The organism is Glaciihabitans tibetensis, from assembly GCF_003003265.1.
In the GTDB taxonomy this organism is placed as follows: domain Bacteria; phylum Actinomycetota; class Actinomycetes; order Actinomycetales; family Microbacteriaceae; genus Glaciihabitans; species Glaciihabitans tibetensis.
The window spans coordinates 1-57,671 of the sequence record NZ_PVTL01000010.1 but is presented as its reverse complement, the minus strand read 5'-3'; the positions used below and the strand labels follow the sequence as shown (position 1 = coordinate 57,671).

Genomic DNA, 57,671 nt, shown 5'->3' with positions numbered 1-57,671 from the left:
ATAAAGACCGTGAGCGGAAGCCCGGTGGCGGTGTACGTGAGAATCAGGGGCCAGATCGTGCCCGTCAGATTGGTCTGGAAGTACGCCGAGAACAGCGGGAGGAGGATCATCTGGCCGGGCACCATGATGCCCGCTAGAAACAACAGCAGGACGCCGTTGCGCCCGCGCCACACCAGCACCTCGAGTGCGAAGCCTGCCGCGACTCCGAGGATGACGATCAGCGCCAGCGAGGGGAAGGTGGCCAACGCACTGTTGAGAATGTAGCGTCCGATGTTGCCGTCCACCCAGGCGATCTCGTAGTTGGCGAAATTCAGCAGGTTCTCGGGAAGCGCCCACGACGGATTGTTGAGCCACTCGGTCTGTGTCTTGAGTGACCCGAGAAGCAGCCAGATCAGGGGCACCACCGTGATCGCGAGGATCAGGGCGACAACGAGCACCTTGGGAATCGCTCGCACGGCGCGCAGCGGCCGACGAGCTGCACGCGGAGACCCGCCCGACGTCGCGGTGGTTTTCTGGGAAAGCGCGGAAGTAGTCATGGGAGTCGTCCTAGTTCTTCGTCAGATCGCGCCGCGACGAGCGGAAGATGAAAATGGTGACCAGGAGACAGATGACCGTGAGGAGCAGGGCGATCGTGCTTCCGTAGCCGTAATTGCCGTAGTTGAACGCGGTCCGGAACATGTACAGCGTCAGCGGGGTGGTCGACGATCCTGGACCGCCGTTGGTGAGGGCAAGCACGGAGTCGAAGACCTTGAGCGTGCCGTTGATGCTGAAAATAATCGAGGACAGCAACACCGGCAGCGAGAGCGGCAGAATGATTCGGCGGATGAGAGCCAGGCTGCCCGCTCCGTCGAGACGCGCGGATTCCATGATCTCTTCGGGAATGTCAAGCAAGCCCGCGTAGAGGAGTACGGCGTAGAAGCCCATCGAACGCCAGATGTCCATGATGACGAGCACCAAAAACGCGGTGTCCGCCGTGCCAAACCAGTCGACGGAGGCGATCCCGACCAGATTCAGGGCCTCGTTCACCAGCCCGTTTTGCGGCGCAATCTCGAACATCTTCTGGAACAGAAGCGCCACAGCCACGGTGGGCAGCACGATCGGAAAGAACACCAGGGTGCGAACGACGCTGGATGCCTTTTTCAGCCAGAACACGTACAACAACGCCAGAGCGTAGCCGACCAGAATCTGGCCGATCGTCAGGATGACCGCGTACTTCATCGTGAAAAGGAGGGCCTCGCCCACCTTTGGATCGGTGAACAGGCGCTCGAAGTTTTCGAGTCCCGCAAATTCGAATCCAGTAATGACGCTGCCGGTAAAGAACGTGTAGCCGAGAGACCAGATCACCGGTACCAGCATGATGAGCGCGTAGATGAGTAGTGCTGGCCCGACGAATACCAGGACTGCACGCTTGTTTCCGAAGACGTTGTTCATAGTTGTTTTGCTTCCGATTTCGGCGCCGCGCTCACGCCGCGGCGGGGTGAATTCGGCCGTGGCCTTCTTCTCCCCACCGCGGGTGGGCGCATTGGTCGTGTGACTAGTTGCCGAGATCGGCCTGGACGAGTTGCATAAACTCCTCCGGAGTAATGGCTCCCGTCACCAGCTGAGCTGCGTTGGTCTGACTCGTGGTTGTGGCCTGGGCGTTGAAGAGCGCCTCTGTCCACAGAACGCTGTCGCCGCTCGCGTCGATCGCCGCCTGCAGTTCGGCCGTGAGCGGCGGAACCTCGATCGAGTCATCGTTGACGGTGAACCCGCTCAATACACCCTGGTCTCCGAGGGACACCGAGCCGTAGTTCTCCGAGATGCAGGACAACCAGGCCCCGACCTCGTCGTTGTACGCGCTCTCTGAAACCATCAGGGGCACGCCGACGTTTGCGGCGAGCTGGTCGCTGGAGCCGCTTCCGCCCTCGACCTCAGGAAAGGGGATGAAGCCGATGTTCTCGGCGCCAAGCTGATTCGTCTCCGCGTCGTTGAACGAACTGAGAACCCAGCTCCCCATGTACAGGAACGCGGCCTGACCGCTCGTGAACGTGTTGATGGAGGTGTCGTAGTCGATGGAGCCGACGCCCTCTCCGAAGTAGCCCTCAGCCCCGAGATCGGCGACTGCCTGGGCGGCTTCGACGTATTCCGCCTCGGTCAGTTCTGCATCCCCGTCGGCAACCGCCTGGAGAGCGTCGGGCCCGATGGTACGGAACAGGTAGTTTCCGACCAGTCGGGTTAGAGGCCAGCCCTGCTCACCGGATGCGGAGAACGGCTGGACGCCCGCTGCGTCGAGCGTCGCTGCGGCGTCCACGAGCTCGTCCCAGGTCGTGGGCGGAGTAATTCCGTTCTGCTCCAAAATCTGCTTGTTGAACCAGAGACCCTCGACGTTGAACTCCGTCGGCAGGGCGATCTGCTCGCCGTAAAGGCTTTCAATCGTCGACGATGCTGCGGGAAGAATGTTCTCGGCCACTCCCAGCTCGTCGAACGTCTCACCGATGTTGAGGATCTGGCCCGCCTCGTTGAGGTCCTTCGCGACCTGCGGGGTGTTTCCCGCGGCAAAGATGACCGGAAGGGCATCCTGGCCCGCGAGCAACTGGAGCTGCTGGTCGAAGCTGGCCTGCGGCTGGTTGGTCACCTTCAACGGGAGTGCCTCGTTCTCCGCGGCGCAGGCGCCCTCGCTCAGCGTCGTGAGCGTGTCGGCGACCGCTGTGTTCTCGGTGAGGGACAGATAGGTGAATTCCGTGGCGCCGTCCGACGAGTTGCCGCCGTCTGAACCGCCGGAGCATCCCGTGAGCAGAAGCGCTCCGGCACCGATCCCCGCAATGACGGGTAGAAATGCACGCCTGAGGCGCGCGTGGTTTGCTGTGGTCACAATTCCTCCTTGAAGTGCGAGCCTTCACTATTGAAGCGCTTCAAGAACACCTTCCTCCATTGAAGCGCACCCTGTCAAGGCCGCTCAGATTCGAGATGTAACGGTTCGAACACGTTCGATGGCGCAATATCTGGTTTTTCCTCCGTTTCACTAGACGGGTTGACCCGCCTTCTGGTTCTCTCTAAAGTGCCGTTAGGTTGAAGCGCTTCAACTGGCCCCGCTCCGGCTTCTCACGAAATCGGTCGGGCTCTCAATGAAGAGGGAAGGCACAAGATGAACTCAGTTCGTGGTCACCTACACCGAAAGGGACGCCTGCAATGGGCGGCTCTCGCCTCGACGGCCCTGGCGCTGTCCATCCCGGCGATCGTCCACACCGACGTCGCGCCGGCGACGGCCGCTACCCCGGGGTGCTCCAGCGCGGCCTGGATGGACGCCTCACAAACCCCAGAGGCTCGGGCGGCCGCACTTCTTGCCGCCAGCACGCAGCACCAGAAGTACCGGTGGTTGGTGGAGCAACCCGCCAACAGTCCCCAGGAGACCACCTTCTCCGGCGTCACGTACCCCGTACAGGTGGACTGCACCCCCAAAATCGTGGCGACCGACGGCCCCGACGGGGTTCGGTTCACCCCGGGAGTGACCGCCTTCCCGGCTCCTATCGCCGTGGCATCCACCTGGAACACCGAACTCGCCGAGGCCAAGGGAGCGGCTCAGGGTTCGGAAGCGTTCGACAAGGGCAAGAACTTCGTTCTCGCTCCCGGTCTGGCGAGCGGGCGAACACCTCTCGCCGGTCGCACGCCGGAGTACTTCGGCGAAGATTCCCTGCTGTCGGGACTGTTCACCGCTGCAACGGTCAACGGCCTCGAAGGGATCGCTGACAAGCCGGTCATCTCGAACCTGAAGCACTACGTGGCCAACGAACAGGAACTCGACCGCCAGACCAGCTCATCGAATCTCGACGAGCGAACGCTTCGCGAGCTGTATGAGCTCCCCTTCGACATCGCGCTGAACCGCAGCGAACCGGCGAGCGTGATGTGCTCGTACAACCAGATCAACGGCGTCTATGCGTGCGAGAACCCACTCCTGAACGACAATCTCAAGCAGGATCTCGGGTTCACCGGCTTCGTAGTGTCCGACTTCGGCGCCGTTCACTCGACGGCCGCGTCGCTGGTGAACGGCATGGACCAGGAGCTCAACCGGCCCATCTACTTCACCCCCGCGAAGCTCGACGCGGCCCTCGCCGCGGGCGAGATCACCCAGGCGCACATCGACGCCGCGGCGACCCGCGTCATCAGTGCGTACATCCGGGGCGGTCTGTTCGACCATCCCCTCGCCGCGGCTCCGGTAGTCGACGCATCGACCGCAGAACACAAAGCGATCGCCCGCGAACTCGCCGAGCAGGGAACCGTGCTCCTAAAGAACGACGGCACACTTCCCCTCTCGGCGACGGCCGGCACGCGCATCGCTGTGTTCGGGGCGACTGCCTCCAGCACGGTGACCAACGGCGTCAGCGCGGCATCCGCTTGCAGCATGGCCTGGCGATTCAACAACGCGGGCACCATGAACTGCGAAGATCTCGTCACTCCCGAGACGGCGATCCGCGAGCGCGCGGCAGCCGTGGGGGCGACCGTCACGTTCAACCCCGGTACAGACCCTGCAGGCGTTGAAGCGGATGCCACGGCGGCAGACATCGCGATCGTGTTCGGTTACCAGCGCATGGGTGAATTCGCTGACCTCACCGACCTTCGCCTTGGTGGCGGGGGTGATGCGCTCATCGATCAGGTGGCGGCCGCGAACGACGCAACGATCGTGGTGCTGAACTCGGGTAGCGCCGTCGAAATGCCCTGGATCGACGATGTGTCTGGTGTTTTCGAGGCGTGGTACGGCGGCGAGCAGGTCGGTCCGGCGCTGGCGGGTTTGCTCTTTGGCGATGTGAACCCGTCGGGCAAGCTGCCGATGACGTTCCCGAAATCGATCGCAGATGTTCCCACCTCGACGCCCGAGCAGTACCCCGGCGTTTTTGCGAACGGCTCGACCACCCGCCCCGCTGGATCGCAGGAGATCCGGCAAGTGAACTACACGGAGGGACTCGCGGTGGGATACCGCTGGTACGACGCGCAACAGATCGAGCCCCTCTTTGCGTTCGGGCACGGGCTGAGCTACACGAGCTTCGAGTACGAGAAGGTGAAGGTCACCCCGGGCAAGACGTCCGGCGCGAAGGAGATTCGGATCAGCTTCCGCCTGAGCAACACGGGCGAGCGGGCGGGAACCGAAATCGCGCAGGCCTACATCGAGCTGCCCGACGCTGCCGGCCAACCGTCGAAGCGCCTGGTCGGATGGGAGCGCGTCACCCTCAACCCGGGCGAACGTCGCACCGTGACGATTACGCTCTCACCCGCTGATCTTGCCGACCTGCACCTGCTGCAGTACTGGGACGACGCCAGCGACGAGTGGGCAACCGCACCCGGCGACTACGTCGTGCACGTCGGCGGCTCGGTCGACACCTCGGAATCGGCAGGGTTCCGGGTCAGGTAGTCACGTCACCCGCTCGTCACATCAATCGCGATGCTGGCTGTGATCGTCGACGTCTGGTTTCGCACGCAGGACGTCGGCGATCTCTTCCTCCGGACGCGGCGCGATGGTCTCGTCGACCTCAAGCTCCGGTATGGACGGCTCGTCTGGCTGGGGAACGTGGTTCTGAGACTGATTTTCGTTGTGGGATGCCACGGCAAATCCTTTGGTCGGCGACATCCACAGCGTATGCCGCTTTGCAGACAGGAGCCCGGATCACCTCAACCGGGTGACGTGGCCCTCACGCGTTGTAGTGCACCGTCGAGAGCGGAGAAATGGTCGAGACGCGACCGTGAGGGAGGCTTCCATGGGACAGCAGAATGCAGGCGCAGACGCCAAGGAGAGCGAGGGCAGCGTTCGCGCCGAGGCCGGGCGTCTTGCCGAGCAACGCGATGGCGTGCCCTGGCTGCACTGGGGGCCCTATCTCAGCGAACGCCAGTGGGGCACGGTTAGGGAGGATTACAGCCAGGATGGCAACGCGTGGGACTACTTTCCGCACGATCACGCGCGCTCGAGGGCATACCGGTGGGGCGAAGACGGCCTGGCGGGCATCTCCGACAGCAAGCAGCAACTGTGCTTCGCGCTGGCCCTCTGGAACGGCGCAGACCCGATCCTGAAGGAGCGACTGTTCGGGCTGACGAACGCAGAGGGCAACCACGGAGAGGACGTCAAGGAGTACTACTTCTACCTCGACAGCACACCCACGCATTCGTACATGCGGTACCAGTACAAGTACCCGCACATGGCCTACCCCTACGGCGACTTGGTGGCCACCAATGCGCAGCGCGGGCGCGCCGACTTCGAGTACGAGCTGATCGACACCGGCGTGTTCGACGACGACCGCTACTTCGACGTCACCGTCGAGTACGCGAAAGGCGCACCGGACGACATCCTGATCTCCATCGAGGTCACCAATCGGGGCGCTGAACCGGGTAATCTCGTGCTCCTGCCGACTCTCTGGTTCCGAAACACGTGGAGCGACGGCACGGGGCCGCGACCGTCCATAGAGCGCGTGCCCGACCGCGGGGATGCGACCGTCGTGCGTGCCGACCACGCCGAGTTGGGACCGCGCTTCTTGTACGCGGCGCAGAACCCACAGACGCTGTTCTGTGACAACGAAACAAACACGGAGCGGCTGTTCGGCGAGCCCAACCCGACACGATACGTCAAGGACGGCATCGGGGAAGCCGTCGTGCACGGCCGCAGCGGAGCGGTCCATCCGACGGGCCCGGGCACAAAGGCAGCGGTGCGCTTTGACGTCGAGCTGGCAGCAGGGGCAACGAAACGCTTCGAGCTGCGTCTCACCGACCTCGATCCGGCTTCGTTTGGCGCAAAGGCCGGGCCGTTCGGCACGAAGTTCGCGAAGGCCCTCGCGAAACGCCGTGACGAGGCTGACGCGTTTTACGCCGACGTGATCCCGGAATCGCTCAGCGACGATGCCACGCTGGTCATGCGTCAGGCGCTGGCAGGGTTGCTGTGGTCGAAGCAGTTCTACGCCTATGACGTCACGAAGTGGCTCGGCGGCCACGGCGTCTCGAACCGGGCGGCCCAGCGCAAATCCAATCTGCGCAACGCCGCATGGTTCCACATGGTCAACGAAGACATCGTCTCCATGCCCGATAAGTGGGAGTACCCGTGGTACGCCGCGTGGGACCTCGCCTTCCACGCGGTCTCGTTGGCGGTCGTCGATGTGGACTTCGCCAAGGGGCAGCTCGCGCTGATGCTCGACGAGAGATACCTGCATCCGAATGGTCAAATGCCCGCCTACGAATGGAACTTCAGCGACGTGAACCCTCCGGTCCACGCCTGGGCGGTGATGCGGATCTTCGAGGCCGAGAAGGAATCGCGAGGCGACTGCGACGTCCGCTTCCTCGAGGAAGCGTTCCACAAGCTCACGCTCAACTACACCTGGTGGGTGAACCGCAAAGACCCCGACGGGCACAACATTTTCGGTGGTGGATTCCTCGGCCTCGACAACATCGGGGTATTCGATCGGAGCGCGCCGCTGCCCACCGGTGGCCACCTCGAACAAGCCGACGGCACCGCGTGGATGGCGTTCTACACTCTCGAGATGCTCGAGATCGCCCTCGAATTGGCGCGGCACGACCCGTCGTACCAGTCGATGGCCAGCAAGTTTCTGGAGCAGTACCTCTGGATCGCCTCAGCGATGGACGACCCCGATGACCCCGAGGGCAGCCTCTGGGATGACGAAGACGGCTTCTTCTATGACGTTCTCGCGGCCCCCGACGGGCGCACGACACGGTTGAAGGTCCGGTCGCTCGTCGGCCTACTCCCCCTCGCGGCCTGCGTGGTATTGCGCCCGGAGGATGTCCGCCAACTGCCCGAATTCATGGCGCGGGTGCAATGGTTGCGAACGCACCGGCCCCAGCTGGCCGCGCGGTTCCCGGCGCTGGCGGCGCCAGGGATCGGGGATCGACGGCTGCTCTCGCTATTGGACGAGGCCAAGCTGCGTCGGCTGCTCGCGCGGATGCTCGACGAGGCCGAATTCCTGGGCAAGCACGGCATCCGTTCAGTGTCCGCTTATCACCGCGACAATCCATTTGTGGTGGATGTCGCGGGCGCGGAGTATCGGGTGGACTATCTCCCCGCGGAGTCGAACACGGGCATGTTCGGCGGCAACTCGAATTGGCGCGGCCCCATCTGGTTGCCGATGAACTTTCTGCTCATCCGTGGCCTGCTGCACTATGCCTCGTATTACGGCGACGAGTTCACGATCGAGTACCCCACCGGATCGGGCGATGAAGTAGCGCTCCGGGATGTCGCGATGCGTCTCTCCGAGCGCCTGATGGGCATACTCCTGCGGGACGAGGACGGAATCCGCCCCGTTTTTGGCGGCACGGAGGTCTTCCAGCAGGATCCGCACTGGAACGACCTGATCCCGTTCTACGAGTACTTCCACGGCGACAACGGCGCCGGCCTCGGTGCGAGCCATCAGACCGGATGGACCGCTTTGGTGGCCCGGATGATGCAGTTGTTCGGAAACGAGGATGATCTCGCGGCCGCCATGTCTAGGTCGGGTTCCGCGTCCCCCGCCGCATCGAGAGCGGCGCGCACCCGCACCGGGGCCGCTTAGAGTTCGGCGTTCAGCGCTTTCATGGTGGCAATCTCGGCTGTCTGCGCATCGATGATCTGCTGCGCCAAGGCCAGAGCGTCGGGGTTCTCTCCGGCGTCGAGTTCGGTCTGCGCCATCTCGATGGCACCGTTGTGGTGCTCCGTCATCTGGGTGAGGAACAGCTCGCTCGCGTCGGCACCGGTGGCCTCTTCGAGAGCCGTCATGTCGTCGTCGGTCATCGCCATGCCATGGTCCATGTCAGACATGTCGTCTTTCTCCACATCCCAGCTGGCGATCCAGTCGTTCATGAGATCAATTTCTGGGCCTTGGGCATCTGTGATGTTCTGGGCGAGCTCAGTGACGCGAGGGTCGATGTTGTCTTTGTCGAGCACCGCATCCGCCATGACGATGGCTTGCTCGTGGTGCTCGACCATACCCATGGCGAAGGCGACATCGGAGTCGTTGAACGGGCTGAGCTGGTCAGCGGTAGCGCTTGGCGCCGGAGAGGTCTCTGACGATGAGTTTGTTCCTGCTGAGCAGCCGGCGAGCAGGAGCGTGCCAGCGATGACGCCAGCGGCGAAAAGGACAAAGCGTGACTTGTGCATGGACTACCGATCACTAGAAATTGAGTGCACGGCGACTACGCCGAGCAACGACTTCACGGTAACGGCCGCGTGTGTTTATCGGCTGTGATCATCGCCGTCGCCCTTTTCTGTCGCGTTTTCTGTCGCGAGGGGCAGCTCGACTACGTCGACGGGGTAGTCGTCAGAGGGCTGCGCACGTCACAGCGTGGCAGCCCTCCCCTATGCTGCGGATCAGACGGTGACGAGAACCTTCAGCGCCTCGCGTGCGTCCATCGCGGCGTAACCCGCTGGCACGTCATCGATCGAGACAGTACGGTCGAAGACCTTGCCGGGCTCAATCGTGCCGTCGAGCACCAGCGGGATGGCCTGTTCGATGTAGGCCCGCACGGGGGCTGGTCCGCCGGTCAGGGTGATGTTTTTGCCGAACAGCGACATAAAGCCGATAGGTGCTTCCTCGTACTGGGGCACGCCAACGCGGGAGATAACGCCGCCAGCACGCACGACCTTGAACGATTGCTCGTAGGCGGGCATGAGCCCGACCGCTTCGAGCACGACATGCGATCCGGAACCGTTCGTCAGGTCCAGAACTTTGCTGATGCCTTCCTCGCCGCGTTCGGCGACAACGTCCGTGGCGCCCCAGCGGCGTCCGAGGTCGGTTCGTGCGGTGTGGCGGCCCATCAAGATGATGCGTTCGGCGCCGAGTTGTTTAGCGGCGAGCACCGCGGAGAGACCGACTGCGCCATCACCAATCACGGTGACGGTCTGGCCTGCCTGGATGCGGGCCATGTGTGCGGCGTGGTAGCCGGTGAGATACACGTCCGATAGCGTCAAAAGGCTCGGAAGGAGGTCCGCGTCGTTCTCGGCAACGCCGGGCACAACAACGAGGCTGCCATCGGCCATCGGCACGCGCGCGAGCTCGGCCTGCAGGCCCGCGGTGTCGGGGGTTGCAAAAAAACCGCCGTGCGGGCACGCGGTTTGAAAACCGTCTTTGCAGATCAGGCAGGTGTTGTCGGAGAAAGCGAAGGGCACAATGACCAGATCCCCCTTCTTCACCGTTGTCACGGCGGAGCCGATCTCCTCGACCACGCCGAGGAGCTCGTGGCCCATGCTCTGGCCGTGTTCGGTGGGGGGCATCGAGTGGTACGGGTGCAGGTCGGATCCGCAGACGCAGGTGAGAACGGTGCGCACGATGGCGTCGGTGGGCTGCTGGATGGTCGGGTCGGCAACGGTCTCGACGCGGACGTCGCCGGCGCCGTACATGATGGTGGCCTTCATAGTGAATCCTTTCGAAAGTGTGTATCAATGACACCGTTGTTTTCACCTGCGTGGGAGTCTCTGTGGTGAGGCGTACTGACAGGGCACCCTTCGCGCGACCGGGTCTGCCGTGGTCGGTCCGGACCCATAGGACGGCCAACGGGCATCGGCGCAAAGTCACCTGTCGGTACCGGCATCGTTTGTAGTCAACGAGGGCGGTAGTTGAGGAGAGCTTTCCATCGCGGTTGCTCGGTGAAGACCACCACGAGGCACAGTGCGGTGACCAGAACCGCGATCCACCAGGGCCACAGCAGCCAGGCGGCGACAGTCGCGGTGACAAGGTGCGCAACAACCGAAAGGATTGTGATGATGCCAGGGGCTGTGATGGGACCGTCGCCGCCGGGGCGGTCGCCGGGAGTTACAAAAATGGCGGGCGGGAGGATGAGGAACAGGACCGCAGCGATGGCCAGAGGGATCGAGTGTGGCCACAGCGCAATCGGGGCGGCGATCCAGGCAATCAGTTCGGCGAGTGCACGCAACCCGCCGCGCACGGGATCGTGACCGGGTGGCTTCAGACCTGCTCTAGGCATTCGTGGGGGAGCTTGTGGGCGTGAGAGTTTTGTTCAGGAACGGCAGCAGCAGGGCGAGAACATCCGCGGGGGTCTCCGCGTGCGGATAGTGGCCGGCGCCGTCGATGACGGCGAGTTCGCCCAGTCCGCTGGGCAGATCCGCGAGGATTCGCAGGCCCTCAGCGCGAGGATCGGCCCAGTCCGGGTCGGCGCTGCCTTCGATGATGAGCACGCGGCAGCGCACGTTGGCGAGCTGTGCGCCGGCGTCCGTCGGGGACGTGCGGGTCATGGCCTTCAGTACCGCCCTCCGTTCGGGCTGGCTCAGCGTCACCTCGATTCGGTTGCGTTCCTGGGCCCAGTCAGCGGGCTTGGTCGGGATCGCGGCATCCAAATAAGACAACCAGCCTGTGAGGCTTCCGGTCATCATGACCTGGGCGAGCTGGAGCGTGCCGGCGCGGTGGTATTTATTGCGGATCAGCCCGCCGATATCGACGGACTGCTTGCGGGTGAACGGCGCGAGCTCGACGATGCCCACAATGACGTCCGGAGCGGTCGCGGCGGCAATGGTGGCTGCGCCGCCGCTGATTGACTGCCCCACGATGACGGCAGGTCCACCCAAGTGCCGCGCGACCGCGACGAGGTCACCGGCGATGTCCGTGCGCTCGTAGCTCTTCCAGTCGACCGTCGAGTCACCGCATCCTCGGATGTCGACGTTGGCTACTCGATAACCCGCGGCTACCAGCTCGGGGACGATGAAACGGTACGAGTGCCGACTGTCGCCCATGCCGTGGGCGAGGATGACGAGCGGACCGCTGCCACTGAGGTCGAAGGCGATGGTTCCGTCTGCGGTGGTCAGTTGTTCGAGCATGATTTCCTCCGTTGGCTAATGTGTATAGCTTCAAACTACTGAGATTAGCCAAGCGGTGTCAAGCGCTCCCCCAAAAAACGGTGTAGCGCAGTTGTAGAGCAGTGCAGTTCAAGTGCGGTGCAGTTGAAGCACAGTGCAGTTGCAGGCAGCGAAAAGAAAGATGCCGGCAACACGCTGACGGAGAAGTCATCGTGGAGCCGGCATCTGCCAGAGCACTCTCTACTCTTCGAAGCTCTTCCCCGCACCGTTTCGCAAGCACAGAGCCGCACCCGCCGCCACAACCGCGATGGCCAGCGTAGTGAATCCGATCACCATCGGAATGTTGTCCGCTCCCGGAGGAGCCATGATGGTGAATACAGCCGGCGCGAATGCGGCGAGCATCAGCCCGACGTTCTGGGAGACGGCGAAGCCGGTGACACGCAGCCGGGTCGGGAACTGCTCCTGGTAGGCCGTGGCGAAAGAGGCATTCCACATCTGGAAGAACACCGACATCGCGAGCAGTCCGAAGATGAGTACGAGGGCAAAGTTCTTCTCCTGCACCGCGAACAGATACGGGATCGACATGAGCCCACCACCAAGCGCGCCGGTGACCATGAGCGCTTTCCTGCCGAAGATGTCGGACAGACGCCCGAAGAGCGGGATTGTCAGGGCGGAAGCTGAGTTGACGATGAGGATTATCCAGAGGAAATCGCTCGTCGTGAAGCCGATCCCGTAACTCTCCTGCTTGCCGTACGTAATTCCGAAGACCAGCGTTGCCGTGCCAATCACGTTGGCGAGGGTGCTGATGACGCAGATCATGAGCAGACGCGGGTAGCGTCGGAACAATTCGACCGCGGGGGTCTTGAACTCCCTCGCCTGGGCGGACTGCTTCAGGTAGGCGGCGGGCTCCTCGATGTGGCGACGGATGAGGTACCCGGCGATGATGACGACCGCGCTCAGGAGGAACGGAATTCTCCATCCCCAGCTTTGAAACGCCTCGTCGGGAAGAAAGGATGCCAGCGGAAGGAGAAGGGCGATGGCGAGAATGCTGCCGATCTGAGACCCCTGAACACTAAAACTCGCAAAGAAGCCCCGCTTCGCGTCTGGGGCCGTCTCGGCAATGAGAGCGTTTGATGCGCCGAGCTCACCCGCGACTGCGAACCCCTGGACCAGCCGGAGCACCACGAGCATGATCGGCGCGAGCACGCCGACCTGCGAGTAGGTCGGCAGAAGCCCGACTGCCAGTGTCGCCAACCCCATCATCATCATGGCGATCACGAGGACATGCTTCCGGCCTCGCCGGTCGGCCATATTGCCGAGCACGATGGCGCCGATGGGGCGAGCGACATAGCCAACGCCGTAGGTCGCCAGCGACGCGATAATCGCGACTGCCGGACTCGCGGTGGGGAAAAATATCGTCGGGAACACCAACGCTGCGGCCTGGGAGTACAACGTGAAGTCGTAGTACTCCAGCGCGCTCCCAATCCACCCGCTTGCGGCAGCGCGTTTGAGGTTGCGGGAAGATGCTTGTTTAGCTGGCGACTGCGCGTCTAATGACGGTGTCGTGGTTCCGCTCATGACTTGACCTAATCTTCCTTGATATAAGTGGATCTACTGTGATCGATCGTGAACTTTGATGCGCTCTCACTAAGAAGGCCGGGTTCGATGACGGGCCCACACAGCTCTGTGGTGACCGCACCGAATTTTGGGCAGGTGAGGCTGGCGTCGCAGCCCGCCCGATTAGGCGAGTGACGACAGGATGTAGTCGCGCACCTCCCCCTCGTCAGCGTTCGCGGTGAAGTACTCCGTGAAGTGCTCGGTGCCGATGGTCTCCCGAAGGAAGTCCTGATCGATTTCCTTGAGCACGTCGATGAGGGGGCGGTACACGAGCGCCTTCATCTCATCGAGGATGCCGGCGTTACGCTGTTCCGCGACGGCGCGCTCTTTCGGATAGCCGCCGCCCATCGGTTCGGCGAACAGACGCTCGAACAGGAGCGTGAGGTTGAGCTCAGCGCCCCAGCCGAAGCCTTTCGCGTACGGGATGGAGATCGCGTTTCCCCCGTTGACCTGGGAGAACAGGTAGGCATCCGTCGGGTCGACTGCGAAACCGCAGACGACGCCGGGAAAGCTGTTGCACGCAAGCATCGCACCGATCCCGGTGCCGCACCCCGTGACTACGAAGTCCGCGGCCTTCGAGCCCAGCAGGATCGAGGCGAGTAGGCCGTTCTGCACGTAGGTCAGCTGGCTCTCGCCCTCCGTGCCGTACATTCCGTAGTTGAAGGTTTTGTATCCCTTCGCGTCGGTCACCCGGGTGAGCGCCTCGTAGATGACGGCGTTTTTGGTGGCCTGGGAATTCTCGTTTATCAGAGCGATCTTCATTTACCTGTCCAACGTTGAAGTGGCGGAGCTAAGGATGAGGTGCGGGTGCGCGTTACGCGGGCTGCTTGCCGATGTAGGCGAGTAGTCCGCCGTCGACGTAGAGCACGAGGCCGTTGACGAAGTTGCTTGCATCCGACGCGAGAAACACCGCGGGGCCGCACAGGTCCTCGGGCGTTCCCCAGCGCGCGGCCGGGGTCCTCGAGACGATGAACTGGTCGAACGGGTGCCGCGAGCCGTCCGCCTGGGGCTCTCGCAGGGGGGCCGTCTGTGGCGTAGCGATATAGCCCGGGCCGATCGCGTTGCACTGGATGTTGGCCTCGCCGAACTCGGCGCAGATGTTGCGCGTGAGCATTTTCAGCCCGCCCTTGGCCGCAGCATATGCCGCGACGGTCTCGCGGCCGAGTTCGGCCATCATCGAACACATGTTGATGATCTTGCCGTGGCCGCTCTTGATCATTCCGGGCAAAACCGCCTTCGAGACGATGAAGGGGCCGTTCAAGTCGATGTCGACCACCTGACGAAAGTCGGCGACGGTCATCTCGAGCATCGGGACGCGCTTGATGATGCCCGCATTGTTGACCAGGATGTCGATGGATCCGATTTCTGCTTCGATCTGCTGAACCATGGCGTTGATGGCGACTTCGTCCGTGACATCCGCCACATATCCCCGTGCGTCGATTCCCGCCTCGCGGTACGCATCGATACCCCGCTGCACGGACGCCTGGTCCCGGTCGTTGAAAGCAATCTGCGCTCCCGCTGCGGCGTAGGCCGACGCAATCGCGAACCCGATGCCGTAGCTGGCGCCGGTGACGAGGGCGACTTTGCCCGTGAGGGAGAAGCTCTCCATCTCAAATTTCTCGGTCATAATTTCCTACCCTTTTCATGGATGGCACCGCGACTCAGCAGAACGAGACGAGGTATTCGGTGAAGCACAAGACGGTGAGTGATTGGCCGTATGGCATCGCGGACGTGCCGATGGTCTTGTAGAAATCCAGGTCTTCTCCCATGCCGGTGCCTATGGACACGTTCTGGACCTCGCCGTCGGGAGTGATCTGTTCGCACAGGGCGGCGATGGCCTTTTCGGCGACGACGGCGTAACCGCTGTCGATGTACCGCTCGTGCACCGCTTTCAGCAGCCCGTAGGCGATTCCCGCGGTGGCGGAAGACTCCAGGTAGGAGGTGGGGTCGTCAAGCAACGTGTGCCACATCCCCGACTCGTCCTGCAGCCGAGCGAGCGCAGACACCTGACTGTTGAGAAGGTGCAGGAGCCACTCCCGCACCGGGTCCCCGGGCTCCAGATCGAGAATGTCGATCAGCTCTGGAATGGCAATAGTGACCCAGCAGTTTCCGCGCGCCCAGAGCGCCCCGGCGTAGTTGTCCCGCCGGTCGAACGACCACCCGTGGAACCAGAGCCCCGTCTTCTGGTCCATCAGGTATTGCGCGTGGATGAGGAACTGATACTTAGCTTCTTCGATGTACTCCGGCCGCCCGAGCAGTCGGCCGATCTTCGCCAGTGGGAGCACCGTCATCATGAGGGTGTCGTCCCAGAGCTGCTGCGAGTTCGGCCCCGCATAGGTGACGTGCTGCAAACCGTTGCCGTGGGTGCGCGGCATGTCGTGCATGGCCCATCGGGCCCACTGGTCCAAATACGGAACGTACTTGCTGTCCCTGGTGTCCTCATAGAGGTTGGCCAGGGCGAGCAGGGGCGCCATTGTGTTGACGTTTTTTGGTGGGGCGCCGGCGGCAAGCGCCTTATCGAACCACTCCTGCACCACGTCTGCGGCCAGGGGGTTTCCCGTGATCTTGTAGTTCTTGTAGATCCCGTATAGGCCGACGCCCTGGGGCCAGTTCCAGACATTCCAGCTCTTGTCATCCACGACGACATCGCTGAAGTGGAGCAGAGACTCGCCGGAATCGTCCGCAATGGTGGTCAGATTCGAAATCATGGCATCGATCTGTCGAACGATCTGGTCTCGGTTAATACCGGTATCTAGATGCATGATTCCTTCACAAATCCTCATTGATTACTTCTGGTAATGACGCTATAACCCCGAAAGCGCGGAATATGGCCTGCTGGGTGCCGGCCGTTGTCCAGAAGCTGCCGATTCTTGCGGCGCAGCGCTCGTACGTCCTATTAGCGTTGTGCTAATAAATGAAGGACCTTCACCAAAACCAGTGCTATCTTGTCGCGAGAGCGTACGAAGGGGTCGACGGTGTTACCTCCACGAGCAGTGATCGTCAATACGATGATCTCCGGGCATTTTGAGACCTTCCACGTCGACAACGCTGTCGTTGAGCGCGCCAATCTCCACTACCACGACTTTCACGAGATCAACTGCGTCCTCAACGGGAGCGGCGTCTTCCGCCTGGGCGGCACCGAGTACTCCACGGAGCCTGGCACCGTGACGCTCGTGCGAAGGAACGACCTCCACAACATCGTCAAGCAGTCCAGCGAGTATTACGAACGCGCATACATCCACATTCGAGAGGAGTTCCTCACGAATCGCTGCTCAGAGATCACGAACCTCAACCTGCTCTTCAGCAAAAACGGGAAGCCAACGAGCCAGATCATTCGGGTGGACGCGGGATGGTTGCGCGACCAGATCATTCGCCTGGACGATCACGATGAGACTGGCTACGGCGCAGACCTCGTCAGGGAGAACCGACTCATCGAGTTCCTGATCGAGCTCAACAAGGCTGTTTTCAACGCAGAGAACGCTGTCGTTCCCCGCGACCTTCCCGTCTCGTCCCTGATCTCGGCAGTCATGGGGTACGTCGCCGAACACTTGGACGAGGATCTGTCGCTCGACGCAGTTGCGAACAGGTTCTTCATTAGCAAGTACTACCTGTCGCGGCAGTTCAAGACGAACACAGGCCTCAATTTCCACCAGTACACGGTGAAAAAGCGGCTGCGACACAGCAAAGACCTCCTCACCACGTACGGCAACGCCGTCGACGTCTACCGGGTCTCCGGATTCTCGTCGTATACGCATTTTCTGCACTGCTTCAAGGACGAGTTCGGGATGACTACCAAAGAGTTCATCCGGCGAAGTCGCAATCCCGACGTGGTTCATTTCGAGAATCCCGATTCCGCAGCCGCGGCGTCGGTCGAGGTTAGGCGTCCTCGTAGCGGTTGACCGCCCGGGCGATCGCCTCATCCACAGTTTCTTCCATGATGACGGCGAGATGAGGCGCGCTCTCGTTGATCGTCTGCAGGATCTGGGCGACGGGAAGCTGGCCGTCGTCGATGTCGCAGCGGATGACGCGGCCGTCGATAAGGCGATAGTCGTCGATGTGCGCAGCGACGATGCGCCCGCCGAATCTCTCGAACGCGTCAGCTGTCAGCGCCGCCAGATCGGTCGGTTCGTTCGGGTCGAGCAACGCCGTGGCATCGAACACAATGCCGAGAAACGGCGAGTCGATGTCGGCGAGGATCTGCTCGACGCGGTCAAGATTGTAGATCGGGTGGTTGATGCCCGGCTCGATGCCCACGATGGTGCCCACGCGCTCGCCGAATTCAGCGAGCCGGCGAATCACCGCGCTGGCCTGGTCGTACGCCTCATCGGTGAAGTTGGCCCGAGTGTACGCAAACCCCTCCCGATTAACACTCCCGGTCTCGGTCGCCACGATCGCGGCACCGAAGTGCCGGGCGTTACGGAGGTAGGCCTCGAACGTCTGCAGGATGGATTCTCGGCGATCGCCGTCCGGGTGAATGATGTTGTCGTAGCATCCCAGCACCGCGATGTTCACGTCCCGCTCGGCCATCACGCGGCGGAAGTAGCTCCCCAGGCCGGGGTTCAGCGCACGTTCGCCGCCGAACTGCGGGAAGGACCTGCGCAGGGCAAGTTGCACGTTGTGCACACCATATTCCGACAGTCCACGCGCCAACTCTTCGGGAGTTTTAGCCCACGTCACATCGTGCCCGCGAGCGCCGAAATTGATCGCCATTGTCGTCCTTCTTGCCGGGTCGTGGAGTCGCCCGAACTGTACACCCATTCTTGAGCGGTCGCGCGAGGGCCGTGACGTTGGCACTTTCCGAGGCTCGCGACGACAGGTGGTCAGTCGAGTCGCACACCGCTGGCTTGCAAACGCGACGATACCGCTCCGATTGCGGGGTGCTGGTGGCTCGATCATGAACCTGATCGAGACTTGCTGATGGAGCCGCCTGTCAGAATCGAACTGACGACCTTCTCATTACGAGTGAGACTGATCGCGGAGAATTGCGCATTTCGCTGATTGCAGTAGTTGCAGGAAGCGCGTGATGTCGCGGTGGCAGTCACGCGTCATTTATCTACGGGGACGTCTGGGGGACGTCGCGGGAAGGCCGCTGAAAGCAGCGTTCTAGTCTACTGGGGCAGTTTGCCGTGACTTCTTGAACGCATCGTCCCTGCCGGATAGCGTCGTTTCATGACTGACTTAAGACCGAAGGCCCGAGAGTGCCTAGACCGGATACAACGCTGCTCCCTCTTCCTTGAAGGGGTTGAAGATCCTGGCACACGAGCTTTTATTGCTAAGGAGGCGCGGAAAGCTGTATCAGCGATCGGCCACCCAGGCGTGGGGGACGTCCCAGCGAGCATGGTTGCTGAGGCGATTTCCCAGGAACTGGCAATCGCCATTCGTTCGCTGCCACCCCTGTCCGCTCCGAGATCCCGGTAGGAGTCAGCTGGAATGACTGACTCTGCCCAGCTCGAACAGCTCACCGGTGTAGTCGGCCTATACGAAGTTGTTTGCGAAAGTGGTTCGGTCCACACAATCGAGGTGTCAGAGCACGCCGTTCGCTGGCGCAGAGAACCGGCGCCCGATGCGGGCACCGCATCTGGCGCAGAGAACCGGCGCCCGATGCGGGCACCGCAACGTACGACGGCAGGTTCAAGGTGGTCTACCTGAGGCTTCCGTGGGTCGTCGGGTCACGCGGCATCCTGACAGTGCGAGACAGTTCATATCTTTACGGAAATACCACCCACGCGACATCCACGATCATGTCAATCCGGAAACTCAGCAAGTCCTAGGCTCGATCGAGAGTTCCCCGAACTGGGGGTGCTCAGAGCGCCGAAATCTTAAAGACAGCTCGCGAACACCCCTACAGTGTTCCCGCATGCCGCATATCGCGGCTGCTCGACACTAACGAGAGGTCATCGAACATGGACCAGAAGAACGAGACCGCAGCCGGTTTTAAAAGTCTTGCCGGAACCCGCAAGCGTCAGGCAGCGGAGGCATTTGTGGAGAATCTCGAAAACGGAGATCTCTTTGGAAGTCTCATGGCTGACTACGACGAAAACTACGACCGCGACATTCGCCATTACATCTCGCGTCGAGACGAACTGGAGGTGCGCTTGTGCGTCGCCGAGGGGCGGGCGTTCGTTCCAAAGTCGAAGCGGCGCGAGATTCCGTCACAGTAACGTCACGCGGCAGGTTGTTTCAGCGGTCCGAAGGCTGCCGCGTCATAGATGCAAACTGCCTTTGCCCACGCGGTAGTCGGCTTACCCGGGGCGGTCTCTTCGAATGCTTCGAGCAAGTAGTTACGAAGGTGTTCGAGGTCCAAATTGGTCATGTCTACGAACTGGAGCGCTTGCAGAGCGATTGACTTGTCTTCCTTTTCGGCCAATTCTTTGAAGTTCCCGTAGGAGGCAATCGTCTCCCCTAGCTTTCGCGTCGCCACTTTGGTCGGGCGCACCGCCTTGTAACCCTTTGCCGCGCGTGATTTGACGCGCTCATGCAACTCAGCTTCGTTCGAAACCTCGCGCTCTGGGGAGAGACGCCCAGCTGCGCCCAAGTAGTAAAACACCGGTGTGTTCGTAGTTCCCGAAAGATACTGCGGCAACACCTCGCAACAAACGACTTCCATGGCCTCCTGGTTGTCTCCGACGTCCTGGACCAGGACATGCCGTAGGACCGATGATCGGGTCCAGCCAACAACGCCCTGCAAGGCGAGCTGTTCCCGGATGCCAACACCTATAACGATTTCTACGGTTGCGGGATCGACGTCCGCATCTATATCTCGCACGAACAGCGACCCTTGAGATTCGCTTGTCGAGACAAGGTCGTAGACCTGCTCCTTCACGCGACGCAGAATGCGCGGATTTATACGACGCCGAAGTCGAGCCATGGCGGAGAACGTGGGCACGAACTCGTTTACAGTCGCGGATTGAATCGGGATTGTTACACCTTCCACGCTAATGAAAGTCCTATTGAGAAAGCTCTCCACAGGGTCTGGCGACCACTGAATGAAGATGAGTCTGTCCTGCAACTTATGCAGATTTTCCACGGTTAGGATCGTGGCGATGTTGCGGAGGATCTCTTGGATGTTGGGATCTGACAACGAATACCCCAGGAACACGATGGGGTGTTCAACAAACAACGTCAGCAACTTTGCCGCAAGATATTGGTTCTTATCGTTGAACGATTCGTAGTCGCCCGCAGTGAGCACTATGCTCTCCGGACGCCGTGCGCTTCCATGAATCTTGTAGATCTCGCCTACGCCTTGAGGGTTATTGAACAGCAGTTCGTTCTGCCCGACGTATACCTCGAAACCGTCGAAGATGGTCTCCAAAAGAAGGTCATAATTTGTCGTGATTGCGCCCTCTATGACCGCTCTCTTGAGTAGGTCGAGTTCGTCACGGAGAGCGCCGGTAGTTGGAAGGTCATCGGTCGAGTGAAGAAAATGCTTTGCGACCTCAATCTTGAGCGGCGCTTCCCTGCTCGAAGGCGAAGGGTGTTCCTTTCGAGATTCTTCGAAGGCGGCGTCCTCCCACCACACGTCACGGAACTTCTCGGCAATATCCGACGCGACCCGCGCCGCGTCCCCATCCGCGTTCGCTTTGTATCGTGCGTAGGGCTGCCCGGTCAGATCGGCGAATCGCTTGAGGAGACCCTCCCAGTCATCTGTGCCTAGAAAACGCCGTGACATCCCGCTGCCGACGAACAGAAGTGGTGCGGTTTCGAATCCTGAGAGATGATTGAGTAACGATTCCTCGAAGGTCATGTGCCGATCATGACAGATCTGGACAGAGCGTAGAGTCCGTGCCGGATCATGTGTTCAATCGTCGCGGAAACGGTTCACGGTTGGGGAAACAATTCGATACTCATCCGACTTAGTGGCTGGCTCATCGACTACCGCCTGGCAGCTCGAAGGTTGACCAGGTACGCGTCTCCTGCTGGAGTCAGCTTCCAGTAAACGGACTTGATCGTAGTGCTGCGTTTTTTGGCGCCAGTTTCGATCATTCGCAATGCTCTCAGTTGAACGATTACGTCCCCCCACGCCTTGTCCGTGATGTTGAAGGTGATGTCAGGCATGGTCGGCCAAGATGTATTTCGCTGGTAGACCGGGCGCGACATGTGCGCACTCAACGTCGATCGCAGAGAATCCTCGGCCGCCTCGTCGATCATGAACGGGCCAATTACCTGGATAATCTCGTCCCACTTGTATGCGGTGGACTCCTCAACACGTTTCCGAGCGTGGCGTGGACCGCCATCAAACGTCCACGATAACTTCACGGTGTCCGTCCCGTGCTGAAAACTTGGGTCTATCTCAGTTGCAGACGGAATGGCCGATTCTTCCGCACGAATTCGCTTGAGGCGCTCTACCTCGGCCTCAAGCTCAGCCATGCGTGCACGCGTCTCAGGTGTCATCGCCTGATCTCCGCGAACCCAGCCTGGCTGTGGGTTTGATTTACGTAGCTGCGAGAGCGAGCGAGCGACTTTGCCCGCCAGGTCTTGAGGACCGTTGTAGTCCTTCGTCATGCGGCTCTGCACTTTCACCTTAAACGCTTCCAGGCGTGCAGCAGCAGCGTCATTTCGATCCGTCTTACCCAGGGGGATCACATCCGGGTGACTCGGGACGAAACCCATTACGGGTATCTTCCTCGAGATTGCATAGTCGTACTCGCGCTCTGTGTAGCTGATGCCCTCTTCCGAGACACTGCCATACCTACCACCAACAACGATCAAGTAGTAGTCGCATTCGTCGATCACACGTTTTATCAGAGTCCACTGGTCATCGTTCGCTGCGGGGAACATCTCCATCCCGGAAGGGATACAGTCCATCTCAAGAAGCGTCTGTGTTATCTCTTTGCGCTCTTCCTCCAGGTCGATGAACGTTGAGCTGATAAACACTTGATGTCTGCGATCCATGTCTCAACCGTAGGACACGCAGCTCGCAACCCCTGATCCGCCAGGTGGAAGCATGAGATCCCCGCTGGAGCAGATGGATCACACCGCAGCGGTATTGCTGTGTTCGGGAACCTCGCTGACTCCCAAACGGGTTCGCACCAGTCCCTAAGCTACGGAATAAACGGAATCTCGGACGGGTTCACGGGAACGCCAGAACGCCCGGTTGAGTCCAAAAGGATGCGAACGCCCCGAATTCGCTGATCCATTGCCTCGCCGCGCGGGGGGCCTATTCGAACACTTTTGACCGGCAACGGAAATGCCCGGAGGGGGTGGCTGAGGTTCGGAAACACCGCGGTGCTTAGCTTGATATACGGAATCACGCCGCGGGCGCTTCCCCTGAACTCGGGAGACAACCCGTGCGGCAGAAAAGCGATTAGCCGTACCTCGGCCTCGTCACTGAAGCTCGGGTGCTTCAGTGCAGCAGCCAGGCCAGAAAGAAGTGCTCGGACGAGGATCTCAGTCGAATGGGCGTCGGATGTCCCCGCAAGGCGGCCCACCGCAGTTTTCCCGTCGAGAATGTACTCAAAGACGCTCTGGATCAAGGCATCTTGATCGGCACGTTTATAGGCGACCTTCACCCAGGTGGGAACGAGAGAGAAGGTGGTATCGGGATCCGGCCTACCGCTGATCGCATATTCGTAGCCGGCGTCTAATTCGACCGCGTACCCGCCGGAGCCAGCATAGCCCCGCCACTGCCCCAGAGAATCGCGGTTAGTCGAAGCGCACACCACGTAGGCCGGGTTGAGAAGAATCCACTCAGCGAGGTCCGCGATAACGGCGCGAAGCACAACATGGATCCCGGCGCTTCCAGAGAGTGCGTTGCCTTGCTCATCAAACCAAGCCGTGATTCGGTCAACTCCGTACTTGAGTTCATCCGGATCGTTGAGCATAGTAGCGGCGGTAGCCCATAGACAGCCAGAGCGATCGTCGCCTCCTGAAATGATCCCAGCGAGTCCAGCTGCGTCGGTGTAGTGCCAAACGGATTGGTTGAAGGCGTGCCGAGCCGGAATGATTTGTCCGGAACCGGTTAGCTCTCCGTCGACCACCGCTTCTGAGGGGGGTCTTTCGTTCACGAGCCAAGGTTAGGCCACAAAAGGGCAACTCACTGGCTACGGGGCTCGAAGGTCGATGCCGCCGCATAAATCATTGTGTCGCGGTTTAACTTTCACTGCTGCAACGAAGGATCACCCCGTGTCCAATCCACTACTGCGGCAGTCACTATGGTGTTGTCTTCTAGGGGGATCACGCGGTAGGTTTCGCCTTCTACAAAACCACCCTCGGGCATCTGCTCAAATTGCATCGCCTTACGGCTGCGGACCATGGGGCGGTGAATCACGTACTCGCAATCGCCCAGCGTCAAGTGCGGAGTCACGATTTCAACCATCATGTGGCCGGACTCAACAAGCTGCACCAAGTCTGTGTTGTCCGAAGTAGCAACGAACGACAGACTCGACCACGTGTCAGTCCTCGCGTTCCCGTCGTACAAGTCCGCCAGTGCTTCCAGCTCGCGAAGCTGGCCCATTGTCACACCACCATCGGGCATAACGAACGTGTCATTGCTGCTCGCCTGCAGGCGGCTAAGACACTCAGCCACTCTTCCCATAAATCGCATCGCTTCCGGGACTTCAAACCGTCCGCCCTTGGCCACATCTCCGACCCCGTCTATCGAGAGGGCCATCGAGTCAAGCGCGGCGATTTTGTCCATCTGGGCTAGCTCGGAGAGCACCCCATTGGGATCCATTCCCCTAACCTTGTCGGCTCGCATCGTGACGTTGACAGACTCAGCGCCCAATCGAATCTCCAACCCGAGTAAGCCCGAAGGCGATTGCGCGAGCACGCGGACCCAGTTGGTCGTGATCCCTTTCGTCACTTGGGTTGGTGTCAACTCAAGCAATGCACCATTGATCCCGGCTGCGTTGAGGCCCTGGAACCGGACTTCAGGGAATATCCGCGGTGTGCTCGCTGCGACGAACGAGAGTAGCGATTCGACCTCAGCGTCATCTTGCAGCGGCCCTCCCGTCTGCCTCACGCTCGCGGGAACGTCGGTAAATGGAATTCCCCACTCGCTCCACTCTGAAACGGATTTAGACTCCGGGCTTTCCGGGGTGACGTTGAACGAAACACTGAGCGTAAGAGGCTCTAGGTCGAGCGACTGGGACGTCCGCGGTACGACAGCTTCGTAGGAGAATCGATTGTTCCCAAGAGAGGTGTATCGATGCATGACTGCCGCATCGCTCGCGGAGGCAAAGACCGGCACAGCACCGTCCGCCAAAGTGATCGTTCCAGTATCGATGTGGTAGTTGTCACTGACTAGCTCCGCTAAGTCGTTCAGGTTTGCCTGGCGCATAGATACGGCCCGCATCATGGTGACGCTGTCCCCGCTTTCGACTGGGCTCGAAGCCAGCAGGGATTTCTGAGTTACGAATTGCTCGAGAGCATTCGAGCCAGCCCTAAAACGTGCAAGCGTCTCGGGGAATTCGTCCGCCAGACCGACGATGAACGAGTCACCGTCCCACTGCGTCGGGAACGAAGCGGACGCGGTGAGTACAGCGAATTCCGAACGGCGTTCCTCCGTTGGAGTCCAGGGGGTGACCAGCGTGTAGGAAGCTATCGGCACGCCTGCCGAGACTTTCTCGTTCCAAAACCGTCGCCAAGATTTCTCCACCTGCCGCCATTGACTCGGGACTAAGGGAGTAGTGAACTTCTTGACCTGCCAAACCACGAGGCCGTCTTTGGTTTCCATGTAAACGTCAATACCTTTGTCACCTTGTGAGGGATTGACTTGGAGAGCGTTCGGAAACTTGCGGCGCAGGAGGGTCGCCACGAAATCTTCGACAGACGCGCCGTCGCTCGCGAGGAGCGTCCAATCGATGTATCCCATGAAGCATTCATACCTCATGCAACAACAGCGACTTGATAATCCGCACCTGCCAATGAGGATTTATATGCTTCGCTGCAGGTCTAGGGCAGTAGCCGGAATATCCTTGGTGGCATGCCATACTCCGCCACCGTATTGCGCGTCATGATCGCGTCGCCGTCCGATATTGTCGACGCCCGCGACGCCGTGGAACAAGCAATTCACGGATGGAACCGCGCCAATTCGACGTCGAAGCTGATCGTGTTGCTGCCTTGGCGGTGGGAGACATCGGCAGTGCCCATTTTGGGTGGACACCCGCAAAAGCTCATCAACGCGCAGGGGGTGGACGATTCGGATATCGTCTTCGCACTCTTCGGTGGCCGACTCGGGTCTCCAACCCCGGATGCTGTTTCAGGAACAGCCGAGGAGATTGACCGCGCACAAAAATTGGGCAAGCCGGTGCATCTTTACTTCTCGACTGCACCACTCCCGCACGATATCGACACCGAGCAACTTGCAGCTCTACGCGCTTTCAAGCGCGACATGCAGGATAAAGGGCTACTCGGTGAGTTCAGCGATCTTGAGCATCTCAGTTTCGAAGTTTGGAAGGCTATCGAACACGATCTCGCCGGACGCGTCCCCAATGACGAAAATACCCCTGAGACAACGACCGGAGTACGGCTCGTTGTTCAGCCGGGTAGCGAACGTGAGGTGAGCGGGTTCGACAGAAAAGGAAAACCCCGTTATCGCACTCGTCGCTGGGTGGACATTTCAAATCGCGGGAACGTGGATGCCACCGACGTCACCATGCAATCAGTGGGCGAAGCGTCCGGTTTATTGTTGATGGCCCCGAACACGCCCACAGTGATTAACGCAGGACAATCACGACGATTCGCTATGGGGTTGGCGTGGGGCGGGCCTGACGACCCCAAAATTCTTCTCCGATGGGTCGACCAAGGCGAACACAAGAAGCACGAGTATCACGTGGGCTAACCGTCGCCCTCTATAGCGGAAGCTACGTACCGGTACTGTGACTGAACGCCGCTTCCGAAGCGAACCTCAGTGCCGCGGACTAGTGGGTAGTAGACTTTTCTTAGAGGAGTACGCGGTATCCACGTGCCGACTCTCTCTAAGCGTGCGGCCCCGGTTCATCGAACCGGGGCCCTTCTCTTTGTCTGGACGTATAAGACAACCCTTTGACGCTCTGGCCGTGAAGTACAGAGCCTGGCACCCGCACGAAACTGGAAAAGCGGCACGCGCAGCCCTCATCAAGCCATATCCGACTCACTCCGTCTCTTGCGTCGTGGTGTTTGCCGTTATACAGTTTCATAAACACGTAAACAGAAGGTGATGATCATGGCCACAATTGCAGTACGCATCGCGGATGAAACACGCGACGCTTTGTTGGAGAAGGCACAGCGCGACGGAGTAACGCTCAGCGACTTGATTAGAGAACGACTCGAAGAGGCAGTATTTCCCGTCCGCAGCGACGACACAGCGACTAGCGACTTCGCGCCCACTTCAATGGACTCACGAGACCGCCACATGTTTTCCATGCTGCATCGAATACTCGCCCGAGTTTTAGATCCAGATGAGAATCTCGAAGATGGCGATCGTGACTACCAGCTCAAGCGAGCCCGAACGCTTGAGCGGGGATACACGCTGGAATACGGTTCGGCCTTCGCCGGAATAGACCCGGAACTCTCTATGCAAGATTGCACACGCGTAAAAGACATTCTCGACATGTTCCGCTTCATCGACTTCAGCGTTGCTAAACACGCCAAGGCCGGAACAGAGATCGAAGATGATGTCTTGAGCGATCTTGTTTATCGTGGGTTCGATTTCAACAACACCCTCGAAGGCCAGATGGCCGACTATGTCGAGTTTCTCATCGACTCCGGACGCTGGCAGGAACGCAGACAATCTATTCAAGATAGCGACGGAGGAAACTCACACAGTCAGACACTGGATATCTATCTGAGGATGCTCGCGGAATATCGGCGAATTAGCGAAGCGCATCAACGTGGCGAACGATGGGACCATTTTCTCACCCAAACGGAACTGGAGAGCATCGCAGACGCAACTGTGCACCCATCTCACCGAGGCCAGTTCAAGCGGAAGACAAAGTAGTCAACCACTTCCGTCCCCACCATCCCGAAGGTTCGGATGGTCTCGCCCCGAGTTCTCCAAGGACATTCCCCGTCCGCTGCCCTAGAGGACTCGGGGACGCGGCGGGGACGCGGGGAACCAGAGTGGAATCTATAAATCGCGCGGACCTGACGCGGATACGAGCAACCAAAGGGTTCTTTGTGGAGCCGCCTGTCAGAATCGAACTGACGACCTTCTCATTACGAGTGAGATGCTCTACCGACTGAGCTAAGGCGGCGTGTCCCGGCAAGCCAAGGCACAGCTAGAAAGCTTAGTCGACTATTTTGCTCCCGCTGACAACCTGAGCAATTGAAGTTGATCGAACGCGTGCCGGATATTTTCACTGAGGGATGTCGCGGCGCCAGAGTCGGCCCAGCCGGCCCAGCCGTGCCGCGTCGCCGCGACACCGACGAACGTGATGAGTCGGGCTTGAGAGACCGCCGCCGGATCATCCGTCTCAATTAAAGGGTCGTCTGCCTGCAACCGACGCAGCACGAGTGCGGCGAGCTGCTCCTCGAGCTGGCGGCGTCCGGTCATGAACAGCGCGGACAGCTGAGGATACTTCTTGTGCAGCACCTTGCGCAGCCGCAGTGCGTCAGCGTCCATCGAAATGTGCTCCGCCGAGGTCGCGATCATCTCGCCGAGATCGACCAGCACGTCGCCGTCTGCACTCGCCTGCACGAATCTGGCCTGCGCCTCCTCGTCGGCGAGTCCCGGCCCGTCCCCCACAATGGCCGCGTCTTTCGAGGCGAAGTAGTTGAAGAAGGTGCGCGGCGACACGTCGGCAGCGACGGCTATGTCATCGATGGTGACGTTGTCGAGCCCGCGCTCATTCACCAGGGTCAGTGCAGCCAGTTGGATGGCGCGGCTCGTCGCGATTCGTTTGCGCTCACGTAGACCGAGCGGCACTGGTGCAGTCATGAGCCAATCGTTGCACACTCTGCAAGTCTGGGCGGGCTGCTGCACTCCTGCAGAAACCGCTATTCGGAACCGGTCAGCACTGCCCGCCGCGTCACCGCTGCCGGTCGCGTCAGCGCTGCCCGTCGCGTCAGCACTGCCCGCCGCGTCAGCACTGCGGGTCGGCCGCGGGCACCGTTCCGCTGATGAAGTAGTCGTCGACGGTGTTGAGGATGCAGTCGTTGGATTTGTTGTAGGCGGTGTGCCCCTCACCGGTATAGGTCACCAGGTGGCCGTTCGCGAGCTGCGCTGCGACTGCCTCCGCCCAGGCGTAGGGCGTGGCCGGGTCGTTGGTGGTACCCACCACCAGAATGTCGGTGGAGCCTTCGGCGGTGATCGCGGTGGGCGTCCCGGTGGGCTCGAACGGCCAGTCGTAGCAGGCGGTGCCGCCCCAGGCCATCAGGTGCCCGAAGACGGGAGCGGCCGCGTCGAGCGCAGCAGCCTCCGCCCGCATCGTGTCGACATTGCGGTCAATCGGGGCGTCGAGGCAGTTGATCGCCGTGAACGCCTCGGTCGAATTGGACGCGTAGGTGCCGTCCTCGGAGCGGTCGTAGTAGGCGTCCGCGACGACGAACGGAAAGGATGCGTCGCCGGCCATGGCGTAGTCGAAGACGCTCGCGAGGGTGGGCCAGTTGTCGGGGTTGTACAGCGGCAGGATGATCGCGGTGAACATCGTGTTCGCGCCGAGTTCGCGACCGTCGGCGTTGCGAATTGGGGACGCGTCGAGGGTGTCGAGTAAGGCCCGCACGGTGACCATCGATTCGTCGACGGTGCCGCGGAAGGGACATCCATCGAGGGAAGGGCAGTCAGCCAGGAACGCACGCAGGGCGCTCTCGAATCCCTGCGCCTGGAAGCTGCTCACGTCGTAGTTGGAGGCGGTGGGGTCGACGGCTCCGTCGAGCACCAGGCGGCCCGTTTTGTCGGGGAAGAGCCCGGCGTAGGTTTGGCCGAGTTCGGTGCCGTAGGAGAACCCGAGGTAGTTCAGTTTCTCGTCACCGAGGATGGCCCGCAGCAGGTCGAGGTCGCGGGCCGCGCTGACGGTGTCGACGTGGCCGAGCAACTCCCCCGTGTTTGCGAGGCAGTCGGCCCCGAACTGAGCGTTCGCGGCGTTCGCCTGGGCGAGCCACTCGTCGGAGCCACGCTCACCGGGGAAGATATCGAATATGAAGGAGTCGAGGGTGGCCGGGTCGGAGTAGCAGGAGATCGGAGTAGAAAGGTTGACCCCTCGCGGGTCGAAGCCGACGATGTCGAAGTTTTCCTGCAAACGCTCGCTGGTCGCGAAGTCGACGGTGTCGTGCACCAGGTCGTACCCGGATCCGCCCGGCCCTCCCGGATTGACGAGCAGGGACCCCAGGGCTGTGCCGGATGTCGCGGTCTGACGCACCAGCGCGAGGTCAATGGTCTCCCCAGCAGGAGCCTCCCACGAGAGCGGTGCGGTGGCGGTCGCGCACTGCATGCCGTTGCCACAATCGGACCAGCTGAGTATCTGGCTGTACAGCGGGGCGAGCTCGTCGACCACCGACTCCCCCGTCGGATCGGATGTCACCACCGGGGCGGCGAACCACGTCGCGCAGCCCGACAGGGGCAGCGCCACGGCGAGCATCGCAGCGGCGACACCAACGATCCGCGCGGAGCGGCGGCGAGTGCGGGGGGCCTGTGCTGCCCGGGGCGCCTGTGCTTTCTGCGGTGCCTGCGGTGCCTGTGCTGTCTGGCTCATCGTGCGAACTCCGTATGTGGGCGGGACTTGGCCACCGAAATCAGCATCGCCTCGAGCGCGAGCGCCGGGGCCACGTTTGATTCGATGCGTTGCCGTGCTGTGCCGATGGCATCCATGATCGCGATGGTACCTGCGGCGCTTGAGTTCTCACTCGCGCGCAGCAACTCATCGTGAATGCTGAGGTTGATAAGTTCTGTGGTGGCGCCAAGCTGCAGCAGCAGCACGTCGCGGTACAGCGACAAGAGGTCGACCATGATGCGGTCGAGACCGTCACGCAGGCTCCGGGTGGCGCGGCGCTTCTGGTCCTCTTCGAGCGTCTTCAGTTGGGCGCGCAGCGCCGGCGGGATGGTGCCCCCGGGTTCGACTCCGAGTGAGCGCATGGCTCCGGCGCGCTCCTCGGCGTCGCGCTCGGCGGTGATCGCCTTGGCATCGTCTCCCGCGAGCGCCAGCAGCGTACCGGCGGCACGCACCGCGTCCGAGACCGACCGGATCTCGAGGGCGATGCGCAGCGTCTGGTCGCGCCGGGACCGCGCGTCTGCGTTGGTCGCGAGGCGATGGGCCATTCCGATGTGACTCTGGGCCTCCCGGGCGGCACGGGTTGCCGTCGCGATGTCTACAGCGTCGCGGCGGGAGATGAGCGCCGCGACATCCGCCACCCTCGGTACCCGGAGGCGCACGCTGCGCACCCGCGACCGGATGGTCGGGATCAGGTCGGCTTCGCTGGGCGCGCACAAAATCCACACCGTGCGGGGCGGCGGTTCTTCGAGCGCCTTCAGGAGCACGTTGGAGGTGCGCTCGGTCATGCGGTCGGCGTCTTCGATGATCATGACCCGGTAGCGCCCGACCGAGGGCGAAAATTGCGACGTGGTGACGAGCTGACGCACCTCGTCGATGCTGATGATGACCCGTTCGGTCGCGAGCACACCCAGGTCAGGGTGGGTGCGGGCGGCCACCTGGCGCTCGGTGGCAACGTCATCGTCACCCGTGCTCAGCAGGGCGGCGGCGAAAGCGTAGGCAATATTAGACCGGCCAGAGCCGGGCGGGCCGGTCACGAGCCAGGAGTGCGTCATCGAGGACCCCAGGTTGCCCGCCCCCGCGGCCGCGCTAAAGATCTCGACGGCTTCGGCCTGCCCGGTTAGCTCGTCCCACACGCCCATCTGATGAGCCTAGGTTATGCAGCTGACGTTGCCCCACCGCGCGTCCATACCCGGGGCGGCACGGCACGCATCGCAGCTGTGCAGGATAAAGGAGCCGACTTGTAAGTCACGGATGCGAATCGGTCAAGGGGTGTCGAGTGTCACGGCGGGGGCTTGCCGCGGCGTGAGGCGGAGGCGAGGGTCAGACGGTCAGCGTTGCCATTCACCAACGGAGGTTTGAATGTTTTTCCATGTGCAAAATTTGATCAATGACATCGTCGCCGACGAGCCGGATCCGGCCGCGGCGAACGCACTGCAGGAGGGCCTCGGGGGCCAGTTCGGCGAGATGCGCACCATGATGCAGTACCTCTTTCAAGCGATGAACTTCCGCGGGCCGGACGGCAAGCCCTACCGGGACCTGATTCAGGGCATCGGCACCGAGGAGATCAGCCACGTCGAGCTGATCGGTACCACGATCTCCCGCCTTCTCGACGGCTCCCCCCAATATCAGGGCAAGCCGACCGACCCGCTCGACAAGCCAGGATCGGGTGGCGCCACGCCCCTGAACATTGCCCTGGACCACAGCAACATCCACCACTACCTCGTCGGAGCGCAGGGCGCGCTTCCCGTGGATGCCGTGGGAAATCCGTGGAGTGGAAGCTACGTCTACAACTCCGGCAACCTCGTGCTCGACCTGATCTACAACCTCATGCTGGAGTCCACCGGCCGCCTGCAGAAGTGCCGCATCTACGAGATGACCGACAACAAGACGGCGCGATCGACCATTTCTTACCTGATCGTGCGCGACCAGGCGCACGAAAACGCCTACGCAAAGGCGCTGGAGACCCTCGGGATCAACTGGAAGTCGGCGCTGCCGATCCCGAAGACCAACGCCGAGAAGTTTCCCGAGGTGAAGAAGCTGCTCGACCTCGGCCTGCAAAGCAAGCAGTACACCTTTGACTTAGGCAACCAGTCCCAGGCAGGAAAAATCTTCCAGGGTCTGTCGCCATCGAACGATGGCACCGAGTTGGATGCGAGCGAACAGGCGCCCGCGGGTGTGCCGTCGGTCATCGCACCGGAGCGGTTCGAGGAGTTTTCGCCGGGCCTTGATCCCGAACTGCTCGCCCTCATCCAGGCGACGGCGGAGATCGAGTCGGCCGAGGTGACCTTGAGCTTCGGCCCGCTGGAGAAGGGACCTGCGATCAAACCCGTTGGATAGAGCGGCCACCGACGCGGGCGACGGGAGGGGCCTTACTTCTCGTCGTCCGCGGCCCGCACCACTGCCGCGATTGTCGCGGGGTCGGCGAGGATACGGAAGTGTCCTCCGGTGTCGATGCGGATGTTTCGTGCTCCAGGCAACTCGCTCCCCTCGGGGATATGGGGGTCGAAGCGACCATAGAGCGACACGATGCGCGAGTTCACGTCTTCTTTGGCACGCAACGCGAGGATGCCCGCGTCCGAGGCCCGAAACGCCCGGAGGCTCGGCAGGAACATAAAGCTCGCGTAGCGGGATCCGGAAAACGGCGTGCACACGGCGACCATGGACTGCACGGCGGGTTCCGTCACCATGACCTGCTTGCCGATCAGGCCCCCCTTGCTGTGGGCCACGATCACGACGTCCGAGAGGGCGTGCTGGCGGATGTACCTCACCACCGCGTCCGCACCCTGCGCGACCGGCCTGCGGTTGTGGCGCAGCTCGGTGATCACGTGCACCGGATGGCCGGCGCTGTGCAGTGCCTCAACGAGCGGCAACATGAAGTGCCACGACTCGTAGATTCCGGGAAGAATGATGACCGGCGCTTGGTCTCCAGAGCGATAGTCCGCCGGACGCGCCCGGGACAGAACGCCACGGGCCTGCCACACGACGGCGTAGATGTAGTCCAGTGCCCACCAGCTCAGCTGGCGTGCACGCTTTCCGAGCCCCCTGCCCCACGCAGCACTCAGGCCGCGCGGCTGCCGCGCCAGGCCCCCAGCCTCACCCGAGACGCGCGGCCCGCTCACAACGCCTCGGTCCCGATGCCGGGACGGCTGCGTACGAACTCCACGATGCCGAGCGCGGTTTCGACCGGGGCCGAGAACTGCACAAGGTGGCGTCCGGGGAACTCTGCCACTTCGCCGTCCCGTGCCTGGCTGGCGAGACGCCGACACCACGACATCCGGGCGACCGGATCATCCGCGCCGCGTATCACCAACGTCGGGGCTTGGACCGCGCGAAGGGCGAGATCGGTGCGGTACCCGAGCATTGATGGCAACTGGGACACGAACCAGCGGGGACCACAACGCAGGTAGTCCGCAAACACGATCATGTTGCCGGCGATCGGCTCCCGCAGGGTGTCGCGGGCGAGCGCCAGCCCCTGCTTCACCGCCGTCGCGCGTCGCGCATCGGTGACCGGTCCAATGAGAACGAGATGGGAGACGAGGTCGGGCCGCACCCGCGCCAGCTCGGTGACCACCTGTCCGCCCATGGAATGCCCGACGAGCACCACGGGCCCCAGGCCGAGCTCGTCCAACACTGCGGCAAGCACCCGTGCGTGATCCTCGACCGCGAACACGACGTCGGGCTTCGCCCGTCCGCCGAAGCCGGGCAGGTCAATCGACACGGTGTCGGCGACGCGCTCGAGTTCAGCCTGAAGCCGGGCAAAGTAGCGATGAGACGTTCCGATGCCGTGCACCAGAACGATGGTGGCCGACCGCAGAGTGGGGGCGGCGCGGTAGACCCGCAACTCCGCGCCCGCGACCTTCACAAGCTCACCCTGCGTGTCGGCTGTCGCTGCACCTGCGGTCATCGTCCCACCCGTTTCTCGAGAAGTTCGCACTGTACAGGACCATGACTGTGCTGGGGCTGCACTCTAAAGAGCTGATTCAGAGGAGTTCGGAAACGCGGTCCCGAATGCGTTCGGCGATCGTGTCGATGCTATCGGCGGCGCTCAGCACGAGGAAGCGTTCGGGTTCGGCCGCGGCCAGCTCGAGATACGCGGCGCGCACCCGCGCGTGGAAGTCCTGCTTCTCGTCTTCCAGCCGGTCGTACTTCGTGCGCGCGCCGTCGAGCCGGGTACGCCCGATGGATTCGTCGAGGTCGAGCAGGATCGTGAGATCCGGAAGCAGCCCCTCGGCCGCCCACAGCGACAGGTCGCGGATCTCTGTTCCATCCAGCACCCGTCCAGCGCCCTGGTAGGCGACGGAGGAGTCGAGGTAGCGGTCCTGCAGCACGACGTCGCCGCGTTCCAGCGCCGGACGCACCTTCGTGGCGATGTGGTGGGCGCGGTCCGCCGCGTAGAGCAGGGCCTCCGCGCGGGGCGCGATATATCCCCGACGATGCAGGATGATCTCGCGCAACTCAGTGCCGAGGTCGGTGCCCCCGGGTTCCCGAGTGGGCACGATCGTGCGGCCCCGGCCCTCGAGCCACTGCGCGAGCAACGCAGACTGGGTGGACTTACCCGAGCCGTCGCCACCCTCGAGGGTGATGAATAACCCTCGCGGGGTGGTCTGCTCCTGCTGCATCAGGCCTTTTTCTTTGCCGGCGCGCGCTTGGCCGGCGCACGCTTGGCCGGCGCTTTCGCGCGTGGCTTCGCGGGGCCCTTGGCACGCTTGTCGGCGAGCATCTCCACGGCGCGATCGAAGTCGATGTCTTCGATCTCTTCCCCGCGCGGGATGGTCACGTTGGTGACACCGTCGGTAACGTAAGCGCCAAAGCGCCCGTCCTTGATCCGGATCGGCTTGCCGCTCTCCGGGTCTGCGTCGAACTCTTTGAGTGCGCTGCTTGCCTTGCGGGCTCCGTACTTCGGCTGAGCGTAAAGCTCGAGAGCGCCCGGGAGCTCGATCTCGAAGATCTGGTCCTCGGACTCGAGCGATCGGGTGTCCGTGCCCTTCTTGAGGTAGGGCCCGAACTTTCCGTTCTGCGCGAGAATCTCGGCGCCCGTTTCGGGGTCCGTTCCCACCACGCGCGGCAGCGATAGCAGCTTGAGGGCTGTGTCGAGGTCGACCGTCGCAAGGTCCATCGTCTTGAAAATAGACGCGGTGCGTGCCTTGACCGCCACAGTCTTCTTGGCTGCCGGCTTGCGCTTGGCCTTGATCAGTTCTTCTTCAACGGTGGTGCCCGCCGCTTCCGCAGCTGCGGTCGCCTTTTTGAGCGCGGCGGCGGTCGGCTTCTTCACCGCGGCCGCGGCAAGGGCAGCGGCAGCCGCTTCCTCTTCCGCTTCGGCGGCCGCAATCTGCTCCGGGGTCGGCTCGGGCTCGAGCTCGGTGATGTACGGACCGAAACGGCCGTCCTTGGCCACAACCTGCTTACCGCTCTCGGGATTGATCCCGATAACGCGGTCGCCGATCACGGGGGCGTCGATAAGTTCCTGCGCCTTGGCGGCGGTCAGCTCGTCGGGCGCCAGGTCCTGGGGAATGTTGACGCGACGCGGCACCTCCGGGTCGTCGCTCGGCGCCTCAAGATAGGGGCCGTACTTACCGATGCGCAGCGTGATGCCGTCGGAGATCTTCACCGAGTTGATGTCGCGCGCATCGATCTCACCGAGGTTGTCAATGACGGTACGCAGGCCGCGATGCGAGGCGTTGCCGAAGTAGAACCCGGTCAACCACTCGACGCGGTCGGCTTCGCCGCCGGCGATGCGGTCGAGGTCTGCCTCCATGTCGGCGGTGAACTGGTACTCGACGAGGTCGGAGAAGTACTGCTCGAGCAGGCGCACCACCGAGAACGCGATCCAGTTGGGAATCAACGAGGTTCCCCGCGGGGTCACATATCCCCGGTCGACGATCGTCGAGATCGTCGCGGTAAACGTCGAGGGCCGGCCTATCCCCAGCTCTTCGAGCGTCTTGATGAGGCTCGCCTCGGTGTAGCGCGGAGGCGGGCTGGTCTCGTGGCCCTTGGCCTCGACGTCGATGAGGACGAGAACCTCGCCCTCCTTTAGCGGCGGGAGCTTCGCTTCGGTCGGCTCGGCAACCTGGTTGCGGTCTTCGTCCTGGCTCTCCTCGTACGCGGCCATGAAGCCGCGGAAGGTGATGACCGTTCCTGTGGAGACGAACTCGGCATTGGTGACGGTCTCGACCGCCGAGGTCGACGCGAGCGCACTGCCGTCGCTGCGGGTGGCAGTGATCACAACGGACGCGGTGAGTCCCTTGGCGTCGGCCATCTGGGACGCGACGGTGCGCTTCCAGATCAGGTCATAGAGCTTCCACTCGTTGCCGCGAAGCGTGGACTGCAACTCGGAGGGAGTGCGGAAGGTCTCGCCCGACGGGCGGATCGCCTCGTGCGCCTCCTGGGCACTCTTGTTCTTTCCGGCGTACACGCGCGGCTTGTCCGGAATGGTGTCGGCACCGTAGAGCTTGGTGGCCTGCGCGCGGGCCGCGGTGATCGCCTGCTGTGACAGACCGGGCGAGTCCGTTCGCATGTAGGTGATGTACCCGTTTTCATACAGGGACTGGGCGACGCTCATGGTCTGACGCGAGGAGAAGCGGAGCTTGCGGGCGGCTTCCTGCTGCATGGTCGAGGTCGTGAAGGGGGCGGCCGGACGACGCGTGTACGGCTTGGACTCCACGGAGGTGACGGTGAGGTCAACCGTCGACTCGGCGAGCGCGGTCGCCAGGGTCTGGGCGGAGCTCTCGTCGAGCGCGACGACCTTGTCCTTGAGCTTTCCGGTGTCGTCGAAGTCTCGTCCGGTTGCGACGCGGCTGCCGTTGACCCGCACCAGGCGAGACTCGAACTGCGTTGTCTTTTCTGAGGCGGATGACGGGGTCAGCTGGGCCGTGAGATCCCAGTAGCCCGCGGCGACAAAGGCGAGGCGTTCGCGCTCACGGTCGACAACGAGGCGAGTAGCAGCTGACTGCACCCGACCGGCAGAAAGCCCGGGGCCTACTTTGCGCCAGAGAACTGGGGAGACCTCGTAGCCGTAGAGGCGATCGAGGATCCGGCGGGTTTCCTGGGCGTCGACGAGGGCGGTGTCCAGCTCGCGAGTGTTGTTCTTGGCGTGTTCGATCGCGTCTTTGGTGATCTCATGGAAGACCATTCGCTTGACCGGAACCTTGGGCTTCAGCACCTGCAGGAGGTGCCACGCGATGGCCTCGCCTTCGCGGTCCTCATCAGTTGCGAGGATGAGTTCGTCGGCGTCTTTGAGTCCGCGCTTCAATTCGGCGACGGTGCGCTTCTTCTCCTCGGAGACGACATAGTGCGGCTCGAAGCCGTTCTCGACATCGACGGAGAATTTACCGAGGGAGCCCTTTTTCAGCTCCGGGGGGAGGTTCTTCGGCTCGATGAGGTCACGGATGTGGCCAACCGAGGCCTGAACTTCATAACCTTCACCCAGGTACTGGGCGATCGTCTTCGCCTTTGCCGGCGACTCGACGATGACCAGCGTTTTCGTGCCAGGCACGGTACTCCTCTTGTTTACAAAATCTTATTGCGGCTCTTATTGACAAAAGCTACAGACGGAAGCAGTACTCCGCCTTGCGTCACCATACACAGGTCAGCCAGCGACACGATACACAGGTTGTCGGCAACCTTGCCTAATTCTCATCCGATCCGGGTGGCCCCGCTGTCGCCGCGGCACGAAGCTGCAGCCCGAGGAATGTACGGCTGGCCGACACCGTAACTATGACTCCCTCCACAACACAACCCGTCAGTTCCGCTCCATTCTCACGAACTATCTGCTCTGCCGCCTCGCAGGGAACCCCCGGGATTCTTCCGACCGCGACATCCGCCGCCGCCAGGGCACCCGCCTCCGTCGCCCCAATAACGGACTGCCGCACGGACAGCCCTATATAAAGGGGAAGCACTATCGCAACGACCAGCAGCATCGATGCGATCACCCCGATACCCAGTACGGAGGCCGCTCCCGCGGACGACCGGGCCGCATCCGGCCGGCGGGGCGGGCGCTCCGTCACAGTCCCCCGCTGCGGGCGCAGCCAGATGCCCGCACCGTGATGCCGGACAGTGACGCGATCCCCGCGGGAGGCTCTGCAGCAGACTCCGCGCAGACGACATCACCGCGGTGCACCACGGTGAGGCGGGCACCCGCCACCGCACGGTCCAGCTGGACGGCGACAGCCGACTCGGGGTCGCCACGGGACAGCGCGCGAGCGGCGTTGGTACTGGCATCCTGCAGCCGCAGCTGCAGGCCGGCGACCTGGAGCGCCGCGAGGCAAGCGAGCAGCACGATGAGCACGGCGGGGATCACCGCGGCAAACTCCGCGGTGACGCTCCCGCGCGATGCGGCACGGCCTGGTGCCCGCGCGGTCGCAGGCCACGGCTCGGCCGGATCAGGAGACAAGGGTGAGCGCGTTGCGCACCAGGTCGGTGAGCATGCCCCGCACCTCGTCGCCACGCATGATGACCACGAGCAGCCCGGCGAAGCCGACGGCCGCCATCGTGGCGATGACGTACTCGGCGGTGGCGGCGCCCGCTTCCGGGTTACCTAAGCGCAGCCGCGCGCTGGTCTGTCGGGCAGGGCTGAGCCGTCGTCGGAGCGTGAGCGTGTCCTTTCGGATCGGGATGATGCGGGCGAGAGTGTCGTGGACGGAGCTGGACCGGTCTGATTTCTGGAGCATGGGCGCCTCGTTTCGTTGCCGCGAATGCGGATGCGGTGGCACGAGCGACTCCAGTGTTGCCGGGGCAGACCGGCGGCGGAGGGACCCGGCGCACTCCGGTGCACAGCCGAACGAACTGCCCGGTTGTGGAGGACACAGCCGGGCGACCGCCCCGGTCGCGGTCCCTACCGCTTCTGCGCTATTTCCTCGGCCTCGGCCCGCCGGGTGGACGTGGGCAGGAAGGGCCGTTCCACCAACAGGAACGACGCGCGGGCGGCGGCGATCGACAGCACCAGAGAGATGGGGGCGAGCACAAAGAAGGTAGCTCCCTCTCCGATGTCGAACCCGAGCGGGAAGAGAAGGTACTGCCAGACCAACTGGATGATCGGCGCGTGCAACAGATAAAGACTGTAGGACGCGATGCCGACCCAGACCAGTGGCTTCCACTGCAGCATCCGCCTCAGCCAAGCAATTTGGCCGCTGGCCAGCGCGATCAGCAAGAGGGCCGACATAACGCCAAAAAGCGTGGTTTCGAGCGCCTGCGCGTACACGAGGTGGTGGCAGACGGCCGTGGCCACAGCGGCGAGAGCCGCGAGCAACCACCAGTTCGGCCGGCGCCGCGTGCCCCGTATCGACACGACGCCGCCGTCCTTCGCGACGCGCGCCGCTGCCGCTCCCATCGTGAAGCACCCGAGGTAGTTGAACCACAGCAGCGCGGCGGGATCAGCAGTGTACGGCGGCAGCCGCGATGCGACGGTGAGCGCGACCGCGGTGGAGACAACGACTATCACCGCGGTCGTCCACCACATGCTCCGACGCCGCCACAGCACCAGCAGCAAGGGAAACAGAAAGTAGATGTGCCATTCGATCGCCACGCTCCAGAACACGTGGTTGATCTTCGCGGCGTCTGCAAAATCCTGCAGGAGAAGAGAGTGCACAACGACGCTCTGCCAGGTGACCGGCAACGAAACATCCCAATGGGTGCCGGTCCATGTGCTCAGTACGGTGACCGCGAGAATCGTGGACAGCAGGAGCGCCGCCCAATACGCGGGCACAATCCGCAGGAAGCGTCGGCGGAAGAACGTCAGTACGCCGCCACGCAGCCGTAGCCCGTTGCCGAGCGGGCTGAGCATTAGGGAGTAACCGGACACCACGATGAAGAGGGTGACTCCGTAGTCGCCGTTCTCCAGCCAGTTGGTGGTCTGGCCCATCAACCCGCCGGCGGGAGCCTGCGGATACACGGTCAGAAACGTGTGGTGGAGCAGAACGTAGATCGCCGCGACCGCGCGTAGCCCGTCGAGGAACGCCAGTCGCGCCGGCTGCAGCTTCGGCGCCGGCGTGCGCCGCGTTTTCGAGTCGGTCATGTGGCGTCCGCAACGACGGTATTCGAGGACTCGTCAGAGTTGTTCACAGGTCACGATCATTCACACCTCCCGTCCACCGCAAGCCTCTTTTGTTTATGGCGCGCACGCGATAGGCGCGACCCGGCGGCGACGCCCGCTCACCGAGACCGAACGCGAACGCTCCCGCGCGCTCAGAACTCCCCCACCGTCGAGCCCACGATGGCGAACACCAGCGGCAGCACCCCGACGACCATAAACGCGGGCAGCACGCACAGTCCGAGGGGCAGCATCAGTGTCACCGACAGCGATTCCGCGCGCTGCTGCACCTCGGCGCGGGCCGCCCTGCGCTGTTCCTCCGCCTCGCTGCGCAGGAGCTCCGCCGCCGGCACGCCGGCCCGGCGGGAGAGCTCGAGCACAGCATCGGGAGGCACGCCCGACCGTTCCAGGCCCTGCTCGCGCAGCGCGCGCACGACGCAGTCCCGCGCGCGATCCAACGCTCCGCCGCCCGACACCGCAATGGCCGTCAGGTCGAACTCGAGTCCCGGCGTGAGCTCCCGCGGACGCGCCCCGCGCACCAGGGCCCTGCTCCAGCGGGAAGCGACGAGCATCAGGACCGTGCCGAGTGCGAGGCACCCGAGCCCCAGCGGGGTGGTCAGAGTCGCTGCCGTATTGAACCCGAGAGCGAGTCCGAACACGATCCCCACCACCGGCAAAGCCATCACCATCCGCGCGGTGGCTGCCGGCGCCGCCATCGCAATTCCAATCTCCCGTTGGGCCTGGGCCAGGGAGCGCAGCGAGAACGCGAAACCCCGGAGGGTTGGCGCCAGCGGAGCCCCGACCTCCGACGCGACCGCCCACGCAGCAGCAAGCGCCCGCCAGGCCGTATCCTCCTCTGGCCCGACGCGTGCGCCCGCGCCTGCGCCTGCACCTGCACCTGCACCTGCACCTGCACCTGCACCTGCGAGAGCTTCGCGGATCGCCTGGGGCGGAGGGACGCCACGGGCGGCGGCCTCTGCGACCGGCGACACGACCGCGCCCGCACCTAGATAGCCCCACGCTGCGGCCGGCGGAACTCCCGCGGCGAGCAGTACCGCGAGCCGCTGCACCTCGGCCGCGACCATGGCAAGCGCCGCCAAGTCGGACTTCGGCGGGCGGGAGCGGCGCGACCGGGCGCCCGCGATCATCCGGCGCCGCCCACATGAGCGCTGCGTCGACCGCGCGCGCCCGGCGTGGAGCCGGGTGTGGCACCGGCGGCCTGAGTTGACCCTGCGGTCAGGGTGGTCCCGGCACTTAGGGCCACGGTGGCGAGGCGGCCTCGATCATCCACCTCAAAACGACCCAGCTGCACCAGCCGACGCCCGCCCGGGGAGGGCGGCCCGCTCCCGCTGGCAGGGCCACCCGCGACAGCAGGCCCGCCCGCGACGGCCGACTCGCTCCCCGCGCCGGTCCCCGCGTTCGGACGAGCCAGGTGCAGCACCACCTCGATCGCACTCACCGTCTGACGCGCCACGGCCTCCGGCGACATCCCGGCGAGCGCGCCGAGTGCTTCGAGTCGCGCGGGCACATCCTCGAGGGAGTTCGCGTGCAGCGTTCCGGCGCCGCCGTCGTGCCCGGTGTTCAGCGCGGCCAGCAGTTCCCGAATCTCGGCGCCCCGGCACTCACCCAGCACTAATCTGTCCGGACGCATCCGCAACGCTTCGCGCACCAGCCGGTCAAGGCCGATCGCACCCGCTCCCTCCAGGTTCGCCTGCCGTGCCTCGAGCGCGAGAAAGTGAGGATGATCGACCCGGAGTTCGGCGACATCTTCGATCGCGATGATGCGGTGGGTGGATGCCGCGCTGCCCAGCATCGCCGAAAGCAGGGTCGTCTTGCCACTGCCACCCGCGCCGGTGATGAGCACGTTCTGCCGCCGCTCCACAATTTGTTGCACGGCAGCACGCGGAACGGCGTCGAAGAACCCGGTCTGCTCAAGCCAGTCGAGGGTCGGTGTCCGCGCGCTGGGCAAGCGCACGGACAGCAGTGTTCCGACGGTCGAAATGGGCGGCAGCACGGCGTGCACGCGGATACCTTCGCCGAGACGCGTATCTACGCACGGGGTGGCCTCATCGATGTGCCTGCCACCGAGGGACACCAGGCGCACGGCGAGCGCGCGTAACTCCTCCTCGCTGGGAGCAATTCCCGCATCGAGAACCGGGCCGCCGCCGCGGTCCACCCACGTTCCTCCTCCGCCGTTGAGGAAGATATCCGTCACCCTTGGGTCGGCCAGCAGCGGAGCGAGGATACCGAAGCGCTCGACAAAGTCGTCCGGAAGACGCCGCGTCACCTCGGCCACGGGCGACGGCGCTTGCACCGGCACTTGCACCTGCACCGGCACCTGCTCCGGCACCGGCGAGACCTGCTGCCCCTCCCGCCGCGCAACGAAGGGAACGGGCGCCAAAGTGGTCATTCCGCGACGCTATTTCACACAGTCCAGCTCGCGGCCGCTGTACCCCGTAATGGGGGAGAACCGCGCGGCCTCAGATGCTGGGGAGAAGAGGATAGCTCGCAAAAAGAGCTGACCAGACGGAAAAACACCCGAAGAACACCCTACGAACGTAAGCAATCGCGTGCGCAAACCACGCCCAAACCGTGCGCGACGCACGGCAGAAGAAGAGGCAACGGGTGGGGAAAATCCACCAAAACACCCGCGAAAACACCCGTTAACGAGAGGGGCGGCGCCTATTGGGGGGAACAGGCGCCGCCACAGCAGCATCGGATTGGGGGGAATCGCTGATGCTACTCGTCAGGCTCTCACCTGACTCTTGCCACTGTACTCCTTAAGGGGGACCCAGAAACAAGGGGGAAACAAATTATTTTTACTTGTAGGGGAATTCTCAGGTGCGGTCTACAATCGTCCAACACTGCAGAACGCCGACCGCACGCGCCGTGACGCCGACCGAACGCCGCACAACGCCGAACCAACGCATTCGCAGCCGTCAACGCGACAAGGATAATGATGTCCCGCAACTCGATCGACAGCCTCCTACTCGAAACCAGAAGGTTCGCTCCCCCGCCCGAGTTCGCCGCCAACGCGATCGCCGACGCCGACCTGTACGAGCGCGCCGCACAGGATCGGGTGCAATTCTGGGCAGATACCGCCCGCGAGCTGCTGCACTGGCACGACCCGTTCACGCAGACCCTCGACTGGTCCAACCCGCCGTTCGCGAAATGGTTCGCCGACGGAACCCTCAACGTCGCGTACAACTGCCTCGACCGGCACGTACTCGCGGGCCACGGCGACCGCGTCGCCTTCCACTGGGAGGGCGAGAACGGCGACACCCGCACGCTCACCTACGCCGAGCTGACCGCCGAGGTCAAGAAGGCCGCGAACCTGCTCGCCGCCCTCGGCATTCACCAGGGTGACCGCGTGGCGATCTACCTGCCGATGATCCCCGAGGCAGTCATCTCGATGCTCGCGGTCGCCCGCCTCGGCGCGGTGCACTCGGTCGTGTTCGGCGGCTTCAGCTCCGAGAGTCTGCGCTCGCGCATTGACGACGCGCAGGCGAAGCTCGTCATCACCGCGGATGGTGGGTGGCGCAAGGGCAAAGTGTTTCCGCTGAAAGATGCGGTCGACGGGGCACTGGCGAACGGGACATCCACCATCGAACACGTCCTCGTGGTCAAACGGGGCAACAACGACGTCGAGTGGACCGAGGGCCGCGACCTGTGGTGGCACGACGAGATCGTCACCATGGACGCCGAGCACACCGCCCACGCGTTCGAGGCCGAGAACCCGCTGTTCATCCTCTACACCTCGGGCACCACGGGCAAGCCGAAGGGAATCCTGCACACGAGCGGCGGGTACCTCACCCAGGTCGCCTTCACTCACAAGAATGTGTTCGACCTGCATCCCGAGACAGACATTTTTTGGTGCACGGCGGATGTCGGGTGGGTGACGGGCCACAGCTACGTCGTCTACGGCCCGCTCGCCAACGGCGCTACGCAGGTGATCTACGAGGGCACGCCCGACACCCCGCACGCCGGCCGCTGGTGGGAACTCATCGAGAAGTACGGCGTCACCATCTTCTACACGGCGCCCACCGCCATCCGTTCGTTTATGAAAATCGGACGCCAGGTGCCGAACCAGTTCGACCTCAGCAGCCTGCGCCTGCTCGGATCGGTGGGTGAACCGATCAATCCCGAGGCCTGGATCTGGTACCGCGACGTCATTGGCGGCGGCCACACCCCCATCGTCGACACCTGGTGGCAGACCGAAACCGGCGCCATCATGATCTCCGCGCTGCCCGGCCTCACCACCCTCAAGCCGGGAAGCGCGCAGGTTCCCATCCCGGGTATCAAAATCGACATTCTGGGGGATGATGGCACGCGGGTCGATCCCCCACGTGGCGGGCTCCTCGTCGTGAGCGAACCCTGGCCCTCCATGTTGCGCGGAATCTGGGGTGATCCCGACCGGTTCCGCGAGACGTATTGGTCGAAGTTCTCCGACCTGCCTGAGTCCTCCTCCTCCGGCGCCTCCGCCACTGCTCCCGGTCAGATCCGCTACTTCGCGGGCGACGGCGCGCACGTCGACACCGACGGCGACATCTGGCTGCTCGGCCGGGTCGACGACGTAATGAACGTGTCCGGGCACCGGTTGTCGACGACCGAGATCGAGTCCGCACTGGTGTCGCACCCGATCGTGGCGGAGGCGGCGGTCGTCGGCGCCGCGGACGAGGCAAGTGGTCAGGCCGTGGTCGCCTTCGTGATCATCAAGTCGAACCAGCAGCACGCCCAGACCGCGGACGAGGCGAGCGCCCTACTCCGCGATCACGTCGTCGGCCAGATCGGCGCGATCGCCCGCCCCAAGCGCGTCTTCATCGTGGCGGAGCTGCCGAAGACGCGCTCGGGCAAAATCATGAGGCGTTTGTTGCAGGATGTCGCCGAGGGCCGAGAAATCGGAGACACCACCACCCTCGCCGACAGCACCGTGATGCAGATCATCAGCGACAAGCTCCGCTGAGCAGCGCGGGAGCGTGACCGAAAGTCACATCCCGACACATCCGGGACATTCGCACGTACGGCAGTTACCTTTGTACTTCCACAGCAAAGGGAACTTCCATGCACAGCGCCACCACCGCCTCCACCGCCTCCCGCCGGGTTCGCTCGACGCGCGCGACGACTCTGACCGCCCGTCTTGTTGGTCTGGCCGCCGTCACTGCGCTCGCCCTGACCGGCTGCTCCGCGGCATCCGACTCATCAAACGGCGGAGCCGACACCGGAGCAGACGGCGATGCCGCACCTTCCTCGCTCGCGGAGATCCAGGAGGCGGGCGAGTTGATCATCGGCACCGAGGGAACGTACCGCCCGTTCACGTTCCACGAAGACGGCAGCGGTGAGCTGACCGGCTACGACGTCGAGGTCATCACGGCCGTCGCCGACGAACTCGGGGTCGAAGCGGTCTTCGAGGAGACCCAGTGGGACGCCATCTTCGCAGGACTCGAGGCGGGACGCTTCTCGGTCATCGCCAACCAGGTGTCCATCAACGACGAGCGCGAGGAGACCTATGACTTCTCCGACCCCTACACCGTCAGCCCCGGCGTGATCGTGGTAACCGAGGACAACACCGACATTTCGTCGTTCGACGACCTGGCCGGCAAAACCACCGCGCAGTCGCTGACCAGCAACTGGTACGAGCTGGCCACCGAGAGCGGTGCAAACGTCGAGGCTGTCGAAGGCTGGGCACAGGCGGTTGCGCTGCTCGAGCAGGGTCGCGTCGACGCGACCGTCAACGACAGCCTCACCTACCTCGACTACCTCAACGAGAACCCGGACGCCGGCCTCAAGATCGCCGCAGAAACCGACGACCCCGCGCGCAACGCGTTCGCGTTCGCCAAGGGCAACACCGAGCTGGTCGACGCGGTCAACGAGGCGCTCGACACCCTGCGCGCCGACGGCACCCTGGCCGAGATCAGCGACAAGTACTTCGGAGCCGATGTCTCCGAGTAACGCCCCCACCTGCCGCGGCGGGGCCCGGGTGTGAGTCAGGACACCTGGGACCTGCTGCTGCAGTCGTTTCTCCCCCTCGTCGAGGGGGCTATTCGGGGTACCATCCCGCTCGCGCTGGCGTCCTTCGCGCTCGGGATCGTCATCGCCCTCGGCGTCGCGCTCATGCGGCTGTCGAAGGTGCGGGTCGTCTCCGGCATCGCGCGGATCTACGTGTCGATCATCCGCGGCACCCCCCTGCTTGTGCAGCTTTTTGTCATTTTCTACGGTCTGCCCTCGATCGGTCTGCTGCTCGACCCGTGGCCGAGCGCGATCATCGCGTTCTCCCTCAACGTGGGCGGGTACGCCGCCGAGGTCATCCGGGCCGCGATCCTGTCTGTACCAAAGGGTCAGTGGGAGGCTGGCCACACGATTGGCATGTCGCGCCTGCAGACTCTGCGCCGCGTCATCCTCCCCCAGGCCGCCCGTGTTTCGGTGCCGCCGCTGTCCAACACCTTCATCAGCCTCGTGAAGGACACCTCTCTCGCCTCATTGATCCTGGTGAGCGAATTGTTCCGCCAGGCCGAGGAAATTGCCGCGTTCAGTCAAAAGTTCATGGTCGTCTACATCGAGGCGGCGCTCATCTACTGGTTGATCTGCCTCGTGCTTTCCGCCGGCCAGTCCGTGCTCGAGAAGAAATTGGACCGCTATGTCGCGCACTGACGATCCGCTGCAGCCACCGACCCCGGCGGGCAGGGCAATTACCGAGCCGGGGGATGCCACGGTGCTCGAGGTGCGCGCACTGCAGAAGTCATTCGGACCCACGCAGGTGCTGCGGTCGATCGACCTCACCGTGCGCCGCGGCCAGGTCGTCGCGCTCATCGGGCCGTCCGGCTCGGGCAAGACAACGGTGCTGCGGAGCCTCAACGGGCTCGAGGTACCGGAGGCCGGCATCGTGCACTTCGCCGGTTCCGACGCCATCGATTTCGCCTCCAGCCCGAGCCGCCGTGAGTTGCTCGGGCTGCGCGACCACTCGGCGATGGTGTTCCAGCAGTTCAACCTGTTCCCGCATCGCACGGTCCTGCAGAACGTGATCGAGGGTCCGGTGCAGGTGCAGAAGCGTCCCGTTGCCGAGGCGACCGCCGACGCTCTCGCCCTGCTCGAGCGGGTGGGACTCGCCGACAAACGCCACGCGTACCCGTTCGAGCTGTCCGGCGGGCAGCAACAGCGCGTCGGCATCGTGCGCGCTCTCGCACTGAAGCCGGAACTGCTGCTCTTCGACGAACCGACCTCCTCGCTCGACCCCGAGCTGGTCGGCGACGTGCTCGAGGTGATCCGCGAGCTGGCCAGCGAGGGCTGGACCATGGTGCTCGTCACCCACGAGCTGCAGTTCGCCAGTCACGTGGCCGACAACGTGGTGTTCATGGATGGCGGCGTGGTCGTCGAGTCCGGCCCGCCCAGCGAGGTGCTGGTCAACCCGAAGAACGATCGCACCAAGCAGTTCCTGCACCGCCTGCTCGACCGCTAGGTTGCTGGACCGGTCGGTTGCTCGGCAGCTCGGCGCTCGACCGCTCGCGTCTCAACCGAGCGGTGGCGCCGTGTCATCCCGCAAGCCGATGCGGCGAAACCTTGGATGAAGGTACGGTGCCAAGATGACATCGCACACCGGACCCGTCACACCCGGTGGACTCCCCTCGCCGGACGGGGTCCCCACCTCCGGCGGCATCCCCACGCCGGACGGGCACCCCTCGCGTCATGGCCTGCCCGCGCGGCGCCTCGTCTTGCTGATCCTCGCGTGCGGAACGATCGCGCTCGGCCTCGGCGTGCACTGGGCGCTGCCCGGATCCGCCGGGGACTTCGCCGCCGACGCCCTCTACGCGGTCCTCATCTATTTCCTCGTCGGCGTCATCGCGCCACGCGCGCCCGCACTGCTGCTCGGAGCGGTGTCCTTCGGATTCTGTCTCGGACTCGAATTGTTTCAGCTCACCGGCATCCCTCTTATATGGGCGGATGCCTTCACTCCAGCCAGCCTCGTGCTCGGCACCACGTTTGTGACCAGGGACATCGTCGCCTACGCAATCGGCGTCGCGCTCATCGCGTGCCTCGACACCGCCGCCCGCCACCTGGGGCGCACCGCGCACCCCTGACGCATTGTCAGCTACGGGTCGGAACCGGCCCGTACACTCGACCGGATGCGCACGGATCTGGATTCAACTGCCACCGCCACGGCATCCGCCTCGGCCTCGGCTAACCCCACTCAAATCGACCCGTTTGTACGCGTCCGCGGCGCCCGCGAGAACAACCTGCAGAACGTCGACGTCGCCATCCCGCGCGACGCGATCGTGGCCTTCACCGGGGTCTCGGGCTCGGGCAAGTCGTCCCTTGCTTTCGGCACGATCTTCGCTGAGGCGCAGCGCCGGTTCTTCGAGTCGGTCGCTCCCTACGCGCGCCGACTCATCCAGCAGGGACACACCCCGAAGGTCGAGGAGATCAGCGGCCTGCCACCCGCCGTCGCGCTCCAGCAGCGTCGGGGAACGCCCAGCTCCCGCTCCTCCGTGGGCACGCTCACCACGCTGTCCAACTCGGTGCGCATGATGTACTCGCGTGCGGGCACCTACCCCGCCGGGGCCGCGCACCTCGCCGCGGAGGCCTTCTCGCCGAATACCGCCACGGGCGCCTGCCCGGTCTGTCACGGGCTGGGAGTTGCGCACACCGTGAGCGAGCAGACGCTGGTTCCGGACACCAGCCTGAGCATCCGCGACGGCGCCATCGCCGCCTGGCCCGGGGCGTGGCAGGGCAAGAACCTCCGCGACATCACCGTCGAGCTCGGGTACGACATCGACTCCCCGTGGCGCGACCTGCCGCAAAAGGCCCGCGACTGGCTCCTCTTCACCGAGGAGCAGCCGACCGTGCAGGTCACCCCGCAGCGTGACCGCGTCGCGAAGCCCTACAGCGGACGTTTCTGGAGCGCCAAAAGCTACGTCATGCACACCCTGGCGGATTCCAAGAGCCAGCCCATGCGCGACCGCGCCCTCGCCTACATGACGTCCGGCCCGTGCCCCTCCTGCGACGGCAGCGGACTGCGGCCCGAGGCCCTCGCCATCACCGTTGCCGGCCTCAGCATCGCGGACCTCAACGCGCTGCCCCTCACCGAGCTGGCCGCCACGCTGCGCCCGGTCGCCCACGCGACGACCGGCACTCGCCCGACCCCCCGCGACCACTCGTCTGCGGGCACCGAAGCGCCATCCGACAACAACGCCGAAATCGCCGCAACCATCTCCCGCGACCTCCTCCAGCGCGTCGAAGTTTTGCTCGAGCTCGGCCTCGGCTACCTCAGCCTCAACCGCGCCACCGTCACCCTCTCTCCCGGCGAGATGCAGCGCCTCCGCATCGCCACGCAATTGCGCTCCGGGCTCTTCGGTGTGATTTATGTGTTGGATGAACCGTCCGCCGGTCTCCACCCCGCCGACGCAGAGCCGCTCCTGGCGGTGCTCGAGCAGCTCAAAGCCAGCGGCAACTCGGTCTACGTGGTCGAGCACAACATGGACATCGTTCGGCGTGCGGATTGGCTGGTGGATGTCGGGCCGCGAGCCGGCGAGGGTGGCGGGCACATCCTCTACAGTGGACCCGTCGCGGGCCTGGCCGACGTCGCGGACTCCATAACCCGCCCGTTCCTGTTCGACGAGACGGCGACCGGGGCGGCCGGTGGCGCCGGTGGCGTAGCTACCTCGGCGACCGCCGCCGCCGCTACCGCGGCGACCGCTGCCGCCCCACCTACCGCGGGTGTCCGCGCGGCCGCAGGCGACTCGTCCCGCGCGCTGCGGTCGCCTGAGCACTGGCTGCGGCTCAGCGGCATCCGCCATCACAATCTGCGTGACCTCGACGCCGGGGTGCCCCTGGGTATCCTCACGGCGGTCACCGGGGTGTCGGGCTCGGGCAAGTCGACGCTGGTCAGCCAGGTGCTCGCGGATGTGGTCGGCCGCCACGTGCACACGCCCGCGAGCGAGGCCAGCGGCGAGGCCGACACCACCGCCACTTCCACCACCACCGCCACCACCACGGCCGGCGACGACGACCTCGCCCTCGACCTCGACCCGGCCCTCGCCCCCGCCCTCGACCCCACGGACGAGCGTGTCACCGTGCGCTCGGTCACCGGCATCGACACGGTCGACCGCCTGGTGCGGGTCGACCAGAAACCGATCGGGCGAACGCCGCGGTCCAACCTGGCCACCTACACGGGCCTGTTCGACGCCGTGCGCAAGGTCTTCGCGGCGACCGACGAGGCCCGCAGCCGGGGCTTCGGCGCGGGACGGTTCTCCTTCAACGTGGCCGGCGGACGCTGCGAGACCTGCCAGGGCGAGGGGTTCATCGCGGTCGAAATGGTGTTCCTGCCCGGAACCTACGGCCCGTGCCCGACCTGCCACGGCTCGCGCTACAACGCCGACACCCTCGAGGTCACCTACCGGGGCAAGTCGGTCGCGGACGTACTCGGACTCACCGTTGAAGCCGCGGCCACCTTCCTCGCGGATGTTCCCGCCGCCGCCCGCAGCCTCGAAACCCTCCGCGAGGTCGGCCTCGGCTACCTCCGGCTCGGACAGCCCGCCACCGAGCTCTCCGGCGGCGAGGCGCAGCGCATCAAGCTCGCCACCGAACTCCAGCGTGCCCGCCGCGGCCACACCCTCTACCTGCTCGACGAGCCGACGACCGGCCTGCACCCCGCGGACGTCCGCCTGCTCCTCACCCAGCTCAACCGACTGGTCGACGCCGGCAACACCGTTGTCGTCGTCGAACACAACATGGACGTGGTCGCCGCCGCCGACTGGGTCATCGACCTGGGCCCTTCAGGCGGAGATGAGGGTGGGATGATTGTGGCCGCCGGCACCCCACACCAGGTAGCCACGCACGCCACAAGCAAGACGGCACCCTACCTCGCCCGCAGGCTCACCCCCGCCTGACGCCCGCACCCCCGGACGCCCGGACGCCCGCCCCCAAGTGTCGCGTTATGTCGAGTCCCGAAATCTGAAGTGTCGCGATTGGTCGGACGCCGAAAGCTGAAGTGTCACGTTACGTCGAGTCCCGAAAGCTGAAGTGTCACGATTGGTCGGATGCCGAAAGCTGAAGTGTCACGTTACGTCGAGTCCCGAAAGCTGAAGTGTCACGATTGGTCGGATGCCGTCCGTGAGGGGTCCCGATTGGTCGCTCCGCCGCACGAAGAAGCGACCAGCTGAGTCTCCTCGATCCCGCGGGCAGCGAAGTGTCAGGTTGTGTCGCTCATCCTGAACTCAAGCGAACCGAAGCGAACTCAAGCGAACCCAATCGAACCCAAGGGCCCGAGAGCGGCCCGGAACGATGTCGTGCCGCGTATAACCACGATCTGGACCACGCCCCGTCCACGTCACCACACTCCATCCACGTCACCACGCTCCATCCACGTCACCACGCTCCATCCACATCTGCCGGAAGTTGGCTGAGCGTTAGGTGAGAACAGCCCGCCCGCGACGCCCGGAAACCTACGCTTAAATCACGTAATACAGAGACGTGAGCGAACAGGAGCGTGTTATGGGAATCCTCGACGATGCAAAGGATGCCGCGGCAGCCACCGGCCAGAAGATCGGGCGGGCCGTCGACGACGCGAAGGACCGGATCTCGGACAAGAGCGACGAGGTAAAGGCCGACGCCGAAGTCAAGAAGGCCGAGTCAGACGTGCGCCGGGCCGAGGCTGAGCGCGACGCGACGGAGACCAAGAACGAGTACAAAGAGAAGCTGCGCGACTAGGTCCGCACCGCCGCGCGACACCCGCCGCGCGAGACCCCCTGCGCGACACCCGCCGCGCGAGCCCCCCTGCGCGACACCCGCCGCGCAACACTTCTCGCGCGACTACCACGCCAACGAAAAGCGCTGGGCCCGAACTTCCGGGCCCAGCGCTTTTTGGTGTGTTCAGGCGAGATCCCGGATGTCGGGCGAGCTCAACAAGCACGCAACCCCGAGAACTGCCGAGCTCACTGGATCAGGCGAATTCGAAGACGAACTCGATCTCGACGGGCGAGTCCAGCGGGAGAACCGCGATACCCACGGCGCTGCGCGCGTGAACCCCGGCCTCGCCGAAAATCTCGCCGAGCAGGTCAGAGGCACCGTTGATCACGGCGGGCTGGCCGGTGAAGGAGGGGTCGGATGCCACGAAACCGACGACCTTCACCACGCGGGTGATGCGGTCAAGCGAACCGATGACGCTTTTTGCGGCGGCGAGTCCGTTGAGCACGCAGGTGCGGGCGAGATCGTTGGCCGACGCGGCAGAAACTCCGCCACCAACCTTGCCGGTCTCGGGCAGGACGCCCTCGACAAACGGTAGCTGTCCCGAGGTGAAAACGAGGTTGCCGCTGATCACGGCGGGCACGTACGAAGCGACAGGCTTCGCGACCGAGGGGATCTCGATTCCGAGCTCTTCGAGCCGGGCATCCAGCGCTGACGAGATGGGCATTTAAGAGTCTTCTTTCTTGGGGCGCTTCATATAAGCGACGAGCCCACCTTCGGGTCCGGTAACGATTTGAACGAGTTCCCACCCCTCCGAACCCCAGTTATTGAGTATGGCCGCGGTGTTGTGAATCATCAACGGGGTGGTGAGGTACTCCCATGTGGGCATTTATCGGCTTCCGTTCAGCTTCGATTTTGCGTAGATCACGTACCCTGATTGTATGTCTGCCCTTAAACCTCGGCCCGGAAGTGTGCTCGCAGCACTCCTCGGCACGCTCGGCTTCAGTGCCCTCGCCGGCGTTTTGGTCGCCGTTATGGTCACCCCCGCGATCGCCGTTGCCGGTGCCACCGTCAACAACACCATCGGCATCTTCGACAGCCTGCCCGAGTACATCGAGATCGACCAGCAGGCACAGCAGAACCGAATTTATGCAACGCAGGCCGGTGCGCCGGTGCAGATCGCCACGATTTTCGACCAGAACCGCGAAGAGGTCACCTGGGAAGAGGTCTCGGACTTCGCCAAAAACGCCGCCGTCAGTGGCGAGGACCGCCGCTTCTACGAGCACGGCGGGGTAGACATTCCCGGTGTCGTTCGTGCTGCGATCACGAACGTCGCGGGCGGCGGCATTTCTGAGGGTGCGTCGACCATCACGCAGCAGTACGTGAAGAACACCTTCATCCAGCAGGCTCTCGAACTCCCCACCGAGGAGGAGCAGGATGCCGCGTACGAGGCAGCGATCGACGACACCTTCGACCGCAAGCTGAAAGAAATGAAGCTCGCGATCTCTCTCGAGAAGGAGTACACCAAGCAGGAGATCCTGCTCGCGTACCTCAACATCGCCAACTTCGGTGGCAATACCTACGGCATCGAGGCCGCAGCGGAGCGCTACTACAACACCACCGCGCTCAACCTCACCGTCGCGCAGGCCGCCAGCCTGATCGCGACCGTGCAGTCCCCCGGTGTTCTCCGCCTCGACCACGAGGAGAACTGGCCAGGAAACCTCGAACGCCGCGACGTGATCATCGAGGCCATGCTCGCGGAAGGCAACATCACGCAGGCTCAGCGTGACGAGGCCATCGCGACGCCGATCGACGCGACCACGGTGGTCATCACCGAACCATCCAACGGATGTATGGCCGCCAACGACCACGCCAGGTACTTCTGTGACTACATCTCGAACCTGGTCAAGGACCTCCCCGCCCTCGGCGCAGACCCGACGGAGCGCGCAGCGAACTTCAAGCACGGCGGTTACGACATCTACACCACCCTCGATCTGGACCTGCAGAACGTGGCGCAGGAGGCTGAGTGGAAACTTGTGCCGTCTGACGCGACCACGCTGAACCTCGGTTCCGCAACCGTGTCGGTTGAGGTGGGCACCGGGCGAATTCTGACGATGGCGCAGAACAAGGTCTACAACAACACCCAGGCCGGCGGAGGAATCACCGCCACAGCCGTCAACTTCAGCACCGACCGTGCCTACGGCGGCTCGAGCGGGTTCCAGCCCGGCTCGACCTACAAGGTGTTCACCCTGCTGAACTGGCTGCAGAACGGTCACGGACTGAACGAGCGCGTCAACGGTTCGGCAAGAACCGTGGCGCAGAGCGCGTTCACCACCTGTGACGGTCCGTACTCCGGCCCGTATCAGTTCAAGAACGACGACGGCAGTGGCGGCAACATGACCGTCGCGACCGCCACGCAGAAGTCGGTCAACGGCGCGTTCATCTCGATGGCGCTCGAACTTGACCTCTGCGAGATTCGCGACACCGCGGCATCCATCGGCGTCCACCGGGCTGACGGAGCCGAGCTCGAGGCGAACCCCTCGTCGGTGCTGGGAACAAACACCATCTCCCCGCTGACGATGGCGACCGCGTACGCGTCCATCGCCTCCGGCGGTACCTACTGCAAGTCCGTCGCCATCGACCGGATCGTCGCGGCTGACGGTGCGGAGCTTCCGGGACAGTCCGCGGACTGCGCCAAGGCCCTCGAGTCGGATGTCGCGAACACCGCGGCCTTCGCAATGTCCAAGGTGATGATCGGCGGCGGTACGGCTACGCGCGCCAACCCGGACAACGGGGTGGAGTACATCGGCAAGACCGGTACCACCGACAGCTCAAACCAGACCTGGGTCGTCGGCGCCAGCACCAAGGTCGCCACCGCCGTCTGGGTGGGTAACATCTCCGGCACCTACGCGATGCGCAAGTACTACACGCCTGCCCGGGTGCAGGGCAGCGTGCTCCGTCACGACGTCTTCAGGGCGGTCGCGACGGCCGCAGACAAGAACCCGGCGCTGCGTGGAGCCGACGAGTTCCCCGAGGCGTCGAAGGCGCTCCTGACCGGAACCGGCATCACCATCCCCGAGATTTCGGGCCAGACCGTTGAGGCGGCAACGTCGGTACTCGAGGGCAACGGCTTCACCGTGACAAACGGCGGAGCGGAGGCTTCATCGATCCCCGCCGGACGCGCGGTGCGCACCAGCCCACCCACCGGCTCCCTCGTGTCAAAGGGCGGCGAAGTCACCCTCTTCTCGAGTGACGGCAGCCTCGGCTCAGTGCCGAGCGTGCTGGGTACCGCGGCCGCCTCGGCCCGCACCGCTCTCACCGACGCCGGGTTCACCAGCATCGGCACCGACCAGTGTTCGGTCATCGACGCCGCCCTCACTCCCGAAGAAAAGACTGCCCTCCGAGACACGGTGTCCGCCGTCAATCCCGGTGTTGGAACCGAGATCGCGAAGACCGACACGGTCACGCTGACCGTCAACAAGGAGCAGTGCTGATGAGTCCGTCCGCCGGCAAAACCGCGGCCGCATCCCTCGGAATCGCTGCCGCGGCCGGCGTCGCTACCTTCGCGTACGGCGCGCTGGTGGAACGCACCCGCTACACCGTGCGCCAGGAGACCCTGTCGATTCTGGAGCCGGGTGCTCGTCCGATCACGATCCTGCACCTCGCCGACATCCACCTCGCACCCTGGCAGCACGACAAACAGGACTGGATCCGCTCGCTCAAGATCTTCGAGCCCGACCTGATCGTCAACACGGGCGACAACATGGGGCACGAACTCGCCCTGGCCGCACTCGAATACACCCTCGAGCCCTTCGCCGGGACACCCGGAGTGTTTGTGCACGGCTCGAATGACTATTCGGGGCCGTCGTTCTCGAATCCGCTGCGGTACTTCCTGGGCCCGAGCAAGCACAAGGTCAAGAATTCTGTGCTGGATGTCGCGGCGATGGAGTCCTACTTCGAGGACACCCTCGGGTGGCTGAACCTGAACAACCGTGCCCGAGCCATGTCCATCCGAGGCTCGCGCATCGAGTTCTTTGGCGTCAACGACGCACACCGCGGCTGGGACCGCCTCGACCAGCTCCCCGGAGCCATCGACGAGGAGCGCGAGAATGTCGCCTGGGCTGACGATCCCGGCCCCGAGGTCGTGTCGGTTGCCGTGACTCACGCCCCGTACCAGCGCGTGCTCGACGCCTTCGTCACCCACGGAGCGGACGTCATTTTCGGCGGTCACACCCACGGCGGACAGGTTAGGCTGCCGGGACTGCCCGCACCGGTGACCAATTGCGACATTCCCCGCGACCAGGTTTCCGGCCTGAGCATCTGGGAACATGCCCAGAAGAGCGCCTATTTGAACGTGTCCGCGGGCCTCGGAACGTCGATCTACGCCCCCATTCGGCTCGCTTGCCCACCGGAAGCGGTCGTAGTGACGTTAACCGCTCGAGATTTCAGCTATTCTTGACGAGGTTCATGTGAGGCGGCGTTCGTTCGCTCGTCACGCGTGAAGCACTCGGGGTGTGGCGCAGCTTGGTAGCGCGCCTCGTTCGGGACGAGGAGGTCGTGGGTTCGAATCCCGCCACCCCGACCGAGTGCAGTACCAGCAAGACAGAAATGCAGCACGGCTAGGGAGTTTCGCTTCGGCGGGGCTCCCTTTGTCGTTGCGGGTCTTGTTGTCGTTGCGGGGGTCTTGTTGTCGTTGCGGCGGTCTCGCCCGCGGCATCCACCATCTGTTTCCGAATTATTCTCGTTGGCACGAGCGGTGTGCTCCCAGCCTCCACAGGATTTGGCTTGTACCGTTGTGGGGTGAATGCGCCGACCGATTATCCGCTGCGTCGCGCATGGAAACTTCCGGCGGCGATGTGGGCGCTGAGCACCGTCGGCTTCTTCGCCGTGTATATCTCCGCCGTGCTGACCCAGGAGGGCCAGTTTGTCGAGAACTCGGCGCTTGACGCGTCGAGCTACGCGAATCAGCAGCGGGCGCTCCTGAACCTCGTCACCATTCCCAACCTGCTGCTGGCGACCATCGTGCTCGCCGTGCTGGGAGCGGCGTTCCGCGGCGTCCGCAGCGGCCTCCGGGTGCTCGCCATGATCGTGGCGGCGAACGTGCTCACGCAATTGCTGAAGTACGCGGTGCTGTCGCGTCCGGACTTCGTCGAGGCCGCGTCGGACAATACCTTCCCGAGCGGCCACACGGTGGTGTTCGCCTCGGTCTTGCTCGGGCTGCTGATGGTGCTGCCCGCGGCCGTGCGTCCGTTCACGGGGATTCTGGTGGCCGCAGTACTCGGAACGGTGGCGTTCCAGCTGCTCGAGTTTGGATGGCACCGCGCCAGCGACGTTGTCGGCGGAGTGCTGCTTGTCGTCGCGATGGTCGCCCTCGCGCACCTGCTGCTGCCCGACCGGCGTCCCGGCGGCATCCTGGTTCGGCGCGGGTTCGGCGCGGGCAGCACGGCGCGGATCGCCGAACGCATGGGCCGCGCCGGCGCCGCTCACGGGAGCACCGCGCTGGGGAGCACGACGCACGGGAGCACCGCTCACGGGAGCGCGGCGCACGGAAGCAGCGGACGCGAGGGTCGCGCCACCTACCGCCCGAACGCTTTCAACCGGGCGCTTGTCTGGGGCCTGCTCGGAGTCGCCGCCCTCACCATCGTCGGCGGCGCGGGTTTCGCTGCGCTGCTCGCGGTCAACCAGGACCTCGCGTCGACGCACAACCTGCTGCTGGCCACCCAAATCATCTGTGTTGCCGCCACGACGAGTGCGGTACTGACCACCCTCGCGCTGCAGCGCACGCGGCTCGCCTGACCGGTCGGTTTCGTCTGCTGGCCGGGAGCCGACAGAACGTGACACTTCACAATGGCTGTCCGCGAAGTGCCAACATTCGTCGCTAATATCCCTCTGTGTCAGCCTGTTGTGAGGGATTTCTGGTGGCAGACAGGAAGTCCTTATGGTCAACTCCACTCGTGCTGGAACGCACAAACCCTTGGCG

Annotated in this window: 49 protein-coding genes and 2 tRNA genes (1 of these 51 running past the window's edge); 18 read left to right on the top strand and 33 right to left on the bottom strand. The window is 63.6% G+C overall.

The genetic code is table 11. The annotated features are described in order from the left end of the window. The 3 genes from B0I08_RS15980 to B0I08_RS15970 form a co-directional block, all read right to left on the bottom strand. On the bottom strand, window positions 1–536 hold the 5' portion of the coding sequence (locus B0I08_RS15980; RefSeq protein WP_106214651.1) for a carbohydrate ABC transporter permease. It extends 367 nt beyond the left edge of the window; 536 of the gene's 903 nt are visible here — the first part of the coding sequence; its start codon is at window positions 534–536; the stop codon falls past the left edge of the window. A 10-nt stretch (window positions 537–546) separates the two neighbouring features. After that, window positions 547–1,431: a carbohydrate ABC transporter permease gene (locus B0I08_RS15975; protein WP_106214650.1), complete on the bottom strand. Its 885-nt coding sequence runs from the start codon at window positions 1,429–1,431 to the stop codon at window positions 547–549. A gap of 103 nt (window positions 1,432–1,534) precedes the next feature. Beyond that, window positions 1,535–2,851: an ABC transporter substrate-binding protein gene (locus tag B0I08_RS15970; RefSeq protein ID WP_245884854.1), complete on the bottom strand. Its 1,317-nt coding sequence runs from the start codon at window positions 2,849–2,851 to the stop codon at window positions 1,535–1,537. Between the two features lie 273 nt (window positions 2,852–3,124). Between B0I08_RS15970 and B0I08_RS15965 the strand changes: the two genes are divergently transcribed. Then, window positions 3,125–5,383 carry a beta-glucosidase gene (locus tag B0I08_RS15965; protein WP_106214648.1) on the top strand — a complete coding sequence of 753 codons (2,259 nt, stop codon included), beginning with the start codon at window positions 3,125–3,127 and terminating at the stop codon, window positions 5,381–5,383. Window positions 5,384–5,404: 21 nt separating this feature from the next. Here the strand turns inward: B0I08_RS15965 and B0I08_RS17850 are convergent, their stop codons facing one another. Further along, window positions 5,405–5,575, bottom strand: coding sequence for a hypothetical protein (locus B0I08_RS17850; protein WP_181243446.1), 171 nt, complete (start codon window positions 5,573–5,575; stop codon window positions 5,405–5,407). A 151-nt stretch (window positions 5,576–5,726) separates the two neighbouring features. On the opposite strand from B0I08_RS17850, the gene B0I08_RS15955 reads away from it, so the two are divergent. Beyond that, entirely contained in the window at window positions 5,727–8,513 is a 2,787-nt protein-coding gene (locus tag B0I08_RS15955; protein WP_106214644.1) for an MGH1-like glycoside hydrolase domain-containing protein, read from the top strand. On the opposite strand, the gene B0I08_RS15950 is transcribed toward B0I08_RS15955, so the two are convergent. From B0I08_RS15950 to bglB, 8 genes are all read right to left on the bottom strand, one after another. Further along, on the bottom strand, window positions 8,510–9,097 hold the full coding sequence (locus B0I08_RS15950) for a DUF305 domain-containing protein (RefSeq protein WP_106214642.1): 588 nt from the start codon (window positions 9,095–9,097) through the stop codon (window positions 8,510–8,512). The two genes, B0I08_RS15955 and B0I08_RS15950, sit on opposite strands and share 4 nt — an antisense overlap. 210 nt (window positions 9,098–9,307) lie before the next feature. After that, the gene (locus B0I08_RS15945; protein WP_219905691.1) at window positions 9,308–10,351 is read right to left on the bottom strand and encodes a zinc-binding dehydrogenase; all 1,044 of its coding nucleotides are present in this window, start codon (window positions 10,349–10,351) and stop codon (window positions 9,308–9,310) included. 185 nt (window positions 10,352–10,536) lie between these two features. Continuing rightward, on the bottom strand, window positions 10,537–10,920 hold the full coding sequence (locus B0I08_RS15940) for a hypothetical protein (RefSeq protein WP_106214640.1): 384 nt from the start codon (window positions 10,918–10,920) through the stop codon (window positions 10,537–10,539). Beyond that, complete coding sequence (locus B0I08_RS15935; protein ID WP_106214638.1) at window positions 10,913–11,767, bottom strand: alpha/beta fold hydrolase; 855 nt, start codon at window positions 11,765–11,767, stop codon at window positions 10,913–10,915. The genes B0I08_RS15940 and B0I08_RS15935 overlap by 8 nt, the downstream gene beginning before the upstream one ends. 219 nt (window positions 11,768–11,986) lie before the next feature. Beyond that, window positions 11,987–13,324: an MFS transporter gene (locus B0I08_RS15930; RefSeq protein WP_106214636.1), complete on the bottom strand. Its 1,338-nt coding sequence runs from the start codon at window positions 13,322–13,324 to the stop codon at window positions 11,987–11,989. A gap of 162 nt (window positions 13,325–13,486) precedes the next feature. Next, a complete protein-coding gene (locus B0I08_RS15925; protein WP_106214634.1) occupies window positions 13,487–14,125 on the bottom strand; it encodes an RpiB/LacA/LacB family sugar-phosphate isomerase in 639 nt (212 codons plus the stop codon). A gap of 52 nt (window positions 14,126–14,177) precedes the next feature. After that, window positions 14,178–14,990, bottom strand: coding sequence for a gluconate 5-dehydrogenase (locus B0I08_RS15920; protein ID WP_106214632.1), 813 nt, complete (start codon window positions 14,988–14,990; stop codon window positions 14,178–14,180). A 34-nt stretch (window positions 14,991–15,024) separates the two neighbouring features. Beyond that, window positions 15,025–16,125 carry a beta-galactosidase BglB gene (bglB, locus tag B0I08_RS15915; RefSeq protein ID WP_106214630.1) on the bottom strand — a complete coding sequence of 367 codons (1,101 nt, stop codon included), beginning with the start codon at window positions 16,123–16,125 and terminating at the stop codon, window positions 15,025–15,027. Between the two features lie 246 nt (window positions 16,126–16,371). On the opposite strand from bglB, the gene B0I08_RS15910 reads away from it, so the two are divergent. Continuing rightward, the gene (locus B0I08_RS15910) at window positions 16,372–17,262 is read left to right on the top strand and encodes an AraC family transcriptional regulator (RefSeq protein WP_146134454.1); all 891 of its coding nucleotides are present in this window, start codon (window positions 16,372–16,374) and stop codon (window positions 17,260–17,262) included. Here the strand turns inward: B0I08_RS15910 and B0I08_RS15905 are convergent. Beyond that, on the bottom strand, window positions 17,240–18,073 hold the full coding sequence (locus B0I08_RS15905) for a sugar phosphate isomerase/epimerase family protein (RefSeq protein WP_181243445.1): 834 nt from the start codon (window positions 18,071–18,073) through the stop codon (window positions 17,240–17,242). The genes B0I08_RS15910 and B0I08_RS15905 overlap by 23 nt on opposite strands. A gap of 1,193 nt (window positions 18,074–19,266) precedes the next feature. Here B0I08_RS15905 and B0I08_RS15900 point away from each other — a divergent pair. Further along, window positions 19,267–19,524, top strand: coding sequence for a hypothetical protein (locus B0I08_RS15900; protein ID WP_106214624.1), 258 nt, complete (start codon window positions 19,267–19,269; stop codon window positions 19,522–19,524). Window positions 19,525–19,526: 2 nt separating this feature from the next. Here the strand turns inward: B0I08_RS15900 and B0I08_RS15895 are convergent, their stop codons facing one another. The 4 genes from B0I08_RS15895 to B0I08_RS15880 form a co-directional block, all read right to left on the bottom strand. Beyond that, a complete protein-coding gene (locus B0I08_RS15895) occupies window positions 19,527–21,107 on the bottom strand; it encodes an SIR2 family protein (RefSeq protein WP_106214622.1) in 1,581 nt (526 codons plus the stop codon). A gap of 128 nt (window positions 21,108–21,235) precedes the next feature. Continuing rightward, window positions 21,236–22,255 carry a DUF4062 domain-containing protein gene (locus tag B0I08_RS15890; RefSeq protein WP_106214620.1) on the bottom strand — a complete coding sequence of 340 codons (1,020 nt, stop codon included), beginning with the start codon at window positions 22,253–22,255 and terminating at the stop codon, window positions 21,236–21,238. A gap of 149 nt (window positions 22,256–22,404) precedes the next feature. After that, window positions 22,405–23,184, bottom strand: coding sequence for a DUF2971 domain-containing protein (locus B0I08_RS15885; protein WP_106214618.1), 780 nt, complete (start codon window positions 23,182–23,184; stop codon window positions 22,405–22,407). Window positions 23,185–23,459: 275 nt separating this feature from the next. Beyond that, complete coding sequence (locus B0I08_RS15880; protein ID WP_106214616.1) at window positions 23,460–25,175, bottom strand: hypothetical protein; 1,716 nt, start codon at window positions 25,173–25,175, stop codon at window positions 23,460–23,462. A gap of 111 nt (window positions 25,176–25,286) precedes the next feature. Here B0I08_RS15880 and B0I08_RS15875 point away from each other — a divergent pair, with 111 nt between their 5' ends. Both B0I08_RS15875 and B0I08_RS15870 read left to right on the top strand, forming a co-directional pair. After that, the gene (locus B0I08_RS15875) at window positions 25,287–26,144 is read left to right on the top strand and encodes a DUF4062 domain-containing protein (protein WP_106214614.1); all 858 of its coding nucleotides are present in this window, start codon (window positions 25,287–25,289) and stop codon (window positions 26,142–26,144) included. Window positions 26,145–26,507: 363 nt separating this feature from the next. Continuing rightward, the gene (locus B0I08_RS15870; protein WP_106214754.1) at window positions 26,508–27,281 is read left to right on the top strand and encodes a YfbU family protein; all 774 of its coding nucleotides are present in this window, start codon (window positions 26,508–26,510) and stop codon (window positions 27,279–27,281) included. 180 nt (window positions 27,282–27,461) lie between these two features. Here B0I08_RS15870 and B0I08_RS15865 read toward each other — a convergent pair. From B0I08_RS15865 to B0I08_RS15850, 4 genes are all read right to left on the bottom strand, one after another. Then, window positions 27,462–27,537: transfer RNA gene (locus B0I08_RS15865), tRNA-Thr, on the bottom strand. Window positions 27,538–27,578: 41 nt separating this feature from the next. Beyond that, window positions 27,579–28,220: a TetR/AcrR family transcriptional regulator gene (locus tag B0I08_RS15860; RefSeq protein ID WP_106214612.1), complete on the bottom strand. Its 642-nt coding sequence runs from the start codon at window positions 28,218–28,220 to the stop codon at window positions 27,579–27,581. A 145-nt stretch (window positions 28,221–28,365) separates the two neighbouring features. Further along, window positions 28,366–29,973 (bottom strand): alpha/beta hydrolase, encoded by a 1,608-nt coding sequence (locus B0I08_RS15855; RefSeq protein WP_106214610.1) that lies wholly within the window; start codon window positions 29,971–29,973, stop codon window positions 28,366–28,368. Then, window positions 29,970–31,130, bottom strand: coding sequence for a DNA polymerase III subunit delta' (locus B0I08_RS15850; protein ID WP_106214608.1), 1,161 nt, complete (start codon window positions 31,128–31,130; stop codon window positions 29,970–29,972). The genes B0I08_RS15855 and B0I08_RS15850 overlap by 4 nt, the downstream gene beginning before the upstream one ends. Window positions 31,131–31,350: 220 nt before the next feature. On the opposite strand from B0I08_RS15850, the gene B0I08_RS15845 reads away from it, so the two are divergent. Further along, window positions 31,351–32,328 carry a manganese catalase family protein gene (locus B0I08_RS15845; protein WP_106214606.1) on the top strand — a complete coding sequence of 326 codons (978 nt, stop codon included), beginning with the start codon at window positions 31,351–31,353 and terminating at the stop codon, window positions 32,326–32,328. 32 nt (window positions 32,329–32,360) lie between these two features. On the opposite strand, the gene B0I08_RS15840 is transcribed toward B0I08_RS15845, so the two are convergent. From B0I08_RS15840 to B0I08_RS15795, 10 genes are all read right to left on the bottom strand, one after another. After that, a complete protein-coding gene (locus tag B0I08_RS15840; protein ID WP_342748190.1) occupies window positions 32,361–33,110 on the bottom strand; it encodes an alpha/beta hydrolase family protein in 750 nt (249 codons plus the stop codon). Next, on the bottom strand, window positions 33,107–33,895 hold the full coding sequence (locus B0I08_RS15835) for an alpha/beta fold hydrolase (RefSeq protein WP_106214604.1): 789 nt from the start codon (window positions 33,893–33,895) through the stop codon (window positions 33,107–33,109). Before B0I08_RS15835 ends, B0I08_RS15840 begins: the two co-directional genes overlap by 4 nt. Before the next feature lie 76 nt (window positions 33,896–33,971). Further along, entirely contained in the window at window positions 33,972–34,610 is a 639-nt protein-coding gene (gene tmk / locus B0I08_RS15830) for a dTMP kinase (protein WP_106214602.1), read from the bottom strand. Beyond that, window positions 34,610–37,483 carry a type I DNA topoisomerase gene (gene topA, locus B0I08_RS15825; RefSeq protein ID WP_106214600.1) on the bottom strand — a complete coding sequence of 958 codons (2,874 nt, stop codon included), beginning with the start codon at window positions 37,481–37,483 and terminating at the stop codon, window positions 34,610–34,612. Before topA ends, tmk begins: the two co-directional genes overlap by 1 nt. 133 nt (window positions 37,484–37,616) lie before the next feature. Continuing rightward, complete coding sequence (locus tag B0I08_RS15820; RefSeq protein WP_219905690.1) at window positions 37,617–37,994, bottom strand: Rv3654c family TadE-like protein; 378 nt, start codon at window positions 37,992–37,994, stop codon at window positions 37,617–37,619. Then, window positions 37,991–38,380, bottom strand: coding sequence for a TadE family protein (locus B0I08_RS15815; protein ID WP_146134452.1), 390 nt, complete (start codon window positions 38,378–38,380; stop codon window positions 37,991–37,993). The genes B0I08_RS15820 and B0I08_RS15815 overlap by 4 nt, the downstream gene beginning before the upstream one ends. Beyond that, window positions 38,370–38,657 carry a DUF4244 domain-containing protein gene (locus B0I08_RS18325; RefSeq protein ID WP_106214598.1) on the bottom strand — a complete coding sequence of 96 codons (288 nt, stop codon included), beginning with the start codon at window positions 38,655–38,657 and terminating at the stop codon, window positions 38,370–38,372. The genes B0I08_RS15815 and B0I08_RS18325 overlap by 11 nt, the downstream gene beginning before the upstream one ends. A gap of 164 nt (window positions 38,658–38,821) precedes the next feature. Then, complete coding sequence (locus B0I08_RS15805; protein ID WP_106214596.1) at window positions 38,822–40,000, bottom strand: acyltransferase family protein; 1,179 nt, start codon at window positions 39,998–40,000, stop codon at window positions 38,822–38,824. Window positions 40,001–40,170: 170 nt separating this feature from the next. Beyond that, a complete protein-coding gene (locus B0I08_RS15800; protein WP_146134451.1) occupies window positions 40,171–41,163 on the bottom strand; it encodes a type II secretion system F family protein in 993 nt (330 codons plus the stop codon). Then, the gene (locus tag B0I08_RS15795) at window positions 41,160–42,425 is read right to left on the bottom strand and encodes a TadA family conjugal transfer-associated ATPase (protein WP_106214594.1); all 1,266 of its coding nucleotides are present in this window, start codon (window positions 42,423–42,425) and stop codon (window positions 41,160–41,162) included. Before B0I08_RS15795 ends, B0I08_RS15800 begins: the two co-directional genes overlap by 4 nt. Window positions 42,426–42,974: 549 nt before the next feature. On the opposite strand from B0I08_RS15795, the gene acs reads away from it, so the two are divergent. From acs to B0I08_RS15760, 7 genes are all read left to right on the top strand, one after another. Next, on the top strand, window positions 42,975–44,978 hold the full coding sequence (gene acs / locus B0I08_RS15790; protein ID WP_106214746.1) for an acetate--CoA ligase: 2,004 nt from the start codon (window positions 42,975–42,977) through the stop codon (window positions 44,976–44,978). A 98-nt stretch (window positions 44,979–45,076) separates the two neighbouring features. Then, window positions 45,077–45,964: an amino acid ABC transporter substrate-binding protein gene (locus B0I08_RS15785; RefSeq protein WP_106214593.1), complete on the top strand. Its 888-nt coding sequence runs from the start codon at window positions 45,077–45,079 to the stop codon at window positions 45,962–45,964. 30 nt (window positions 45,965–45,994) lie between these two features. Then, a complete protein-coding gene (locus tag B0I08_RS15780) occupies window positions 45,995–46,663 on the top strand; it encodes an amino acid ABC transporter permease (RefSeq protein WP_106214591.1) in 669 nt (222 codons plus the stop codon). After that, window positions 46,650–47,468 carry an amino acid ABC transporter ATP-binding protein gene (locus B0I08_RS15775; RefSeq protein WP_106214589.1) on the top strand — a complete coding sequence of 273 codons (819 nt, stop codon included), beginning with the start codon at window positions 46,650–46,652 and terminating at the stop codon, window positions 47,466–47,468. Before B0I08_RS15780 ends, B0I08_RS15775 begins: the two co-directional genes overlap by 14 nt. Window positions 47,469–47,592: 124 nt before the next feature. Then, entirely contained in the window at window positions 47,593–48,087 is a 495-nt protein-coding gene (locus tag B0I08_RS15770) for a ribosomal maturation YjgA family protein (RefSeq protein WP_106214587.1), read from the top strand. Between the two features lie 45 nt (window positions 48,088–48,132). Further along, on the top strand, window positions 48,133–50,895 hold the full coding sequence (locus B0I08_RS15765) for an excinuclease ABC subunit UvrA (protein ID WP_106214585.1): 2,763 nt from the start codon (window positions 48,133–48,135) through the stop codon (window positions 50,893–50,895). Between the two features lie 604 nt (window positions 50,896–51,499). Next, the gene (locus tag B0I08_RS15760; protein ID WP_106214584.1) at window positions 51,500–51,715 is read left to right on the top strand and encodes a hypothetical protein; all 216 of its coding nucleotides are present in this window, start codon (window positions 51,500–51,502) and stop codon (window positions 51,713–51,715) included. Between the two features lie 232 nt (window positions 51,716–51,947). Here the strand turns inward: B0I08_RS15760 and B0I08_RS15755 are convergent, their stop codons facing one another. Continuing rightward, entirely contained in the window at window positions 51,948–52,418 is a 471-nt protein-coding gene (locus B0I08_RS15755) for a RidA family protein (protein WP_106214582.1), read from the bottom strand. Continuing rightward, entirely contained in the window at window positions 52,419–52,580 is a 162-nt protein-coding gene (sp36, locus tag B0I08_RS17650) for a Sp36 family protein (protein ID WP_146134450.1), read from the bottom strand. It abuts the gene before it with no gap. Window positions 52,581–52,632: 52 nt separating this feature from the next. Between sp36 and B0I08_RS15750 the strand changes: the two genes are divergently transcribed. The 4 genes from B0I08_RS15750 to B0I08_RS15735 all read left to right on the top strand — a co-directional run bounded on the left by B0I08_RS15750 (window position 52,633) and on the right by B0I08_RS15735 (window position 57,487). Continuing rightward, window positions 52,633–55,185 (top strand): transglycosylase domain-containing protein, encoded by a 2,553-nt coding sequence (locus B0I08_RS15750; protein ID WP_106214580.1) that lies wholly within the window; start codon window positions 52,633–52,635, stop codon window positions 55,183–55,185. Further along, on the top strand, window positions 55,185–56,150 hold the full coding sequence (locus B0I08_RS15745; protein ID WP_106214744.1) for a metallophosphoesterase: 966 nt from the start codon (window positions 55,185–55,187) through the stop codon (window positions 56,148–56,150). Before B0I08_RS15750 ends, B0I08_RS15745 begins: the two co-directional genes overlap by 1 nt. A 49-nt stretch (window positions 56,151–56,199) precedes the next feature. Further along, window positions 56,200–56,273: transfer RNA gene (locus B0I08_RS15740), tRNA-Pro, on the top strand. A gap of 218 nt (window positions 56,274–56,491) precedes the next feature. After that, complete coding sequence (locus tag B0I08_RS15735) at window positions 56,492–57,487, top strand: phosphatase PAP2 family protein (RefSeq protein ID WP_146134449.1); 996 nt, start codon at window positions 56,492–56,494, stop codon at window positions 57,485–57,487. Window positions 57,488–57,671 lie beyond the last annotated feature (184 nt).

Bases quoted from the DNA above. Each gene is read 5' to 3' on its own strand.
- B0I08_RS15975 (WP_106214650.1), bottom strand. From the start codon at position 1,431: ATGAACAACGTCTTCGGAAACAAGCGTGCAGTCCTGGTATTCGTCGGG.
- B0I08_RS15965 (WP_106214648.1), top strand. From the start codon at position 3,125: ATGAACTCAGTTCGTGGTCACCTACACCGAAAGGGACGCCTGCAATGG.
- B0I08_RS15955 (WP_106214644.1), top strand. From the start codon at position 5,727: ATGGGACAGCAGAATGCAGGCGCAGACGCCAAGGAGAGCGAGGGCAGC.
- B0I08_RS15950 (WP_106214642.1), bottom strand. From the start codon at position 9,097: ATGCACAAGTCACGCTTTGTCCTTTTCGCCGCTGGCGTCATCGCTGGC.
- B0I08_RS15945 (WP_219905691.1), bottom strand. From the start codon at position 10,351: ATGAAGGCCACCATCATGTACGGCGCCGGCGACGTCCGCGTCGAGACC.
- B0I08_RS15940 (WP_106214640.1), bottom strand. From the start codon at position 10,920: ATGCCTAGAGCAGGTCTGAAGCCACCCGGTCACGATCCCGTGCGCGGC.
- B0I08_RS15935 (WP_106214638.1), bottom strand. From the start codon at position 11,767: ATGCTCGAACAACTGACCACCGCAGACGGAACCATCGCCTTCGACCTC.
- B0I08_RS15930 (WP_106214636.1), bottom strand. From the start codon at position 13,324: ATGAGCGGAACCACGACACCGTCATTAGACGCGCAGTCGCCAGCTAAA.
- B0I08_RS15925 (WP_106214634.1), bottom strand. From the start codon at position 14,125: ATGAAGATCGCTCTGATAAACGAGAATTCCCAGGCCACCAAAAACGCC.
- B0I08_RS15920 (WP_106214632.1), bottom strand. From the start codon at position 14,990: ATGACCGAGAAATTTGAGATGGAGAGCTTCTCCCTCACGGGCAAAGTC.
- bglB (WP_106214630.1), bottom strand. From the start codon at position 16,125: ATGCATCTAGATACCGGTATTAACCGAGACCAGATCGTTCGACAGATC.
- B0I08_RS15910 (WP_146134454.1), top strand. From the start codon at position 16,372: ATGATCTCCGGGCATTTTGAGACCTTCCACGTCGACAACGCTGTCGTT.
- B0I08_RS15905 (WP_181243445.1), bottom strand. From the start codon at position 18,073: ATGGCGATCAATTTCGGCGCTCGCGGGCACGATGTGACGTGGGCTAAA.
- B0I08_RS15900 (WP_106214624.1), top strand. From the start codon at position 19,267: ATGGACCAGAAGAACGAGACCGCAGCCGGTTTTAAAAGTCTTGCCGGA.
- B0I08_RS15895 (WP_106214622.1), bottom strand. From the start codon at position 21,107: ATGACCTTCGAGGAATCGTTACTCAATCATCTCTCAGGATTCGAAACC.
- B0I08_RS15890 (WP_106214620.1), bottom strand. From the start codon at position 22,255: ATGGATCGCAGACATCAAGTGTTTATCAGCTCAACGTTCATCGACCTG.
- B0I08_RS15885 (WP_106214618.1), bottom strand. From the start codon at position 23,184: ATGCTCAACGATCCGGATGAACTCAAGTACGGAGTTGACCGAATCACG.
- B0I08_RS15880 (WP_106214616.1), bottom strand. From the start codon at position 25,175: ATGGGATACATCGATTGGACGCTCCTCGCGAGCGACGGCGCGTCTGTC.
- B0I08_RS15875 (WP_106214614.1), top strand. From the start codon at position 25,287: ATGCCATACTCCGCCACCGTATTGCGCGTCATGATCGCGTCGCCGTCC.
- B0I08_RS15870 (WP_106214754.1), top strand. From the start codon at position 26,508: ATGGCCACAATTGCAGTACGCATCGCGGATGAAACACGCGACGCTTTG.
- B0I08_RS15860 (WP_106214612.1), bottom strand. From the start codon at position 28,220: ATGACTGCACCAGTGCCGCTCGGTCTACGTGAGCGCAAACGAATCGCG.
- B0I08_RS15855 (WP_106214610.1), bottom strand. From the start codon at position 29,973: ATGAGCCAGACAGCACAGGCACCGCAGGCACCGCAGAAAGCACAGGCG.
- B0I08_RS15850 (WP_106214608.1), bottom strand. From the start codon at position 31,130: ATGGGCGTGTGGGACGAGCTAACCGGGCAGGCCGAAGCCGTCGAGATC.
- B0I08_RS15845 (WP_106214606.1), top strand. From the start codon at position 31,351: ATGTTTTTCCATGTGCAAAATTTGATCAATGACATCGTCGCCGACGAG.
- B0I08_RS15835 (WP_106214604.1), bottom strand. From the start codon at position 33,895: ATGACCGCAGGTGCAGCGACAGCCGACACGCAGGGTGAGCTTGTGAAG.
- tmk (WP_106214602.1), bottom strand. From the start codon at position 34,610: ATGCAGCAGGAGCAGACCACCCCGCGAGGGTTATTCATCACCCTCGAG.
- B0I08_RS18325 (WP_106214598.1), bottom strand. From the start codon at position 38,657: ATGCTCCAGAAATCAGACCGGTCCAGCTCCGTCCACGACACTCTCGCC.
- B0I08_RS15805 (WP_106214596.1), bottom strand. From the start codon at position 40,000: ATGACCGACTCGAAAACGCGGCGCACGCCGGCGCCGAAGCTGCAGCCG.
- B0I08_RS15800 (WP_146134451.1), bottom strand. From the start codon at position 41,163: ATGATCGCGGGCGCCCGGTCGCGCCGCTCCCGCCCGCCGAAGTCCGAC.
- B0I08_RS15795 (WP_106214594.1), bottom strand. From the start codon at position 42,425: ATGACCACTTTGGCGCCCGTTCCCTTCGTTGCGCGGCGGGAGGGGCAG.
- acs (WP_106214746.1), top strand. From the start codon at position 42,975: ATGTCCCGCAACTCGATCGACAGCCTCCTACTCGAAACCAGAAGGTTC.
- B0I08_RS15785 (WP_106214593.1), top strand. From the start codon at position 45,077: ATGCACAGCGCCACCACCGCCTCCACCGCCTCCCGCCGGGTTCGCTCG.
- B0I08_RS15775 (WP_106214589.1), top strand. From the start codon at position 46,650: ATGTCGCGCACTGACGATCCGCTGCAGCCACCGACCCCGGCGGGCAGG.
- B0I08_RS15770 (WP_106214587.1), top strand. From the start codon at position 47,593: ATGACATCGCACACCGGACCCGTCACACCCGGTGGACTCCCCTCGCCG.
- B0I08_RS15765 (WP_106214585.1), top strand. From the start codon at position 48,133: ATGCGCACGGATCTGGATTCAACTGCCACCGCCACGGCATCCGCCTCG.
- B0I08_RS15760 (WP_106214584.1), top strand. From the start codon at position 51,500: ATGGGAATCCTCGACGATGCAAAGGATGCCGCGGCAGCCACCGGCCAG.
- B0I08_RS15755 (WP_106214582.1), bottom strand. From the start codon at position 52,418: ATGCCCATCTCGTCAGCGCTGGATGCCCGGCTCGAAGAGCTCGGAATC.
- sp36 (WP_146134450.1), bottom strand. From the start codon at position 52,580: ATGCCCACATGGGAGTACCTCACCACCCCGTTGATGATTCACAACACC.
- B0I08_RS15750 (WP_106214580.1), top strand. From the start codon at position 52,633: ATGTCTGCCCTTAAACCTCGGCCCGGAAGTGTGCTCGCAGCACTCCTC.
- B0I08_RS15745 (WP_106214744.1), top strand. From the start codon at position 55,185: ATGAGTCCGTCCGCCGGCAAAACCGCGGCCGCATCCCTCGGAATCGCT.